The organism is Collinsella sp. TM04-29 (genome assembly GCF_003466565.1).
GTDB lineage: Bacteria > Actinomycetota > Coriobacteriia > Coriobacteriales > Coriobacteriaceae > Collinsella.
Genome location: NZ_QSPW01000001.1, coordinates 260,411 through 318,081 on the forward strand (window position 1 = coordinate 260,411; position 57,671 = coordinate 318,081).

A 57,671-nucleotide genomic window follows, 5' to 3' on the forward strand; every position below is an offset into this window, starting at 1 on the left:
GAGTTCCATGCTTACCTCGTTTAGCTCCTGAGCCGCTTCTTGCGTCTGTCGTCTTTACTCTACACCGCGTTAGGCGAGGTGTCAGACAAGGTTTGTTGACCTGTAAGTCAGGCCAATCGACATGGCTAAAACGCCGTGAGGATCATAAGAGTCAAATAGACAAAAAAGCGCGGGGCCGGTTTGATTCCGACCCCGCGCTCTGCGCTGGTGCGTTGTTGTTCAGCCTACCCTAGCAGGCTCAGACCAACAGAGACAAACGCCAGGATAACGCCGACGATGGACTCGCCGCCGAGCAGGCCGCTGGCGACGACCAGGCCCTGCTCCTGGAAGGCGGCATCCTTGGAGGCCTTCTCCTCGTCCGAAAGACCGGCAGTAGCGTCGCGGTGTGCGGCCCACTTATCGTAGGCAAGCTTGACGCAGGAGCCCAAGAAGGCCGTGAGCGACATGTAGAACGGCAGGTAGACGCCCAGGCCGATCATCATGGCAGGAATGCCGAGCCAGTACATGACGATGCCGGCGATAAAGCCGCCTGCGAACCACGACACGCTCGGAATGCCCGAGACCATGGTGGCGACCACGCTTGCCTGTGCGGCCACAAAGCTCTTGTCGGGGCCGAAAGCATCCGGACCATAGGCGGTAACCAGCGCGACCATGACGGCCGCGGCGACCAGGGCGCCCACGATGCCGCCGATGGCCTGGCCGATCCACTGCGCACGCGGGTTGGTGCCCAGCACGGCGCCGGCCTTAAAGTCGTTCATGACGTCGCCCGCAAGGCCGCACGCCACGGCTACGATGCCGGCGATAAAGAACAGCTTGACCTGAGCGATCTGTGCGAAGGCAGCCACGATGAGCATGACGATGAGGCCAAAGATCTCCATGGGGTCGATGCCCGTCTGGCCGCAGCTCTGTGCGCTCATGATGGTGGTGACAAAGGTGAACAGCGTCACGAGGACGGCCGGAACGGGGCCAAGGTCGAGCGCGATGGCTACGATCACGGCGATGGCGGCAGCACCCAGGCCGATGATGCCGGCGTCGAGCTTAAGGGAGCCCGAGATGAGCGACTGCTCGTCGGTGTCGGTGGAGCTGTCGGCGGCAAGACCGCGGACGATACCGGCGACCTGCGGCAGGATGTCCTTGAGGACGACGGCGACGCCAAAGCCCATCATGAGGCCCATGCCGAGCGATTTGACGATGCCCTGCGCAGTCACAACGTCGAACAGACCGGCAGCGGTGCCACCCACGATGATGCCAAAGTTGCCCAGCAGGGCGCCGGCAAACCAGAAGGCGACCGGGGCGAAGCCCACGAGGAAGCCGACGGAGAGCAGCATGGGCGAGTTGTAGATGCCAAAGGTCACGCCGGGGATGTTGAGCGTGCAGAGCATGCTGGGCACCACGCCCAGGGCGTCGCGAAGCACGCTGTAGATGCCTGCGATGGCCATGGAGCCAAAGAGCTGCTTGCCGGTCTTGCCGCCGGCCTCGGTGGCGCGCAGTGTCTGAGCTGCGGCATTGCCGGTGGGAAACTCCAGCGCGGCGTCCACGATAAAGTGGCGGTGGATGAGCGCCGTTGCCAGCAGGCCCAAGATGGTGCCGGCGAGTGCCACGATAAACATGTCGAGCCAGCTGATCTGGTCGGCATAGCCCAGCATCCAGGCGCCCGGGATGGTAAACGCCAGGCCGCCGGCGACCATGGCGCCCGCGGACATGATGGTGTGGGTGACGTTGGCCTCGTTGAGGCTGGCGTTGCCCATGAGCTTCAGGAAGAACAGCGAGATGACGGCAGCGAAAATAATCGGCCAGGGGAGTGCACCCATCTTGAGGGCCGTGTAGGCCGAGCTTGCCGTGATGATCACGCAGCCAAGGACGCCGATGACGACGCCGCGCAGCGTGAGTTGCCCGCGCATCGAAGCGCGGTTCGAGGGATTGCTCATATAAAACTCCTTTGCGTATATCCGCTTCCCCCGGGAGCGCCGTTACGGATACGGCGCGGGAAGTCGGGTTACCAAGGGCCGCCGCGTGAGCTCGCAAACGACCGCGCACCAGTATAGCCGCAAGCTAGTCATTTTGGGATGACTGGTTTAGGTAGGCGATATACTGCTGGGCAGACGAAAGGAGCGCCGACGATGCTTGATGGGTGCGCATATATATTGACGGTCGACGTGGGCAACACGTTCATTCGCTTTGGCCTGTTTGCAGAGGATTCGGCCGCGGCGCAGGAATGTCCGCTTGCGACATGCGAGATCACGACGCCGTCGAGCATTACGGCCGACGAAGCGCGCATGCGACTTGTGCAGGTCATGGGCGCGCTCGCCGCCGATGCAGGTGTGCCCGGGGTGCTTGCACCCGCCGCGGCCGTGCTGAGCTGTGTAGTCCCGGCGCTCGAGCGCCCTTGGAAGACGGCGCTTTCCCGCACCTGCACGGGGCGCGTGCTCACCGTGGGGCCGGGACTTAAGACCGGCATGCCTGTGCACTACGATGACCCGGCCGAGATCGGTCCCGACCGCATCGCCGACGCCGTGGCGGCCCGTGCCGTCTACGGCTCTCCGTGCATCGTGATCGACCTGGGCACGACGACCAATATCGAGGTCATCGACGCGCACGGTACCTTTGTGGGCGGCGTTATCGCGCCAGGCCTGGCCCTCGGCGCCCGTTCGCTTTCGGCGGCAGCAGCGCGCCTACCCCAGGTTGAGCCCTCGGCGCCAACGCACGTCATCGGACGCAACACGCGTGAGGCCATGCGCTCGGGTGTGGTTTTGGGCGAGGTAGCCCGCATCGACGGAATGCTCGACATGGTGCTTGCCGAGATGCGCGCGACCAAGGCTGCGGGGGAGGGCGATGTGCCCATCGTCATTACCGGCGACGATGCCGAGGCACTTGCGGCGCTGGTCGGCCATAGCCTGACGGTAGACGACGCGCTGACGTTGCGGGGTCTCGCCGAGCTCTACCGCATCAACCAAAAGCCCCGCCGCGCGTAGGGCGAGGGGCTGGTGGGATAAGCGCCCCTACCTTTCACCTGCTACAATGGGCCAAACTATTGCGATTGCGGAGGTGTCTGCCATGTCGGACGATCTTCATCAAACCGCGTCGGGCAAGCGCCGCGACGTTATTAGCTGGGACGAGTTCTTTATGAGCGTGGCCATCGCCGCGCAGCGCCGCAGCAAGGACCCCAACACGCAGGTGGGAGCGTGCATCGCCAGCACCAACCACCGCATCCTTTCGGTGGGTTACAACGGCACGCCCTCGGCGCTCAACGACGACTTTTTCCCGTGGGGTACGAGCGATGACCCGCTGCAGGACAAGCACAACTACGTCGTCCATGCCGAGGCCAACGCGGTGCTCAACTACCGCGGCTCGCTCAAAGATCTTGAGGGTTCCACAGTCTACGTCACGCTGTTCCCATGCCATGACTGCGCCAAAATCCTGGCGCAGGTGGGCGTGGGCGAGGTCGTCTACCTTGACAATAAGTATGCCGACACCGATGACGGCCGTATCAGCCGCCGCATTCTCGACTCCTGCGGCATCAGCTACCGCCAGGTCATCGTCGATGTCCAGATTGGTACCGGGGGACAGGCTCGGCAGTAGCGCGTGCCAACGCCAGCTGGCGGCAAAACAGCCAAAAGAGCCCCGTCCCAAATTGACTGCTCGTGAAAGTCGTGTCCGCACGCATGGCTGGCGCCTAAGCGGGTACATGGCTGTAGTAACATAGCCCCTGTCCGCGGGCGTGCCCGCGTTATTGTGAGAAAGGAGCCCCTGTGGCTGTTAACGAAGAGCTGCTTAAGAAGGTTCTTGAAGAGATTCGCCCCAACCTGCAGGCCGATGGCGGCGATATGGAGTATGTGGGCGTCGACGACGAGGGTGTTGTCAAGCTGGAGCTGCAGGGCGCCTGCGCCGGCTGCCCCATGAGCTCGCTAACCCTTTCCATGGGTATCGAGCGCATCCTGAAGGAGCATGTGCCCGGCGTTACCCGCGTTGAGCAGGTCAATGCTTCCGGCGAGGCCGAGGACCTGTACGACGAGTACGCGCCGTTCTAAGACGCGAAAGCTGCGGACGGTACGCTCTGCATAGACGTTACGTCCAAATATGCGGCTGCGAGCGTAAGGCCCGCGGCCGCATTTGTATGTAGGGAGCAGGGGATCGATATGCTCAACGACCTCTACCATATGCTTGATCCCGTCGCGATCTCGGCGGGCCCCATCACTATCTACTGGTACGGCCTGGCCTACGTGGTCGGCGCCCTGCTCACGGCGGTCGTTATGTACCGCACGCAGCGTCGTTGGGGCTTCGACATTACGATCGATGACTTGACGAGCGTCGTGGTCGGCGCGGTCTTTGGCCTCATCATCGGCGCGCGCCTGTTTTACGTCGTCTTTTACGGCGATGGCTACTATTGGACCCACCCGCTCGAGATCTTTGCCACCAACGAGGGCGGCATGAGCTTCCACGGCGGCCTGGTGGGCGGCATCTTGGGCGGCATCATCGTGTGCCGCATGTATAAGCTCGACGCCTGGACCGTCGCCGACCTTGCCGTGATCGGCGCCCCGCTGGCCCTGTGCCTGGGACGCTGCGCCAACTTCGTAAACGGTGAGCTGTGGGGTAAGCCGACCGATCTGCCCTGGGGTGTGGTCTTTGGCGGCACCGCGGGCGATGTGCCACGCCATCCCTCCCAGCTCTACGAGGCGTTTCTTGAAGGCATCGTGCTCTTTTGCATCCTGCAGGTGCTCAGTCGCAAAAAACCGCTGATGCCCCAGGGTACGTTTATGGGCGTCTTTGTGATGGGCTACGGCATCGTTCGCTTTTTGATTGAGTTTGTGCGCGTGCCCGATGCGCAGCTGGGCTATCTGCTGGGCGGCGTCATCACCATGGGTCAGCTGCTGAGCCTGCCGCTCGTAATCGCGGGTCTGGCGCTCATCATCTTCGCCCGACACCGCAACCGTCCCCAGCGCGTCTACCTGGACGCCTAACCAAGACCACCACAAAGGGGACAGGCGCCTTTGTGGTGGTCTGCTGGGCAACGATGGCAGAACTGTAACGTTTTCCCAGATAAAACCTGCCAAAATAAACCTGTCCCTTTTTGGCGGGTTTCTAGAAAGGCTCTTTGGACTGTGAAGGATTCCGACCTCTCCACAACGGCTGCGCGCGACGCTGCCCGCATCGTCTGGTTTAAGCGCTACCCCGCCAAGCAGACGCTCATCGCATTTCTGCTCGCGCTGTTGGCGACCACGGCGTTTTCCATCGATCCCGCGCCGGTCTCGAGCAACGCAGTCTTGGCGATTGACCCCAAAGCCTCGGGCATGCTGTACGTGTGCTACGAGGTGCTCCTCTCGTTTGCCGGCCATACCGACGCGGTCATGCTGCTTGCGCTTGCCTGCCTGCTCACTCTGCCGTTTCGCTACGTATTCTTTGGCCGCGGCGATGCTTGGCGTCCTTCGGTGATCCTTCCGTCGCTGTTCTTTGCCGTCTGCATGGTGTTTGGCCGCAGCTACGACCTCACCGATTCTGCCGAGATCGTACTCGGCGACAAGGCTCGGATCATCTGCGCCTGGATAGGCGGTGCGGGCTGGATGCTCTTGGCGGTCGTTGCCTTCTACCTGGCTTTTGAGTGTCTAGATTGGCTGAGCTCTCGGCGCATTCCGTTTTCCGAAGCGCACTTTGGCCGCGTATGGCGTGTGGCTCACGCCGTGCTTTCGGTCCATCCCTTTGTCGGGCCCTTCCTGGTGCTTATGGTCGCCTGGGCGCCCACGCTCATCGCTTCGCTGCCCGGCCTTTTTATGGGAGATACGGGTGCGCAGATTCGCCAGTGGTTCAACTACCCCAACGGCACGAGTGACTACCTGCGTCTGCTCAATCCCAATGTGTTGCTCAACGGACATCACCCCGTGGTGCACACGGCTATCATCGGTTCGTGCGTCCAGCTGGGGCTTTCACTGTTCAACAGTGCCAACGCAGGTCTTGCCATCTACACCTGCGCTCAGTTCGTCATTACGGCCGCCTGCATGGCCTATTCCATCTCGTCGCTGCGCAAGCTGGGCGTGAGTCTGCCGGTCCGCGGCGTGATCTTGCTGTTCTTTGTGTTTATGCCCATGTTCTCCAACTACGCGGCCCTGCTTACCAAAGATGTGCTGTTTGCCGACGCGTTTTTGGTGCTGTTGGTGCAGGCCGTGAAGCTCGTGGCATGCGGCCTGCCCCGTCGCGATGCCAATGCCGAGCGTGCGGGCGAACAGAGGCCCGTGCTCTTTGCGCGCCATGACTGGCTGCTGCTCGCTCTGGGTGCCATGGGTTCCACGTTTCTGCGCAACGGCGGCCTGGTGTTTCCCCTGGCGGCATGCGTAATCGCGGCGGCGTTTTGCGCATGGGACGCGCATGTGGCTCGTCGCGCAGCCAAGCAGGCTGGTGCTGCGCCTTCGGGCTCCATCCCGCGTTTCCGCTGGATGGGAGTTCTTGCGGTGCTTGCACTCTGCCTTGCCTCTAATATGTACTTCACCAAGGTCTTTATGCCGGCGCACGACATTACGCCTGGTTCCAAGCGCGAAATCCTCTCGATTCCGTTCCAGCAGACGGCTCGTTTCGTCCAAAAGCACGACGGCCTCAACTCGGGTGTCAACCCTACGGTTAAGGAGGACGGCACTATCGTGGAGGCTCCTTGCGACGGCTTGGTGACCGACGATGAGCGTGCCATGATCGACCGTGTGCTCAAGTACGACAATCTGGGCCGCCGTTACAACCCCGACAAGTCCGACGCCGTCAAGAACTGCTTTAACGAGTACGCTTCGCAGGAGGACATCAAGGCCTATTTTGAGGTCTGGGCGCAGATGTTCAAAAAGGATCCCGAGTGCTACATCTCGGCGCTCATCAATAACTACTACGGCTACTTTTATCCGAGTGCCCGCGATGCGTGGGTCTACAGCACGGCGCGCAGTGCCGAGATTATGGCGAAGCCCGATAACCTCAAGTACTTTGACTTCCATCCGGTCGATAGCAAGGTTGTGCGCTGGTGCGACCACCTGATCAACCTGTATCGCGTGGCGGTGCAGCGCATTCCGTTTATCTCGCTCACCATGAGCTCGGCCACCTATGTGTGGATTATGATCGCCGTGGTGGTCTACCTGTTGCGCCGCCATTCGTGGCGCGGGCTGGCCATTTGGGTGCCGCTGCTGGGCGTGCTCGCCGTGTGTCTGATCGGTCCCTGCAACGGTTCGACCTATATGCGCTACCTGTATCCGGTTATCGCCTGCATGCCCTTTGCCATCGGTGCCACCATCACTCGCAGCGACCTTCTCTGGTCCTAATTTGGTGCAAAGGGGACAGGTTGCTTTGCACCAAAGGATGGCATCATCACGACGCCTTCATTTTGGGGTTTATCTCGCAGGCCAGTAGGTATATCATAACGACGTTTGTTTATATTGCCCGAGCATCTGCGCTGGGCTTTAGGTCAAAACCGATAGGAGACACGTATGTCCGGACACTCTAAGTGGGCCACAACCAAGCATCGTAAGGGCGCGCAGGACGCCAAGCGTTCCGCCCTCTTCTCCAAGCTGAGCCGCAACATCACCGTTGCTGCCCGTCTCGGCGGTGACCCGCTGCCCGAGAACAACGCCAGCCTCGCCGCTGCCGTTGCTAAGGCCAAGGCTCAGTCCATGCCCAAGGACAAGATCAAGTCCGCTATCGACAAGGCCTTTGGTTCGGGTGCCGATGCCGCCGTCTACGAGAACATCGTGTACGAGGGCTATGGTCCCGCCGGTGTTGCCGTCTATGTTGACTGCCTGACCGACAACCGCAACCGTACTGCCGCCGATGTCCGTTCCGCCTTCTCCCACGCTGGTGGCAACCTGGGCACCTCCGGCTCCGTCGCCTTCCAGTTTGAGCGCAAGGGCCAGATCGTCGTCGCCAAGGAGATCCTGGACGAGAACGCCAAGAAGGAGACCATGATCGCCAACGGTGCTGCCGGTGACGAGGATGAGTTCATGATGGCCATCGCCGAGGCCGGTGGCGAGGACTACGAGGACGCCGGCGAGGAGTGGATCGTCTGGACCGCTGCTAACGACGTCATGGCTGTCTCCAAGGCACTCGAGGAGCAGGGCGTCCAGGTCAAGGGTTCCGAGACCACCATGGTTCCGACCACCCCGACCGAGGTCTCCGGTACCGACGCCAAGAAGGTTCAGCGCCTCATCGACCGTCTCGAGGAGCTCGACGACGTCCAGGACGTCTACAGCACCATGGACATGACCGACGAGGTCATCGCTGCCCTCGAGGAGGAGTAGCGCCTGCACGGGTTAAGCCGTGCATATCTGGGCATAATGAAGCGAGCATGCAAGCCTCGTGGAATAGATGAGCCGGATCCGCGTGCGTATGGCACCGGACCCGGCTCTTTTATAATGATGCGAATCGTTTTGCATTCTGTGGACCGAAACCTGAAGGGAGCGCGCGTGCGCGTACTCAAACGAGCCCTAGCGATCGTGTATCTTGCCGCCGCCATCGTGGCGCTGGGTACGCTTGTCTGCCAGTTCTGGGGACCGTATACGTATCGCTTTATGCTGCTATTGCGTGACACCATGCCTCGCGTCGTCGTTACGGTGTGCGCCGCCATCGTGGCGCTTGGCGTGCTCATCGGTTTTTTCCGCTTGATGTTCGCGCGTCGCGAGCCGTCCTGCGTGCATCCGGCAGGGGAGCGCAATATCGAGGTCACGCTCGCGGCTCTCTCCTCGTGTGCCCGCGCTGCTGCCGAACGCGATGACCGCGTGATGGTCGAGCATATCGAGGCGCGTGTTCAGGGTTCCGACGAATCGCACGTTCGTTTTAAGGTCGAAGCCATCGCGCTCGATGATAAAGACGTTGCTTCCCTTGCCACTGCGATGCAGCAGCGTATCGAGCGGGCCTGCGACACCATGCTCGGTACGCCGGGCACGACTGCGCGCGTTCGCTTTTTGCCGTCCAAGACTACCGTCCAGACCGTGGAGGTTTCCGGTGAGTGATACCAACCAAGACAAGACCGCCCGCACGCCGCGCCTGACGATCGATCAGAACGCTATGCCGGCAGGCGAGTCCGCCGACACCAAGCCCGAGGCCGGCGAGCAGCACGACAGCGCCGCCAACGACTTTGACGAGGCCATGGGTCTCATCAAAGGTACGGGCGCCGCTATCTGGAGCTACGCCGTGCGCCACCCCAACACTACGCTCGGCGCCGTGGCAGGCTTTATCCTCGCCGTGCTGGTACTTACGTTGGGCCTGTGGGACACGCTTGTCATCGCATTCTTTGTGCTGATCGGCGCCGTGATCGGCCAGATTCGCGACGGCGAGAACGGTATCGTTAACTTCTTCGGCCGTCTGTTTAGCGGCCGCTAATATGTATTCGACTGTCGCATCCGTGGCAGGCATAAGGAGGAACCATGGCTTTTAACACGAAGGTCGATGTGGCCGATACCGAGCTCGAGACGAACGAGGCCGTCGCCGCCGAGGCGGAGGACGTAACGCTCGAGGACGAGACGCTCGTCGAGGCCGAGTCCAAAGACGAGGCGGACGAGGACGACGAGGAGGCGGACGAGTCCGAGGACTCGCTGACCTATTCCAACGGCGTGATCGAGAAGATCGTCGCCATGGCCACCCGCGAGGTGCCGCACGTTCTGGGCATGAAGGGTAACCTTATGCACTTTGTGCAGGAGCAGTTTGGTGCCGAGAACCTGACCAAGGGCGTGACGGTCGAGGTCACCGACGACAACCGCGTGGTCGTCAACATCTCGGTCATCATCGAGTATGGCGCCTATGCGCCTGCGATCTTTGACGACGTTAAGGCGCGCGTCACCGAGCGTCTGGCCGCGATGACCGGCCTTGAGGTGGCAGGCGTCAACCTGCGCATCGAGGATGTCATCACCCCCGAGGAGTACGAGCACCGCACCAGCCAGCACGAGTAACCTACCAAAAAGGGATGTTTATTTTGGCAGGTTTTATCTGCGTAAACGTCAAACGGCCGGTCGCGCATGCAAAAGCGCGGCCGGCCGTTTTTGTACGCTCCCGATGTAGTCATACCGCTCGTCTAACTAAGGGTTGCAATCGCCACGTTCCGCGTTACCCTAATGGGCGCATTGTTTCCAAATTGTTAACGAGGGGTTGCCGTAATGGCCGACGAACACGAGACCGAAAGCAAGGCATGGGCGATTGAGGCCGCTGCGGCAGAGGCGGCGTCGCGTGCTGCCGAGGAGGTGCATCGTCCTCCGGTGGTGCCGATGGAGCGCGTGGTCGATCGCGATGTTATTGAGCAAGGCGAGCGCGCCGGCCGCAGGCGCAGCCAGGAGCCAGGCTTTCCGCGCTTTTTTGCCGAGCTCAATCTGGGCCTGATCCTCACGGCGTTCGCCATCGTGGCCTTTAAAACCCCCAATCACTTTGCCTTCGGCGGTACCTCGGGTGTGTCGGTCATTCTTTCTACGCTGTTCCCGACTCTGCCCGTCGGCGTCTTTATGTGGATTATCAACGCGGTCCTGGTCGTTCTGGGCTTTATCTTTTTGGAGCGCAAGGCGATTCTGTGGAGCGTCTTCGCTTCGTTTGCGCTTTCGGCCTATGTCTCGCTGTTTGAGCTCTTCATTCCGACCGATGTCTCTCTGACGGGTGATATGTGGCTCGACCTGTGCTTTGCCGTGATTCTGCCGGCGCTCGGCAGCGCCATCGTCTTTGATATTGGTGCCTCGACGGGCGGCACGGACATCCTCGCCATGATTCTCAAACGCCGCACGACGCTTGAGATCGGCCGTGCGCTGCTGCTGGTCGATATCGGCATCGTGACCATCGCGGCCTTCTTGTACGGCCCGCGCGTCGGTCTGTATTGCGTGCTCGGCCTGTTTGCCAAGACGCTTGTGGTCGACAAAGCCATCGAGAGCATCCACCTGCGTAAAGTCTGCACGGTCATTTGCTCCGAGCCCCTTAAGGTCGAGGAGTTTATCGTCAAGCATCTCAACCGTACGGCGACTATCAGCCGCGGCTACGGTGCTTTCTCGGGCAAGTGCGTGACGGTGATCATGAGCGTGCTAAGCCGTCGCGAGGCCGTGCAACTGCGCCGCTATGCGCGCGAAGTCGATCCGGGTGCCTTTATCACGATTGTCGACAGCTCCGAGATCGTCGGCAAGGGTTTCCGCGGAACGAACTAACGCGGTCGAGCTCATCAAACAATCGAATAGCGCCCTGCGCATTGCAAATGCGTCATGTTGGAGTATTTGTCCCCACATTGGGTGATAATGATGCCAAAGACATCGTTTGCGATCCAGATGATTCGCTCAAGATACGAAGGGATGATCTCGATGTTCTGTTCGCAGTGTGGTGCCCCCATGGGCGACAACGATAAGTTCTGTGGTGCGTGTGGTGCCTCCAATGCCGGTGCCGCAGCCTCTGCCCCTCAGGGTCAGCCCCAGCAGTTTGTTCCGCAACCGCCCGTGGCGAATGCGTCCAAGGGCTGTGTGGCTCAGGCGTTTGAGGATATGACCAAGACTCCGGGCGTGCTGCAGCGCGTGTGCCAGATTGCCTTTTTACCGGCGCTGATTTGTGTTGTGTCGGTACTCGTGCTGTTTATTCCCGTTATTGGCGGCATTGCAGCTGCCATCGGCTTTTTGGCAGCTTGCATTGCGAGCGTGTGTGGTTCCGGCTTTGGTATTGAGTGGGGTCGCGATCTGTCGCTCAAGGTTGATGGCGGTATGGATCGTCCACTCATGCGTTCCACGTCGTTTGGCCTCGGAGTCTTTTCGAGCGTTATCTCGGTCGTGCTCGAGGTTATCGCTGCCATTCCCGTTATCGGTGTAGTGCTTTCGCTGGTGGAGAGCGTGGTAATTGGCGCCGCGGGCTCGTATTCGTATTACGGCTCCTATGCACTCGAGGCAGCGCTGTTTGGCTCGCTTGGCCTGCTTGTCCTGGCTATGATTGCCACGGCGGTCTTGGGGGTCTTCTTTAAGATGTTCGCCGACATTGCCGTGATGCACTTTGCGGTGACCGGTCGTGTCGAGAGCGCGTTTTCGCTCGACAAGGTCTGGGCGGCGTTTAAGCACAACAAGACCAAGCTGTTCTGCGCTTCGTTCCTTCCCGAGTTTTTGACGGGTCTGGTCGCCAACGTTGTCACATGGATCCTGACGCTCGTCTTCGGCGCCATTGCCTCTGTCGGTATGTATAACTACTACTACCGTCCTTCGGCTATTGAGGCGCTTGTTACCGGCGGTGGCATCACGCTCGTATTGTTCTTGGTGCTGACGGCGTTTGTCACGGTATTCCTTACGGTCTTTGGCAAGATGCTCAAGCATCGTGCCGTTGGCTATTGGGTAGCGCGTTATGCAGCTGAATGGGCTGATGAGGATAAGGATGACGTCCTGACCTTTGTGCTGCCGTTTGAGAAGAAGTCTGCTCCTTCGGGCTATAGCGCCCCGGATGCTGCGGCCGCGCCCGAGCCGGAGCCTGAGCCGACGCCCGAGCCCGAGCCTGAGCCTGAACCCGCACCTGAGCCTGAGCCCGAGTCTGCATCCGAGCCCATGCCGAAACCGGAACCCGGGTCCGAGCCAAGCTCCGACGAGGACTCTCAGGACGAGTAGTCCTGCCACCTGCCATTTGAGGACGGGGCGGAAATGGAAGAAATAGAGCCTGACAAATGAGCGGGGGCGGACGTGTCGAAACGTCCGCCCCCGCTTTGTTATCGCGATGTGGCTATGACTGCGAGACGGTCGCGAATCGGCTACTCGTCGTGCTTCTCCTCGCGGCGCGCGGCGGCGCGTGCATCGTGGATGCCCTTGATCGCGGCGTGGCGAGCCGTGCGGGCGTCGTGCATGGCGTCGCGTGCTTCGGCGGCTGTGGCCTTAGCAGAACGCAACTTGGCGGCGAGGTCGGGGTTGGTCTCGGCGACCGCGGCGATAGCGGGTCCGTCGAGCTCCTCTTGCGTGGGCTCGGCCAAAAAGTCGATGGCATACTGGGCGGCCACCATGGAGCCTTTTGCCAGCACAGTCTCGTCGATCTTGTAAAAGCAGGAATGCTGAGCGTACGTGGCGCCAATCTTGGGGTTGCGCGCACCTACAAAGGCGAGCACGCCCGGCACGCGGCGCAGGTACTCCGAAAAGTCCTCGCCCGAAAGCGTGCCGCGGTAATGTCCCTCGCCGGCGGGGCCCAGGCATTTGAGTACGGCCTGGCGGCAGCGCTCGCTCGATGCGGCTTCGTTTTCGACTTTGTAGTTGGCGATGGTGTAGTCGGTGAGCTTGGCTTCGGCGCCCAGGGCTGCCGCGGTATGCTCCACGATGCGGCGCATGAGCTCCGGCATTTCCTCGTGGGTCGAGTCGCCGTAGGTGCGCACCGTGCCGGCGAGGTAAGCCGTGCCGGCGATAACATTGCGCGCGGTGCCGCCATGCAGCTCACCGACGGTGATAACGGCCGGCTCGTAGGGGCTAATCTCGCGCGAGACGATAGTCTGCAGTGCGTTGACGATCTCAGCGGCAACCATAACGGCGTCGTGGCCGCGCTGGGGCATAGCGCCGTGGCACGAGGTGCCGCGGACGTCGATGCGGAACCAGTCGGTATTGGCCATGCGCGGACCGGGCTCGCAGCTTACGGTGCCGGCGTCAACCTCGCTCCAGATATGCGCGGCGTAGGCACCATCGACGCCGTCGAGCACGCCCGTGCCGATCATGAGCTTGGCGCCCTGGCCGTTTTCCTCGCTGGGCTGGAAGACGATGCGGACTTCGCCGTGGATGTCGTCGGTCATATGGCGCAGGATTTGCAGCGTGCCGAGCATCATGGCGATGTGGCAGTCGTGGCCGCAGGCGTGCATGCAGCCTTCGTTGACGCTGGCGAACTCCTCGCCGGTCTGCTCGGTGACGGGCAGGGCGTCGATGTCGGCGCGCAGCAGGATGCGGCGGCGTGGCGTGCCGTCCTCGCGATAGGCGTCGGGCGCGGTGCCGCGAAGGGTCGCCACAAGGCCCGTCTTAAGGGGACGCTCGTAGGGGATATTCATGGCGTCGAGCTGGTTGGCGATGTCAGAAGTCGTGCGCTCCTCGGCAAGGCTCAGCTCCGGGTGCTTATGGAAGTGGCGGCGCTGCTTGATGATATAGGGTTCAAACTCTGCGGCGATATCCTGAATGGCTGCGGTGACGTCGTCAGCCGCTCGTACCTCGGTTGCCGCCATAATCTGCTGTGCCTTGGTCTTCGTCATGGTCGATTTGCTCCTTGCTGTGCCATCGCGCAATTCGTACAAGCTCTCTCCAGTATGCCACCTGCCACTTGGCCTGGCAAAGATGCCGTTTGCCGCTTGGCGTTTTGTAACAGGGGCGGGGGAGTACACTCGGGAGTGTTGAAATTCCTGCCAGAGACGGGGATGCCCATGCAACATATCGATCGGATTATCCGCTCCAAGAACGTCTTTACCGCGCAAGACGGTATCGATACCGCCCGCGAGCTGGCGATTGCCATTGCAGGCGACCGTATCGTCGCGGTCGGTGCGCCCGATGACGTGATTGCCGCCGCTCCTGCCGCCACGTCGGTTATCGACTACGGCGAGCAGTTTGTCTGCCCCGGTTTCCATGACGCTCATCTGCACTTCTTCCATACCTCGGTCGGTTCCTCGCCGTACATGCTCATGGATATGGGCACGTCCGAGGCGGCGCTGGTACAACACGCGCTTGAGTTTTCCCAGGACCTGCCCGACGACGCTTGGGTTGTAACGCAGGGTTGGCGCGACTACCGCTGGGACCCGCCCGAGCATCCCACTAAGGCGTCGCTCGATGCGGCATTTCCCGATCGTCCCTGCGTTATGTACTCGGGCGACGGGCACACGCTGTGGCTCAACAGCCGCGCACTCGAGGCGCTCGGCGTTACGCGCGACAGCGAGCCTCCGGTGGGTGGCAGTTACGACAAAGATGCAAATGGCGAGCTTACGGGTATCGCCCACGAGGCGGCTGCTATGCAGCTGCTGCCGCGCTGCCTGGAGTGGCTGGGCGAGGACCGCATCGCGAGCGCTTACGCCGACCAGATGAAGCGTATGGCCGAGCAAGGCATCACCTCAATCTGCGATATGTCGCTCATGCCCATGCCGGGCTGCGACTTTATTCGCGACGATGTTTACGAGAAGCTACAGGCCTCCGGCAAGCTGGGCATCCGCGCCCATCTGTTTCCCACGCTGCTGGATGACCAGTCGCGCTTGGAAGAACTCCAGACCCGCTACGCGAACAACGCGCTGCTCTCGGCGCCAGGCTTTAAACAGTTCTTCGACGGCGTGTCGAGCGAGCATACCGCATACCTCACTGAGCCCTATACCAACCCGCGCTTCCCGGGCGACCAGGGCCGCCTGACGGTCCCTGTCGAGCGTATGCGCAAGTTGGTTTTGGCGGCAGCCGAGCGTGACCATACCGTGCGCATCCACGTTATCGGCGACGGTGCCATCCATGCCGCACTCGATATCTTTGAGGAGGCGGCAGAGCTCTACGGCTTGCCCCAGCACGGCCACAATACGCTTGAGCACCTGGAGAATCTGCTGCCTCAGGACATCGATCGTCTGCGCAAGCTCAACGTCATTGCCTCGAGCCAGCCTTGCCACATCACGCTCGACCCGGGTGGCCCGGAGCGCGACCTGGGCCTGGAACGCAGCCGCATCATGTGGCCGTTCGCAACTTATCAGCAGCGCGGTATCCGTCAAGCTTTCGGTACCGACAGCCCCATCACGGCCGTTACCAGCATGAACGTGCTCTACACGGCTATCACACGCCAAGATCCCCGCAGCCACTGGCCCGAGGGCGGCTGGCTGCCGAGCGAGCGTATCGACGCGGCAACGGCCCTGCGCAGCTACACGCTTGGCAGCGCGTACGCAGCGGGCGACGAGCAAAACCTCGGCAGCCTAGAGCCCGGCAAATACGCCGACCTGGTAGTCCTGGACCAAAACCCGCTCACCATCGACCCCCAAGAGCTGCAAGCCACCAAGGTTCAGGCCACCTACCTGGCGGGCAACTTAATCTACGAGCGCTAATATTCATGCCGTACCGTTAAACGCGGCTCGGGCAGCATATTTTGGGATGGCGCTCGAGCCGCGTTTGTTTGCCGATGGGGGTTCGTTAGGAGCGTCCCCTCTCTGCTGGATTTGGGCGCAGGGTGGAAGCGCTGCTGCTCCGCGCGCTCAATTGGGATATCAGCGATGCTTTCTCTTAGCGTTTTGCATACTTCCAGTTGCAGATTGCAAAAAAAGTTGAGATGTTCTTTCCGGTCCTGATGTACCCCCGCCTGGGCCGTGCAAAAAATGGAGTATTCAGCACCGTGAGCTTTGCCGGTGCCGCTGCAGTCGGGTGGCATTGCGGAGATCGACGTCATTTTGGGGTCCGGTGCGGCGCGAGGCACGCTTTTTTGTCCTGACGGGGTTTGCCCGTCGACCCAAATCGCCGGTCAAAGGCGTTCTTGGGACCAATATGGTGTGTCCGGCGCGTATGCAGCCGTCCTGGCCTGCTGAAAACTCCCAAAAATGCACGCTGCTCCCCAGGGGACCCGTGCGCGCAGCGAAAACCATGCACATGTCGCTGTCCGCATCGCCATTTTGCTGCACTGACTTTTCTGAATACCGGGCCCGAGATTGGTCAACCCTAGGCTCCCGGAGCTGCGTTGGGGTCGGTTTCGTTGGCGGCCGCCTGCTTATGGGTGGCAAAGACCGAGCCTTCGTGGTCGAAGAGCTTACGATATTGCATGCGGTCCAGGCGATCGCGCGCATTAGCGGTCTTGGCGGGAACGTACTTGGCCTCGGCTGTATACCAAACGCCGTGCGCATCCTGCGCCCCCACCACGTTTATCGCCGGCATGTGCGCTCGGTTTTGCAAGCGTGCGCGTTGGTAGGCGGTGAGCGGGGCACCGATGGCATTGAGTGCGAGTGCGCCGACGTTATTGATGCTTGTGTTGAGTTCCCCACTCGTTTGTGCGTTGCCGGCGACATCGTAGTTCGCCCAGACCACATAGCGTGTCTGCCAGATGCGCTCGGTATGGGTGGCATCGTCCTCATCGGTAAAGTAGAGGTCGTTGTAGCGGTCGGTGAAGAACGGCTGGTGGTCGCCGTACATCACCACGACGACGGGGCGGTCGAGATCACGCAGCTTTTCCAGAAAGGCGGCGAAGGCGGCATCGGACGCTTCCATGAGCGAGCAGTATTCATTGGTCCAGGTGATAACTTTGTCGGACACACCTTCGACGGCAAGGTGCAGTTGCTGGTCGGTGGGCACCAAGCCCGTGTCATAGGCGGAGTGGTTTTGCATCGTCACGTCGTGGATGAAGATCGGCTGGTCGCTCTGCTTTAGTACCTCGAGGCACTTGTCGTAGGTGGCGGCGTCGGTGACCTTGCGGCAGAGCTCGGGTGCGCCGGCGAAGTCCTCGATCGAGAGGAACTCGTCGAATCCCATGTCCGCGAAGACGTTCTCGCGATTCCAGTTGGTGGCGTGGTTGGGGTGCATGGCCACGGTGCGATAGCCGAGTCTCTTGAACTGACGGGCGAGGTTCTCGCTCGGGGCCAGGTTGTAGCTCATGAACGGGTAGACGCCAGCGCCCAGGAATGCCATGGAGTGTCCGGTTAAGAACTCGAACTCGCTGTTACAGGTGCCGGCACCGAAGGCGCTCGTGTAGCTCACTCCCTGCAGAAGCGCGTTATCGATGGCTTTGAAGCGCTCGGGCCCCTTATAGCCACAGCCCAGTTCGTTAAAGATTGAAAGGTCGGCGAAGGACTCGTTCATGATGCAGATGACTGAGGGCTTGAGCTGGTCAAACTGTTCGACGGCAGCGGCACGGGAGGGGTCGGCGATGCCGTTCGTGCCCGCGTTCCAGCGCGCGGCAAGGCGCTTGATGATCGCCGAGGCCTCACCGCTCTTGTAGTGCTTGGGTTTAGGCGGCACCATTTTTTGCGCGCTCGAAATAAAGGTGGGGAGAAACCCCTGACTGTAATAGCTTTCGAGGGGCTTCCAGGTATGAAGCTTGATGCCCAAGGTGTCGTAATAGCTGATGAAGGCCTGCGCCCCCAGTGCGGCTCCGGCAACAAGTGCGGTACGACGGTCGACGGAGAGGGGGAGTTTGGATTTGGTTGCGACTGGATGCTCCCTCGGCGCTGTCGATGTCCCCTCGGTTGCCGGAGACGCCTTTGAGTCCTTCGATTTCAAAGACGCAGACATCGCATGGTCGATGGACTCGGGGGACGTTTCCGATGCGCGGCGCGGCGGTCGCCCACATGCATCACGCGGAATGAGGACGATAAGCGCGATTCCCAAGGCCGCGGCAGCAAGCCCCATGAAGCAGAAAGTGCTGAGCTCATAGGTGTAGCTGCCGGCGACCGTCGCAGCGGTCGAGAGGGCGAACAGGTCTCCGGGTTGGATGGGCATCGATTTGAACGTGATTACGAAGTGCTCGGCGATACCGATGCTGGCGAGCGCAACGATGCCAACGATTGCGGGGGTCTTACGGCGGTGCGGCAGATAGAACAACAGGCACAAGAAGCAGAAGATGAGCAAAAGCTCCAAAAGTGCCGGTCCGGCCTGCATCTTCCATAGTTCATGGTTGGAGGGCAGCTCGAGGGCGAGCATCGAGCATATCGATGCGCCGCCGATCGTTGCCAGCGTACGGGGGTAGGGATGGTCGGTCATCCAGCTTTTCAGATCCTTCATGCTCATCTTCATCGTCTCTGTTCCTTACTCCTAGTTCAGCGTCTTCACGAGCTTCTCCAGGTTGTCGTTCATGATGGGTGGGTAATCCTCGCCGGCTTTAAGCTGTTTGTCAGTGAGCCCCTCGACGGGGTCGAGCTGGACGCATTGTCGTCAGAAGCGGCGAGAGCAAAGACCGCACTTAAAAGGGGCATATATGCCGCCGCCATGGGGCCACGGTGACGAATAGGACGCCGCTTGGGATGGCGACGGTAGATTCGGTTGTCCATAGATTGCTTCTGAATTGAAAACGGCTGCGTCGGGGTGCCGACGGCCGAAGGCGATGCCGCTGTGGCACGCGGTAGCTATTTGATTCAATTGGGAGCCGTTAATCGTCCAGACGGACCCTGAGGGATAATAGGGTGACCGGGGCATATGAAGATCGCTCGGTGCCGATGACGGCTAGGGCGGAGATCAGCAAGAGGGTGATGAACGATGTCGCGCCCACGGGGACGGTGTCACCGCCACGGGCGATCGACAGATTGCCGGCGAGCTCGGCGCAGATGGTGCAGCCCGCGCCGGTGCAGTCATGATGCAACTCATGGGCGGTTGCGATGGGGGAGAGGATGGTTACCGCGAGAAGGGCGAAGACGAGAGCCAGGGCGAGCAGGCGAGTGCGAACGGGCGGCATGGAGTCGCGTGCATCGCGATTCGGTGCTATATCTCGCCATGCCGAGGTGCTCAGCTCATCGGTCATCTGCCCTCCCTTCCTCTCATCTGGGCATATTTCATCTGGAGGATTGTAGTCTTGAGAAGCTGATTCACAAAGTTGCCGCGCTAAAACTTCATGCTTTCCGGTCCGCCTTGGGGCTGCGCATAAGTTATCCTCCGACATTCAGAAAATCTAAGTGCCAAAAAATAAGATTTTTTGACTCCGTGTTGTATAACCCGCCATTCGTGGGTACCATTCAACGCGTACGCAAACAAAAAGGGTTAATTCGCGTGGCATAACCACGCGGCCCAAAAAGGAGGAGACAAGCATGTCGTCTTTGAAGCCGCTTGCAGATCGTGTTCTGGTCAAGCCCGACGAGGCCGAGCAGAAGACCGCTTCTGGTCTGTATATCGCCAGCAACGCTCAGGAGAAGCCGCAGCGCGGCACCATCGTTGCCGTTGGCGCCGGCAAGGTCAACGACAAGGGTGAGCGCATCCCCATGGACGTCAAGGAAGGCGACGTTGTCATCTACGGTAAATTCGGTGGCAACGAGGTCAAGGTCGACGGCGAGAAGTATCTGCTGATGCGCGCCGACGACATCTACGCCGTCGTCGAGGCCTAAGCCTCAGCCGGAATCGCACGATTCGTCTTTGAACGCGCCCGCCGCAAATGACTCGGTGCGGCGACGCGAGTCACGTTTCTTTTGGAGGATTACCTACCATGGCAAAGAACATTACGTTCAACACCGATGCCCGCGCTAAGCTCGCCAAGGGTGTCAACACTCTGGCCGACGCCGTTACCGTCACCATGGGCCCCAAGGGTCGCTACGTTGCTCTGCAGCGCACGTTTGGTGCCCCGACCATCACCAACGACGGCGTTTCCGTCGCCAAGGAGATTGAGCTCGAGGACAACATCGAGAACATGGGTGCCCAGCTGGTGAAGGAGGTCGCCACCAAGACCAACGACACCGTGGGTGACGGCACCACCACCGCAACCCTGCTCGCTCAAGCCATCGTCAACGACGGTCTGCGCAACGTCGCCGCTGGCGCCAACCCGCTGGCCATCCGTCGCGGCATCGACAAGGCCGTCAACGCCGCCGTCGCCGAGATGAAGAAGCAGGCCAAGCCGGTCGAGACCAAGGAGCAGATTGCTTCCGTCGGTACCATCTCCGCCGGTGACCCCGAGGTCGGCGAGAAGATCGCCGAGGCCATGGAGGTCGTGGGCAAGGACGGCGTCATCACCGTCGAGGATTCCCAGACGTTCGACATCACCATCGACACCGTCGAGGGCATGCAGTTCGACAAGGGCTACGTCTCCGCTTACTTCGTCACGGATAACGACCGCATGGAGGCCGTGATGAAGGATCCGTACATCCTCATCACCGACCAGAAGATCTCCAGCGTCCAGGACATCATGCCTGTTCTCGAGGCTGTCCAGCGCGCTGGCCGTGGCCTGCTCATCATCGCTGAGGACATCGATGGCGAGGCTCTGCCGACCCTCGTCCTCAACAAGATTCGTGGCGCCCTCAACGTCTGCGCCGTCAAGGCCCCGGGCTACGGCGATCGCCGCAAGCGCATCCTGGAGGACATCGCCGTCCTCACCGGTGGCCAGGCTGCTCTGGACGAGCTGGGCGTGAAGGTCGCTGACATCACCGCCGATATGCTCGGTACCGCTAAGTCCGTCACTATCTCCAAGGACAACACCGTCGTCGTCGGCGGCGCTGGCTCCAAGGAGGCCATCGACGCTCGTATCGCTCAGATCAAGGGTGAGATGGAGAACACCACCTCTGACTTCGACCGTGAGAAGCTCCAGGAGCGCCTGGCCAAGCTCTCCGGTGGCGTTGCCGTCATCAAGGTCGGCGCTGCTACCGAGTCCGAGCTCAAGGAGATCAAGCACCGCGTCGAGGACGCCCTGCAGGCAACCCGCGCTGCTGTCGAGGAGGGCATTGTCGCCGGTGGCGGCGTCGCCTTCATGGACGCTGCTCCTGCGCTCGACGCCGTTGAGCTCGACGACCCCGAGGAGAAGATCGGTGTCGACATCGTCAAGAAGGCTCTGACTGCTCCGGTCGCTACCATCGCCAAGAACGCTGGTTTTGAGGGCGCTGTCGTGGTCGACAAGGTTGCCGAGCTGCCCGCCGGCCAGGGTCTCAACTCTGCCAACGGCGAGTGGGGCGACATGATCGAGATGGGCGTCCTCGACCCCGTCAAGGTCAGCCGCGTCACCCTGCAGAACGCTGCTTCTGTCGCCAGCCTGATTCTCATCACCGAGGCTACCGTCTCCGATGTGCCCAAGAACACTCAGCTTGAGGATGCTATCGCTGCTGCTACCGCTGGTCAGCAGGGCGGCGGTATGTACTAAGGCCGACAAGGTCTAGAACTCCCACCGGGGATCCGGGGGCGTGACGGGGGCTTCTCTCCGGAACGTCCTCGGACATGCAAAGAGGCTCCGCATCGCGCTTCGCGCTGCGGAGCCTCTTTGCGTCCTGCGGAATGTTCCGGAGAGAAGCCCCCGTCACGCCCCCGGATTCCCTGCGTTTACGGCCTTGAGGTCGGCGGGCGGAGGAGGACGTGGTTGTGGGGGATGCGTGTCCCGGTCGCTGTTTCGCGGCTCTGCCGCGAAAGGCGCGCTACTTTGGGGCGGATGGAGGACGTGATTGTTGCGCTAACTTGTCCCTACCGCATTTCTGGAGCGTTTCCCCACCACAAATTACCCTTGGCATACTTGCGCGAACGATTGCTCGTGCTACACTTGCAATTGCTGTTTCAGGGCGGGGTGAAATTCCCCACTGGCGGTAAATCGGGCGGTGTCAAAGGGGCGCCGTGGCGCAGGCGAGATGCCTGCGGCCGAGCCGAGGAGTCCGCGACCCGTGTGTGCGTTGGTTCGCATGCCGGCTGAACTGGTGAGATTCCAGTACCAACGGTTAGAGTCCGGATGAAAGAGGCAGGTGATCTTATGTCTGAACAGTCGCAGCATATCCATTTTGAGAACACGAATAGGTGGAGCACCAAACAGCTCGTTACCATGGCGTTGATGTGCGCCTTGGGTGCCCTGTTTATGTACGTGCAGCTGCCCATCCTTCCTTCGGCGCCGTTTTTGACCTATGACCCGTCGCTGGTGCCGGCGATGGTGTGTGGGTTTGCATATGGCCCCGGTGCCGGTACTGCTGTTGCCGCCATGGCGATCGTTATCCATGCGCTCACTACGGGCGACTGGGTCGGCGCGCTTATGAACCTGGTTGCCACGCTGGGCTACATTCTGCCCGCGGCTATCGTCTACCAGAAGATGCATACCTATAAGGGTGCCGTGATTGGCCTAGCGCTCGGCGTCATTGCCGCTACGGCGTTGTCTATGGTCGCAAACCTTACCATTGGTGTTTGGTTCTGGTATGGCTCGGTCGATGTGATCGCCCCGCTCATGATTCCTGCCGTGCTGCCGTTCAACCTCATCAAGACCGTGCTCAACTCGGTGTTGACGCTGGCGGTGTACAAGGCGGTCTCTAATCTCATTACGCCCAAGAAGGACCAGGTCAAAGGCCGCGCATGATTGAGTGTCGGGGCGTTTCCTTTAGCTATGACGGTGCCACACCGGCACTCGACGGCATCGATCTGAACATCGAGGATGGCGAGTTTTTCTGCATCCTCGGCGGAAACGGGTCGGGCAAGTCGACGTTCGCCAAGCATTTGAACGCGCTGCTGCAGCCCGATACGGGAACGGTGCGCGTCAACGGCATGGACGCGTCCGATCCCGAGCTGGTCTACGACATCCGCTCGACTGCGGGCATGGTGTTCCAGAACCCGGATGATCAGCTGGTGGCGACGCTTGTCGAGGACGATGTTGCGTTCGGTCCCGAAAACCTTGGCGTGCCATCGGCCCAGATCGCGCAGCGTGTGCGAGATGTGCTGAAGGCCGTGGGCCTGGTGGGCTTTGAGCGCCACGAGACCCATGCGCTCTCGGGTGGCCAAAAGCAGCGCGTGGCGCTTGCCGGCGTGCTTGCCATGGAACCGCGCGTGCTCATATTGGACGAGGCTTCCTCGATGCTCGATCCGCGTGGACGCAAGGGCCTCATGAAGGCTTGCCGCGCGTTGCACGCTCGCGGCATGACCATCGTGATGATTACGCACTTTATGGAAGAGGCCGCCGAGGCCGATCGAGTCGCGGTGTTTCAGGCGGGGCGCGTTGCCATGCTCGGTACGCCCGAGGAAATCTTGACGCGGGCGGACGAACTTGCGCAGCTCAACCTGGACATGCCGGAGTCGTGCCGTTTGGGCATGGCACTTCGTGCGAAGGGCGTACCCGTTTGCGCGCAGGTGCGCGAGGCGGATATGGTTGCCGAGGTTGCGCAGGCCTATACCGAGCGGAGCGGGGCAGGCACTGCGGGGCAGCCTTCCGCGTCCCAGTTGGAAATCGCTGACGGCACTGTTCCGGTAGACAACGAGGACAACGCGTCGGAGCCTGTCATCGAGCTATCCCATGTTTCGTACAGTTATTCGCTCAGTCTGCGCGAGCGTCGCCGCTGGCATAAGCGCTCGGCCGTTGCGGGCAAATCGAGCAAACAGGCTCTCTGGGGAAACGACCCCAGCAGCCCGTGGGCGCTGCGCGATGTATCGCTGACGGCGCGTCGCGGCGAGTTCCTGGGCTTAGCAGGCCATACCGGTTCGGGTAAGTCGACGCTGGTCCAGCATCTCAACGGTTTGATTCGCCCCCAGGAGGGTTCCGTTTACGCGTTGGGGCTCGACCTGGCAAACAAGAAAGATGCCGCCGCGGTTAAGGCCAAGGTCGGCGTGGTGTTTCAATATCCCGAGCGTCAGCTGTTTGCCGAAACCGTGACGCAGGACGTGGCGTTTGGCCCGCACAACCTTGGCTTGTCGCAGGCCGAGGTCGCGCGCCGCGTTGAGTCATCGCTCGCGCGCGTGGGCCTCGACTTGGCCACGGTGGGCGACAAGAGTCCCTTTGAGCTTTCGGGTGGCCAACAGCGGCGCGTGGCGTTTGCTGGCGTGCTTGCCATGGAGCCCGAGGTCCTGGTACTCGATGAGCCCATGGCGGGGCTCGATCCGGCGGCGCGCAGTGATTTCCTGGAGCTCATCGATCGACTTCACCATGGGGGCCTGACCGTCGTCATGGTCTCACACAGTATGGATGACCTTGCCAATTGCTGCGATCGTATTGTCGTGATGAACGAGGGCGCGGTGTTTGCTGAGGGCACGCCCGCTCAGGTTTTTGCGCATGCGGATGAGCTTAAATCAATCGGCTTGGGTGTTCCCGCTGCCCAGCGCATGGCGTTGGCGCTCGCGGAAGCGGGCGTGCCGCTGCATCGCGGCGGGCTCTATACGGTTGAGTCGTTGGCCGACGAGTTGGCAGATTTGCCGATCGGTCGCTCAGGCGGTTCTTCTAACGTCTCGGACAAGGCCAAATCCGAAACGGTCGCGCGAGAGGAGGGTTGCTGATGGAGGCGTTTTCGTTTGGCAGCTACTATCCGAGCGATAGCGCGATCCATCGCCTGGATCCGCGCACCAAGCTGCTCCTGGGCTTTGTGTTTTTGATCACGACGCTGACCGTCGGCGGCTTCCGCGGATTGGCCCCTGTCGCAATTTTCGTTGTGCTGATCTATGTCGTGTCCCGGGTGCCGGCTCGTCGCGTTCTGTCGTCGATGGCGCCGCTGCTGGCAGTCGTCGTCGTGGTCGCGGTGCTCAACTTGTTTACCGATCAGAGTGGGCGCATCCTGTGGCAGCTCGGCTTTCTGCAGATAAGCGAGGGCTCACTGCGTTCTGCCGCCTTTATGGCGTGTCGCCTGACCCTGATGATGGCCGGCATGAGCGCCATTACGCTCACCACACCGACGCTCGACCTCACCGCGGGCTTTGAGCGTCTGCTCGCACCGTTTGCGCGCGTGGGGCTTCCGGCGCATGAGCTCGGCATGATCATGGGCATCGCGTTGCGCTTTATGCCGCAGTTCGCCACCGAGATGAAGCAGACGGCGGACGCGCAGGCAAGCCGCGGTGCACGCGTAACGGGTGGCCCGCTCGGCGGCGTGCGTATGCTCGGCAGTGTGGCGATTCCACTGTTCACGGGCGTGTTCCGTCATGCCGAGACGTTGTCTGCCGCCATGGATGCACGCTGCTATCACGGCGAGCAGGGCCGCACGCGTCTGCATGCGCTTGCATTTCGCCGCGGGGATGCGCTGGCTGCGGTGGTGACGATGCTGCTGTTTGCGTGTGTCATCGTCGTCAACCTTCAACTTGTTTAGGCGCGATTCGAGCGCAAGAAAGGGGTCCCTATGACCGACAACGACCGCACAGCTCAGCTTGAGCGCGCCTGCTCGTATCTCAGGCGCATTCCGGCGTGGTATCTGGCCACGACCGATGTGGCCGACGGGCATCAGCCTCGCGTGAGGCCGTTTTCGTTTGCCATGGTCGATGAAGGTAAGCTGTGGTTTTGCACGTCGCGCGACAAGGATGTGTGGGCGGAGCTGAGTGCGAATCCCAAGTTTGAGCTCTCGGGCTGGAAGCCGGGGGAATGCTGGATCGTATTGACCGGCGAAGCCGCACTTGAGGACGACGCAGTTGCGAGCGACAAGGTGCGTCAAGCGGGTTTTAAGCACATGGTGGGCATCGGCGAGGAACACGAGAGTGCCAACGACGGCCGCCTTGCTTTCTTTTCGGTCCGCAACATTGCCGCGCGCTTCTGTGATATCGACGGCAGCGAGGAGCGCCTGGAGCTCTAGCGCGTCTCAAATTAACTACCCGTTCCGAATTAGCTAGCGCCAGGAGGACACATGGACGGATTGAATACGGTGTTGGAGTATCTGACGTCGGTGCCGGCATGGTATTTGGCGACGAGCGTTGACGGACAGCCTCATGTGCGTCCGTTTTCGTTTGCGCAGATCCAGGACGGCAAGCTGTGGTTTGTAACAGCGCGCACCAAAGATGTGTGGCAAGAGCTGCTGCAAAACCAGCGCTTTGAGGCCACGAGTTGGTGGCCGGGCCATGGCTGGCTCATCTTGCGCGGGCGTGCCGGCTTGGATGACCGGGCTTTAGGCGAAATGCGCGAAGCTGGGTGGAAGCATCTAGAGCGCCTGGGCGAGCACTATGAGGGGCCTAACGACCCCACGCTCGTCTTCTTTAGCGTCGAGGATCCCGAGGCTTTTATCTGCAATCACGACGAATGGGTGCCGGTCGAGCTCTAGCCAGCTGGCTCATCCTAACAACTTGGTTTTCGCATGGGCGGGCCCCGTCTTGCCCGGCGCCGTTAGGAGCGCCGGTCAATACGGGGCCCGCTCCATTTGTCAATTCCTTCAAGCGAATGTGTCGGGAATGTTTCAATGCATGAATATGCAAGCCATTTACGTATTAATGCATCTTTTGGTGCTAAAGTTTCAATCCACTTCATAACGACCGCTGCGAAATGCGCATCGGTGCATAAATCGCAGACAAGGAGTCTGATATGTCTTTAAAGGTTGGAATCGTCGGCGCGGCTGGATATGCCGGAGCCGAGCTCATTCGCCTCGTCCTCGGTCATCCCGAGTTTGAACTTGCTGCCATTACGTCCAACGCCGATGCCGGCCAGCCGTTGTCTGCGGTGCACCCGAGCTTCACCGGCGTAAGCGATCTTGTCTTTACGACGCATGATGCCCCTGAGCTCAAGAACTGCGACGCGGTCTTTTTGGCCGTGCCGCACACGGCTGCCATGGCACAGGTGCCCGCGCTGCTTGCATCGGGCGTCTCCTGCTTTGATCTTTCGGCCGACTACCGTCTGAACGACGCGTCCGTTTTTGAGGCTTGGTATGCCGCCGAGCATACGAGCCCCGAGCTGCTCAAGACCCGTGCCTTCGGTCTGCCCGAGCTGTTCTGCCAGGACTTGGAGACCGCTGCATCCGACCATGCCGACGGCAAACCCGTGCTGGTCGCCTGCGCCGGTTGCTATCCCACCGCAACGAGCCTTGCCGCCGCGCCCGCCGTGCGCGCGGGCTGGGTGGCCGAGAACGGCCCCGTGATTGTCGATGCCATTAGCGGCGTGACGGGCGCCGGTAAGTCCTGCAACGCCCGCACCCATTTTTGCAGCGCCGACGAGAACTTGGAGGCCTACGGCGTGGGCAAGCATCGCCACACGCCCGAGATTGAGCAAATCCTTGGCCTGACCGATCGCGTCGTCTTTACCCCGCACCTGGCACCGCTCAAGCGCGGTCTGCTCTCCACGGTGACGCTGCCGCTCGCGCCGCAGGCTCTCGATACCTTGACCCTTGAGGACGTTGTCGACCATTACAAGCAGTTCTACGCCGGTCGCACCTTTGTGCGCGTGCTCGATGCCGGCCAGCAGCCCAAGACGGCTTCGGTCGTCGGCACCAACGCCGCCCAGATCGGCCTCGCGCTCAACAAGCGCGCGGGCGTTCTGGTGGCTACGGGCGCCATCGACAATCTATGCAAGGGTGCAGCAGGCCAGGCGGTCCAGTGCGCCAACATCGTCTTTGGTTTTGACGAGCGACGAGGCTTGCCCACGGTGGCGTGCCCGGTGTAGCACATTCGATTATTAACGATTTGGTAGTCGGGCATCGAGTGAGGCGCCACTCTTAAGCTGGTCAAGCAATTGCGACCAGCGTGGCGCGCTAGCCGATGCCCGCTTTTTTATTTGATATGGGGAGTCATAGGGACGATGAATACCGAGCTGATTGATATCAAGATTCGCGCCGTCGAAGGCGGCGTTACGGCAGCGGCCGGCTTTAAGGCAGCGGGCATCCATGCCGGATTCCGCAAGAATCCCGAGCGTCTGGATTACGCGCTCGTCGTGCCCGATAAACCCTGTCCCGGGGCCGGCGTGTTTACGACTAATCGCTTTTGTGCGGCGCCCGTGCAGGTGAGCCGTGCCAACCTGGGCGGTGCGGACAAGGGCTACGGCGTCATTGCCGGCGTTTCGGTCAACTCTGGCAATGCCAACGCCGCCACGGGTGAGACCGGTCTTGCCTGCGCGCGCGAGACCTGCAATATCGCCTCGCAGGTCATCGGCTGCGAACCTCAGCAGATTCTTGTCGCCTCCACGGGCGTGATCGGACAGATTCTGCCGATCGACGCGTTTGAGACTGCCGTTCCTGCCGCCTACGAGGCGCTCTCCGCCCATGGCGGTGCCGATGCCGCCCGCGCTATCATGACGACCGACACGCACTCCAAGGAGTATGCCGTGTGTTATCGCAGCGAGGCCGCGGGGCACGCAGGCAATGCCTATACGGTGGGCGGTATGTGCAAGGGCTCGGGCATGATCATGCCCAACATGGCAACCATGATCGCGGTCATCACTACCGATGCCCCCGTCGAGCCGGCGGCGCTCCACGCCCTGTTGCTCTCCACTGTCAAGCAGACCTTCAACAAGGTAACGGTCGATTCCGACACCTCGACCAACGACACCTGCATCATGCTTGCCTCCGGCGCCGCTGCCGCAGATGCCGGGCCTATTGTTGAGGGCTCTGACGCCTTCGACGAGCTGGCCTTTGCCGTGCATGAGGTGTGCGAGAGCCTGGCGCGCAACATCGCCGCAGATGGCGAGGGCGCGTCCAAGCTCGTGACGGTCAACGTCACCGGCGCCGTGAACGACGAGGAGGCCGATATCGCCGCTCGTGCTGTCGCCAACTCGCCGCTCGTCAAGACCTGCATCGCCGGCCACGACTGCAACTGGGGCCGCGTTGCCATGGCGCTCGGCAAGTGCGGCGTGCAGTTTAACCAAGAAGATGTGTCCATCGACATGATGGGCATGCCTGTCTGTCGCGACGGTCTGACTGTTCCCTTTGACGAGGACGAGGCTCTACGACGTTTCGAGGCGCCCGAGATCGTGATCTCGGCCGACCTGGGCGCAGGCGACGCGGCAACGACCGTGTGGACCTGCGACCTCACGCATGAGTACATCTCCATCAACGGCGACTACCGTTCCTAGATTCCAGGCACGCTGCGCATCTTGCCGCGATTGCGGACAGCGGAGCACGGCGCGATAACGATACGAAAGACGAGGCAGATTATGAAATTCGCACGCGATTGTCGATCGAGCGAATCCAACGAAGCAACCGCGCAGCTGCTGTTCGAAGCGCTGCCGTGGATTAAGAACCTGACCGGCAAGACGGTTGTTATCAAATATGGCGGAGCCGCCATGGTCGACGAGCAGCTGCGCCGCGACGTGATGAGCGACATCGTCCTGCTCAAGATCATCGGTATGCGTCCCGTCATCGTGCATGGTGGCGGCAAGGCTATCAACGAGGCGCTGAGCCATTACGATATTCCCGTCGAGTTTAAGAACGGCCAGCGCGTGACCACGCCGGCGACCATGGATATCGTGCGCGAGGTACTGGGCGGCAAGGTCAACCAGGAGCTGGTTGCTGCCATCAACCACCACGGCAACCTGGCCGTGGGCGTGTCGGGCAGCGATGCCGGCACGCTCATCGCCGAGCCTCTCGACCCCGAGCTCGGTCGAGTGGGCAAAGTGACACACGTTAACACCGACTATATCGAGCGCTTACTCGATAGCGAGTACATCCCCGTCATCGCTACCGTCGCGGCGGGGGAGGACGGCGGTTTCTTCAACATCAACGCCGATACCGCCGCCGGTGCCGTTGCGGCGGCGCTCCATGCGCACAAAGCGATTTTCTTGACCGATGTCGACGGTCTGTACAAGGACTTTGGCGACAAGGATTCGCTTATCTCCAACCTGACGCTCGACGAGGTCAATGAGATGCTCTACGGCGGCGAGGTCGATAAGGGCATGATTCCCAAGCTGCGCGCGGCCGTCGATGCGCTTGCCGGCGGCGTATTTCGTGCCCACATCATCAACGGCACCACGCCGCATTCGCTGCTGCTGGAGCTGCTGACCGATGCCGGCGTCGGCACCGTGATCCATTCCACCGAGACGGCCTACGAGTTCGATACGCATCCGCATCCGCTTTCGACGTTTGCTGCGCGTCTGACCGAGAACCTCGACGAGGTCGAGAAGCTTCAGACGGTCTAGCTGACCCGCAGCCGCCCCATTCCTGCACCCATAGGCCTGCGCCGTTCGGCGCTCAACGAAAGGCATCCCATGTCACTTGCAGCTCAGCAATCGCTTGAATCCAATTACGTTATGCATACCTTTGGCCGCTCTCCGGTCGAGTTTGTCGAGGGTCACGGCATGAAGCTCACCGGCGACGATGGCCGTGAGTACCTCGACTTTCTTGCCGGCATCGGCGTGTGCAGCCTAGGTCATGGCGACCCGGCTGTGCTCTCGGCGCTCGAGGCACAGACCAAAAAGCTCATGCATGTCTCCAATTACTTCTACATTGAGCAGCGCGGACAGGTCGCGGCGCTGCTGTCCAAGCTTGCTAACGACGACGTAGATGGTGCGCGCGTGCTTGCCGATGCCATTGCCGCCGGCGATGAGATCACGGCAGCTGCTCTTGGTGCCCCGGCTGCGGACGAGCAGGTGTGGGAGACCTTCTTTGCCAACTCCGGCGCCGAGGCCAACGAGGGCTCGATGAAGCTCGCGCGCCTGTACGCCAAGCGTGCCGGTAACGGTGGCAACACCATCGTGTGCATGCGCGGCGGTTTCCATGGCAGAACGCTTGAGACCATTGCCGCCACCATGCAGGATTGGCTGCAGGATAGTTTCCGCCCGCTGCCGGGTGGCTTTGTGGCCTGCACGCCCAACGATATCGATGAACTGCGTGCGATCTTTAAGCATCTGGGGAGCGAAATTTGTGCCGTGATGCTCGAGCCGATCCAGGGCGAGAGCGGTGTGCACCCCATGACCGAGGAGTTTATGGCGGCAGCGCGCGACCTGGCACACGAAGTGGGCGCCGTGCTTATCGCCGACGAGGTCCAGTGCGGCATCTTCCGCTGCGGCAAGCCGTTTGCATTCCAAGCCTATGGCGTGGAACCCGACATCATGAGCCTTGCCAAGGGCATTGCTGATGGCGTGCCCATGGGTGCCGTCGTAGCAAAGAAGGAGATTGCCGACGTGTTTAAGCCGGGCGACCACGGCTCGACGTTTGGCGGTAGCTGCTTGGCCATCGCGGCGTGTGCCGCGACGCTCTCCGCACTCGTGCGCGGCGATTATGCCGACCACGCTGCCAAGGTAGGCGCCTATATGGAGGCAAAGCTCGCCAAGCTGCCGAACGTGACCGAGGTGCGTGGCCGCGGCTTGATGCTCGGCTGCGATCTGGACGATACTGCGGGTGATGCACACGACGTTGTGGCCCGTGCATTGGGGGCTGGTGCCGTGATTAACGCTACGGGTGCCCATACGCTGCGTTTCCTGCCGCCGCTCGTCTGCGAGGAATCCGACGTGGACAGTCTGATCGAGATCCTGGCGGGTGTCTTGGGCTAACGCGGCACAATAACTCAATTTGGACCGGGTTCCGGACTGCGGACGTGCCCTATGTGGCATGATTCAGCGGTCTGGAGCCCGTTTTGCCTTAGATTTGCTAAGGCGGGGAGACCTGCTGGTCAAAAAACATTAAATATGAGTACTGTTACCGATTTGGTCGCAGCAATTTTGGACTAATAAGACCAGATGGCAAGTCGAAATGGCGATGAATGCACGATTTTGATCTAATTGTTAGTCCTTATAATGGACATATGTTGCGTAACTTAAGCAAATACTATCTTTTGATATGTTGTAAGCAAGGTAGCAGTACTCATTTTTGCCATTTTCTGGCCACGGCCTTTGTGACAGACGTGCTGGCGGGTTCGAATCCCATGCGCTGGGCCTGAAAAAAAGAAAGGCCTCCATCGCTGGAGGCCTAACAATTCAGTGGTGGGCGATGAGGGATGTCGCGTGCGGCTGGCGCCGCCCGCTCTCGCTTCGGGCCTGCGGCCCTCGCGTGCTGCGCTGGAAAACGTTTCGCGTTTCCTCAGCTCCGCACCCTTGTGGGTTCGAATCCCATGAAATGGGCCCAAGCAAAAACGGCCCCCTTTCGAGGACCGTTTCCAAATCAGTGGTGGGCGATGAGGGATGTCGCGTGCGGCTGGCGCCGCCCGCTCTCGCTTCGGGCCTGCGGCCCTCGCGTGCTGCGCTGGAAAACGCTTCGCGTTTCCTCAGCTCCGCACCCTGTCGGGTTCGAATCCCATGAAATGGGCCCAAGCAAAAACGGTCCCCTTTCGAGGACCGTTTCCAAATCAGTGGTGGGCGATGAGGGATGTCGCGTGCGGCTGGCGCCGCCCGCTCTCGCTTCGGGCCTGCGGCCCTCGCGTGCTGCGCTGGAAAACGCTTCGCGTTTCCTCAGCTCCGCACCCTGTCGGGTTCGAATCCCATGAAATGGGCCCAAACAAAAACGGTCCTCTTGCGAGGACCGTTTCCAATTCAATGGTGGGCGATGAGGGATTCGAACCCCCAGCCTTGTGCGTGTAAAGCACCTGCGCTAACCGTTGCGCCAATCGCCCATGCGGAGAGAGTATAGCAAAACAATCGCCCCATTCACCTCATATCCATTAAAGGTAACCGGCGCGTGTCGGCGCGGAGCTGATTCAGTTGAGATTGCCTGAACATTCCGTCCCTCTTTACACCCTCGGGTATACTCAAAAGCTACTGATTCGATTTGATGCCCAGCAACAGCAGAGGGGATAGTATATGTGCGGTTTTGTCGGTTTTGTCGGTGGGACGGATAACCAATCCGAGGTGCTCACCAAGATGATGGACCGCATCGTCCATCGTGGTCCCGACATGGGCGGCCAGTTTATCGACGGCCGCGTTGCCCTCGGCTTCCGCCGCCTGTCGATCCTCGACCTGACCGAGGCTGGCGCCCAACCTATGGCCAACGAGGACGGTAGCGTCGTCATTGTCTTCAACGGCGAGATCTACAACTTCCAAGAACTCCGTTCCGAGCTCGAGGCCAAGGGCTACAAGTTCCACTGCGGCGCCGACACCGAGAGCCTTCTGCACGGCTACGAGGAGTGGGGCGAGGCAGTACTCGATCGCTTGCGCGGTATGTACGCCTTCGTCATCTGGGACAAGAAGAAGAACAAGCTTTTTGGCGCCCGTGATATCTTTGGCATCAAGCCGCTCTACTACTATCCCATGGCCGATGCGGGTGACGGCGCTCCGGGCGTGCTCTTTGGTTCCGAGATCAAGAGCTTCCTGGACTACCCGCACTTCCACAAGGCGGTCAACAAAAAGGCCCTGCGTCCGTACATGACGCTGCAGTATTCGGCAACCGAGGAGACCTTCTTCGAGGGTGTCTACAAGCTGCCGCCGGCGCATTACTTTACCGTAGACATCCCGACCGGCAAGATGAACATCGAGCGCTACTGGGATTGCGATTACTCTGCCGTCGAGAAGCCGTTCGAGGAGTACGTCGACGAGCTGGATGAGGTCGTGCACGAGAGCGTCGAGGCCCATCGCATCGCCGACGTCAAGGTCGCGTCGTTCCTCTCCGGTGGCGTCGACTCCAGCTACATCGCCGCTTGCCTCATGCCCGACAAGACCTTCTCGGTGGGCTTCGATTACAAGAATTTCAACGAGACTAACTACGCCAAGGAACTTTCTGACAAGCTCGGCGTCGAGAATGTCCGCAAGATGATTACCGCCGACGAGTTCTTCGGTGCGCTTGAGGACATCCAGTATCACATGGACGAGCCGCAGTCCAACCTGTCTTCCGTGCCGCTGTGGTTCTTGGCCGAGATGGCCCGCAAGGACGTCACCGTCGTGCTTTCGGGCGAAGGCGCCGACGAGCTCTTTGGCGGCTACGCCTACTACGAGGACACGGTCCCAGTCCGCAAGTACAAAAAGATGGTGCCGCTGCCCATCCGTCGCGCGCTCGGTAACCTGGCGTTGCATATGCCGTACTTCAAGGGACATAACTTCCTGGTAAAGGGTGCCGAGATCCCCGAGAAGTCGTTCCTGGGACAGGCTCTGGTATGGCCGGAGCGCGAGGTCGACGGCGTGCTCAAGCCCGAGTACAACACCGGCGATGGCGCCTTCGAGCTTGCCGCTCCCATCTATGCGCGCGTGAAGGGTCAGCCCGAGCTAGTCAAGAAGCAGTACCTGGACATGAACATGTGGCTCCCGGGCGACATTCTGCTCAAGGCCGACAAGATGTGCATGGCGCACTCGCTGGAGCTGCGCGTGCCCTTCCTGGACCGCAAAGTCATGGAGTTCGCCGAGCACATTCCCGACCGCTACCGCATCAACGAGAACGGCAACAAACAGGTACTCCGCCACGCTGCCAACAAGTCGCTGCCCGATGAGTGGGCCACCCGTCCCAAGGTGGGCTTCCCGGTGCCGATTGTCTACTGGCTGCGCGAGCAAAAGTGGTACGACTATGTCAAGGAGTACTTCACCGCGCCGTGGGCAAGCGAGTTCTTCGATACCGACGAGCTCATGCACCTGCTCGATCTGCACTTTGCGGGCAAGGGCGATTTCCAGCGCAAGATCTATACGCCGCTCGTGTTCCTGGTGTGGTACAAGCGCTTCTTTATCGACGAGGACCAGCCCGCTGTTCAGGCTGCCTAGCCTCGGCTAACGAACGCCTGCGCGTAACGGCTCCTCCGGGAGCCGTTTTTGCGTGGGTGCGTTTCAGTTACTATAAAAACCGTCCCTGCCAAGTGGCTGAGAAAGGTGAAAGATGCACCATTCGGATTCCGCGACCGTGACCACGGTCGATACGCTTGCCAAGCTTCTCGACGTGTGCGGCGAGCTGCGCGCATCAGAGCAGGTTGACGAGCGTGCCGTGACCGGCTGCTCGTTTGATTCGCGCGCGGTCTCGGCAGGTGACGTGTTCTTTTGCAAAGGTGCTGCCTTTAAGCCCGCGTTTTTGAGCATGGCGCTCGATGCGGGTGCCGTCGCATTTGTGTGCGAAGAGTCGCTGGTCGAGTCTCTGGAGCCGCTGGCGCAGGAGAGCGGTGCTGCGATGCTGGTTGTTGATAGCGTTCGCACGGTCATGGCCCTGTTGCCGCCGGAGGTCTACGACCGTCCCGACCACGACGTCAAGATCGTGGGCATCACCGGTACCAAGGGAAAGACCACGGCCGCTTTTATGCTTCAGTCCATCATCAAGGCAGCGGGCGAATCCTGCGGCATGATCGGCTCGGTGAGTACCGACGATGGCATCGAGTGCTACGAGAGCACCAATACTACGCCCGAGGCCCCCGAGGTCTGGCGCCATATCGCCAACTGCCGTGAGTCCGGTCGCCAGTCCATGGTCATGGAGGTCTCGAGCCAGGCGCTCAAGTACCAACGCGTCGAGAATCTGCCGTTTGACGTGGCGTGCTTCCTCAACATCGGGCGTGACCACATCTCGCCGATCGAACACCCCACGTTTGAGGATTATTTTGAGAGCAAACTCAGGATCTTTGACCAGGCAAAGACCGCCGTGGTGAATCTGGGCACCGAAGAGGTTGACCGTGTGCTGGAGGCAGCGTCGACGGCCGAGCGCTTGGTGACCGTTGGCGTCGAGCATCCCGAGGCAAGCCTGTGGGCAAGCGATGTCCGCGTGGTCGGCTTTAACATCGAGTTTAACCTGCATGGCCTGTGTGCCGACGAGTCCGAGGCGGGGGAGAAGGTCCTGCTGGGCATCGCGGGCGACTTTAACGTGGAGAACGCGCTGGTCGCTATCGCCGCTGCGCACGAGATCGGCATCGGTATCGATGCCATCAAGAAGGGCCTCTCCAAGCTTCGTGTGCCGGGCCGTATGGAGGTCGTGGAGTCGAAGGACGGCCGCGTGATCTGCGTCGTTGACTATGCGCACAACCAGCTTTCGTTCCGTTCGCTTTTCTCGTCGGTCAAGCGCGCGTTTCCCACTAGTCCAGTCATTGCAGTGTTTGGCGCTGCCGGCGGCAAGGCGCAGGAGCGCCGCGAGCAGCTTCCGCGCGAGGCCGCACCATATTCCGACCTGATGATCTTTGCCAACGAGGACCCGGCTCACGAGGACCCGATGAAGGTCTGTCGCGAGCTTGCCGAGCATGTTCCCGACGATACGCCGAACGAGATCATCCTCGACCGTGAAGCCGCTGTGCATGCGGCGTTCAAGGCGGCGCGCGAGGAGTACGTCAACCCCAATGCTCCCACCATTGTCTTGCTGCTGGCAAAGGGTGACGAGGAGCTCATGCACGTGGGCGACGAGTTCGTGCCCATCGAGAGCGACCTTTCGTTGGCCAATCGCCTGATCGATGTTACCCAGTTTGACTAATGAACCATGATGGCGAAGGCGCCCTGAGTGCGCTGTCGCCATAAACGTGTTCCCTCAATCAAAACATGCCGTCCAAGCCCAAACCCTTCTACGTAAACGGAGTAACCATGTCCCACAACACCCTGCCGACCGTCGCCGAGCTTTCGGGCGAGATGCGCGAGCGCTTGGCCAAGGTTAAGTACGTCTTTACCGACCTGGATGCTACGATGCTCGCACCCGGCTCGTGCGTGCTGCGCGACAACGACGGCAACCCCTCGACCAAGCTCGTCGAGGCTGTCGTGGCACTTGCCCGCGCCGGCATCCAAGTGGTTCCCACCTCGGGCCGCAACCGTACCATGATCCACGAGGACGCGCGCGTGCTCGGCCTCAACTCTTACATTGGTGAGATGGGTGGCCTGGTCATGTACGATCTCAAGGCCAACGATTGGGAGTATCTGACCGGCGATATGCCCTACGACCCATCTTGCGGTCTCACGCCGCACCAGGTGATCGAGCAGACTGGCGTGTGCGAGAAGATCCTCGCCCGCTGGCCGCACAAGATCGAGTATCACAACGACATGTCGACCGGCTACAAGTACCGCGAGGTTACCGTCGGCATGCGCGGCGACATCCCCGATGACGAGGCGCAGGCCATCCTCGACGAGGCCGGCTGCGGCCTGGTGTGGGCCTGTAACGGTCACCTGACGCATCTGTCCAAGCCGACGACGCTCGAGCTCGATCGCGTCGAGGACGGTCGCGCGTTTAACATCAATCCCGCCGGCCTCAACAAGGGCGTTGCCATCGCGCGCTTCTGCGAGCACCTGGGGATTGAGCGCGAGGAGACGCTCGCGCTCGGCGATTCCGAGTCCGACTTCTACATGGCCGATCACGTGGGCACGTTCTGCCTGGTCGAGAATGGCCTGACGAGCGCCGGCGCGCCCGAGTTCCTGGCTGCTTGCGAGAACGCTTTCGTTACGCGCGGCAAAATTGTCGACGGTTGGGCGGCGACGGCAGAGCTGCTGGTCGCGGCGCGTTCGTAGCGCGGCGTCGCCGCACTTGGACATGTCTTTTCGAGAGAGACTGGTGAGGTAATGTCCGATATCGAGAATCTGGCCGGGGACACGCGCCCCATTGGCGTATTCGACTCGGGTCTGGGCGGTCTGACGGTTGCGCGCGCGATTGCGACGGCGTTGCCGCACGAGTCCGTCTACTACTTTGGCGACACCAAGCGCTGCCCTTATGGCACTCGCACCGAGGACGAGGTGCGCTCGTTTGCGCTGCAGGCGGGCCGTTGGCTGTCGAAGCACGATGTCAAGATTATGGTCATCGCCTGCAATACGGCGACCGCTGCGGCCTTGCGTTTGGCCCAGCAGGTGCTCGACGTCCCCGTCATCGGTGTGATTGCGCCGGGCGCACGCGCGGCAATCAACAGCACCCGCACGCGCCGGGTGGGCGTGCTCGCCACCAACCTCACCATTCGCTCAGGCGCTTACACGCGTGCCATTCAGGACCTGGATGCCGGCGTCGACGTATACGGCTGCCCGGCTTCGAGTTTTGTCGAGGTTGTCGAGCACGAGCTCGCCTCGGGTGCGCATCTGCAGGAGCAGTGGCTCGAGAACGAGGACATCTTCGATACGCCGGCCGTGCGAGCGCTGGTCGGCGCCACGGTTGAGCCGCTGCGCGATCGCGGAATCGATACCGTGGTGCTCGGCTGCACGCACTTTCCGCTGTTGGTGGGACCTATCCGCCATGCGCTGGGGCCTGGGGTGCGCGTCGTGAGTTCTGCCGAGGAGACTACGCGCGAGCTGACCGATATCCTCACGCGCCGTGAGCAACTGGCGGGCGACGCTGCCGAGCCGCAGCATCGCTTTGCCACTACGTCTGACAACATTGCCGAGTTTGCGGTGGCGGGTAGCTTTATCTTTGGCCAGCCGCTCAAAAGCATCGAGCATGTCGATATCGACGAACTGAAATAGATGTAGGGTTACCGTCCAAAGACTTGCCCTCTTCTTCTGCCGAAAGGATATTTCTATGGAGTACATGCAGGTCAACCGTGCCAACGGCCGTGCCGCCAATGAGCTGCGCCCCGTCAAGCTCACCCGTGGTGTTATGAAACATGCCCACGGCTCGTGCCTGGCTGAGTTCGGCGACACGCGCGTGCTTTGTGCCGCCACCATCGAGGAGGGCGTGCCGGGCTGGCGCAAGGGTGCCAAGGCCGGTTGGGTAACCGCAGAGTATGCCATGCTGCCGGCATCGACCGGTAAGCGTTGCAAGCGCGAGTACGCCAAGCGTAAGGGCCGCTCCATGGAGATCGAGCGCCTCATCGGCCGCAGCCTGCGTACCGTCGTCAACATGAAGGCGCTCGGCGAGTACACCGTTACCGTCGACTGCGATGTGATCCAGGCGGATGGCGGCACGCGTACGGCGAGCATTACCGGTGCCTGGGTGGCGCTGCACGACGCCCTTGCTATGTGGGTCGAGGCCGGCAAGATCGAGCGCATCCCGCTCACGGGCCAGGTTGCTGCCATCTCTATGGGCGTTGTCGACGGCAATACGCTGCTTGACCTCGATTATTCCGAGGACAGCCACGCCGAGGTCGACATGAACCTCGTCGCCACCGACACCGGTGAGATGATCGAGCTCCAGGGCACCGGCGAGCAGGCGCCCTTCGACCGCAAACGCCTCAACGCCCTGCTCGACCTGGGCGACAAGGGTATCGCCGAGCTCATCGAGCTCCAGCGCCAGGCCCTCGCCTAACCTACCAAAAAGTGACAGGTTTATTTTGGCAGGTTTTATCTGGGAAAACGTCGAAGTATAAGACTGCCGTTGATTGAGAGGGGAGAGGCGGAGGCCCTCGTCGCCCTCGGCGCGGCATTGCTATAGAGACAAGGAGACCACTCATGGCACTTGAGAAGATCGACATCGACACCCTCGACCCGGCGGCGACCATTGTCGTGGCAACGGGCAACGCCCATAAGCTCACCGAGATCGAGGCCATTTTAGGCAAGGTCATGCCCGAGGTTCGCTTTGTGGCGCTCGGCCAGCTGGGCGATTTTGAGGACCCCGAGGAAAACGGCACGACGTTTTTGGAGAACGCCATCATCAAGGCGCAGGCTGCGGTCGAGGAGACGGGCCTTATGGCCATTGCCGACGATTCTGGCCTGGTCGTTGATGCCCTGGACGGCGAGCCTGGCGTGTATAGCGCGCGCTATGCGGGCGTGCACGGAGACGATGCCGCCAACAACGCCAAGCTTCTCGTGAATCTGGAGGGCGTGGCCGACGAGGACCGCACTGCGCGCTTTATGAGCGTCGTCGCGCTCATCGACACGGACGGTTTGGTCACCTATGGTGAGGGCGCCTGCGAGGGCACTATCGCACACGAGGGCCGCGGCGATCACGGCTTTGGCTACGACCCGCTGTTCCTGCCGGTCGACACGCCGGGCAAGACCATGGCCGAGCTGACGGCGGACGAGAAGAACGCCATCAGCCATCGATTCCATGCGCTCGAGCATCTGTCCGCCAAGCTGACGGGCGAGGAGTAGGCCGTGCGTGCGGTGGTGCAGCGCGTACTCAACGCCGGCGTGACGGTCGACGGCGAGTGCGTGGGCCGCATTGGACGCGGCTACCTGGTGTTGCTTGGCGTGGGCCACGGCGATACGCGCGCCGAGGCTGATAAGCTGTGGGGCAAGCTCCGCGGCTTGCGCATCAACGAGGACGAGAACGGCAAGACCAACCTGGCGCTTGCCGACGTCGACGGTGAGGTGCTCGTGGTGTCGCAGTTCACGCTGTTTGCCGATTGCCGTCATGGTCGCCGTCCGTCCTTTACGGATGCCGGCGCCCCCGATGTCGCCAACGAGCTCTACGAGTACTTCCTGACGCTTGTGCGCGAGGACGTCGAGCACGTAGCGCATGGCATCTTCGGCGCAGACATGAAGGTCGACCTCGTCAACGACGGCCCATTCACCATCGTCCTCGATACCGACAATCTGTAAGTAGCCAAATTAGCTACTTGCGCGTGTTTGTAACAGGGTGCTATAGTATTAGAGTTTTGTCTATCTTAGGGGTATTATCCCCTTTTTGAATTGCACCTTCTGGAGGCCCTGTTCATGGAAGAGATGGAAGTCAATCACGTCGACGACATCCACGAGAAGCTGACCGATATGGTGGGCGATCGCGTCAAGGTGAAGGCCAACATGGGCCGCACCCGCGTCGTCGAGCGCATGGGCACCATCAAGAGCGTCCACCCCGCCGTCTTTATCGTCGAGGTTGACGAACGTCGCGGCCGCAAGTCGCGTCAGTCCTACCAGTATATCGATGTCCTCACCGGGCAGGTCGAGCTGTTCGACCCCGAGAGCGGTGAGCACATTTTTACCCCGCTCGGCAATCAGCTCGAGGAGCACTAACGGTGACCGATCGGTCCCTGACTCTTTCCGCGCCGGCAAAGATTAACCTCTACCTGGGGGTTCATACCGAGCGCGATGACCGCGGCTACCACAGGGTCGATTCCCTGATGGCAGCCGTCGGTCTTTCCGATTCCGTGACGGTCGCGCCGGCGCAGGCGCTGACCGTCCAGACGGTTCCGGCATCAGATTTTCCCATGCAAAAGAATACGGCGTATCGGGCTGCGGTTGCTATGGCCGAGCATTATGGTCGCGAGGCAAACATCTGCGTGACGATTGAGAAGCGCATTCCATTGTGCGCCGGCTTGGGCGGCCCCTCGACGGATGCGGCCGCGGTCATTGTCGCCTTGGCGGAGCTCTGGGGAATTGATCGCACCGACCCCGCGCTCGACGACATTGCGCGGGGTATTGGTGCTGACGTCCCGTTCTTTTTGCACGCGAGCCTTGCGTTCTACGTAGGTGGGGGAGACGTGCTGGCAACTGAGTATCCCGCGCTGCCCGCAACGCCCGTCGTGTTGGTCAAGCCGCGCGAGGCAAGCGTTTCAACAATTGAAGCCTATCGACGTTTTGACGAGGCTCCGGTGCCTGCGGACAAGCCCGGCGCGATAGCTTCTGCCTTGCGTGCTGGTGATGCCGAGACGGCATATGCGCTCATCCATAACAACCTGGGTGCCATTTCCGCACAGATGGAGCCGCAGATTCAAATGGTTCTCGATTGGCTGCGTAAACAGGACGGCACCGTTGCTGTAGATGTGTGCGGATCGGGTGCCTGCTCATTTGCCATTTGCGACACCGCCGCCACGGCCGAAAGGCTTGCCGACGCTGCCCAGCAAAACGGCTGGTGGTCCTGCGCGACGGAGCTCATTCCCAACACGGTTCAAATCGACGCGCCAAAGAAATAAAATTTTCTCTAGCACGCGGCGAAAATCTTTGTTACTATAGTCGAGCTAACGGGTTGTGGCTCAGTTTGGTAGAGCACTGCGTTCGGGACGCAGGGGTCGCTGGTTCAAATCCAGTCAACCCGACCAGAGCATGAGGAGGGACCGCTTCTTGCGGTCCCTTTTTTTAGCTATTGTTGTGATACCGCGATACCCGCGGTATACTCATTCGAGCTTGTCTCGCTGTATTGTGGAGGTCTAAATGTTTGGACTGAGGGCTCCTGAGCTCATCATTATTCTCGTCGTTGTCCTGATTATCTTCGGGCCCAAGAACCTGCCGAAGCTCGGCAAGTCCCTCGGCTCTACCGTCAAGAATATCCGTGAGGGTATGGAGGGCGACGATAAGGCCGAGACCAAGCAGGCCGAGGAGGTCGTGGTCGAGCAGTCCGAGGAGGACAAGGAGATCGCTGAGCTCGAGGCCAAGCTCGCTGCTGCCAAGAAGAAGCAGGCAGAGGACAGCGACGCGGACGCAGAGTAGTCCCATCCCTTTGGGGTGAGCACCTGACCGGCTTGCCCGCAGGCTAGCCGGTCTTTTTCGTTTTGTTGACAGTTGATTGTTTGATCAGAGTTGGGGAGATATCCGTATGGACGCAAGCCAGATCGTACTGACCGCTGAGGGCCGCCAGAAGCTCGTCGAGGAGCTCGCTTGGCGTGAGGGCGATTACGCCAAGGAGATCGTCGAGGACATCAAGGAAGCCCGCGCGTTCGGCGACCTTTCGGAGAACTCCGAGTACGACGCCGCCAAGGACAAGCAGGCCCAGAACGCCGCTCGTATTGCCGAGATCCAGGCCATCCTCGCCAACGCTCAGGTTGCTGCCACCACAGGTGATCTGACCGTCTCCATCGGTTCCACCGTTTCGCTGATTGATCCCAACGGTGAGGTCATGGAAGTCACGCTCGTCGGTACCACCGAGACCAACTCGCTCGAGCACAAGATTTCCAACGAGTCTCCGGTCGGCCACGCCATCATCGGTCACGGCGAGGGCGACTCCGTCGAGGTCGTTACGCCTTCCGGCAAGACTCGCGTCTACACCATCGCCAAGATTGCACGCTAGACCACGGTCCCGCGTAAAGGTATGTTTTCGCTCCCTGGGACCGAATCCTGGGGAGCGTTTTAGTTTGAGGAGCTAACTTATGGCAGAGAACCAGAACGCCGCAGATCAGGCATCGACGCTCAACGACGAGCGCGCCACCCGCCTGGCCAAGCGCGCCGCCCTGTTCGAGGCGGGCCAGAACCCCTATCCCGAGCACTCTGAGCTTGAGGACTACGTTGCCGATATCGAGGCTAAGTATGCCGAGCTTGCCGATGGCGAGGACACCGAGGACGTCGTGAAGATCGCCGGCCGTGTGGTCGCCAAGCGCGGTCAGGGCAAGATCATGTTCATCGTCGTGCGCGATGCGACTGCCGAGATTCAGCTGTTCTGCCGCATCAACGACATGGACGAGGCTGCCTGGAATACGCTCAAGTCCCTCGACCTGGGCGACATCCTGGGCGTGACCGGCGTGGTTGTGCGCACCCAGCGCGGTCAGCTTTCCGTTGCCCCTAAGAGCGCGACCCTGCTTGCCAAGGCCGTTCGTCCGCTGCCCGAGAAGTTCCACGGTCTTTCCGACAAGGAGACCCGCTATCGCCAGCGCTATGTTGACCTGATCGCCAACGACGACGTTCGCGAGACGTTCCGTAAGCGTTCGCAGATTCTCTCCACCTTCCGTCGCTTTATGGAGTCCGACGGCTACATGGAGGTCGAGACCCCCATCCTGCAGACCATCCAGGGCGGCGCTACTGCCAAGCCGTTCATCACGCACTTCAACGCGCTCGATCAGGAGTGCTACCTGCGTATTGCCACCGAGCTGCACCTCAAGCGCTGCATCGTCGGTGGTTTTGAGCGCGTGTTCGAGATCGGCCGCATCTTCCGTAACGAGGGCATGGACCTTACCCACAACCCCGAGTTCACCACGATGGAGGCCTACCGTGCCTTCTCCGACCTCGAGGGCATGAAGGCGCTCGCCCAGGGTGTCATCAAGGCGGCTAGCAAGGCCATCGGCAACCCCGAGGTCATCGAGTACCAGGGCCAGACCATCGATCTTTCCGGTGAGTGGGCCAGCCGTCCCATGACCGACATCGTCTCCGACGTGCTCGGCAAGCAGGTCACCATCGACACGCCGGTCGAGGAGCTTGCTGCCGCCGCACGCGAGAAGGGCCTGGAGATTAAGCCCGAGTGGACCGCCGGCAAGATTATCGCCGAGATCTACGATGAGCTGGGCGAGGACACCATCGTCAACCCCACGTTCGTGTGCGATTACCCCATCGAGGTCAGCCCGCTTGCCAAGCGCTTTGAGGACGACCCGCGCCTGACGCACCGCTTTGAGCTGGTCATTGCCGGTCACGAGTACGCCAACGCATTCTCTGAGCTCAACGACCCGGTCGACCAGGCCGAGCGCTTTGCCGCCCAGATGGCCGAGAAGGCTGGCGGCGACGACGAGGCCATGGAGTACGACGAGGATTACGTGCGCGCCCTCGAGTACGGTATGCCTCCCGCGGGCGGCATCGGCATCGGTATCGACCGCGTGGTCATGCTGCTCACCAACCAGGCTTCCATCCGCGACGTGCTACTGTTCCCGCACATGAAGCCCGAGAAGGGTTTCCAGTCCGGTGCCGCTGCCGCCAAGGCTGCCGAGGCCGGCAACACCGCGAGCCCGTTCGTCAAGCCGCTCAAGCCCACGGTTGATTACTCCAAGATCGCCGTCGAGCCGCTGTTTGAGGAGTTCGTCGACTTTGATACCTTCTCCAAGAGCGATTTCCGCGCTGTGAAGGTCAAGGCGTGCGAGGCCGTCAAGAAGTCCAAGAAGCTGCTGAACTTTACGCTCGACGACGGCACTGGCACCGACCGCACCATCCTCTCCGGCATTCACGGTTATTATGAGCCCGAGGACCTGGTCGGCAAGACTCTGCTCGCCATCACCAACCTGCCTCCGCGCAAGATGATGGGCATTCCCAGCTGCGGCATGCTCATCAGCGCTATCCACGAGGAGGATGGTGAGGAGCGTTTCAACCTGATCCAGCTCGACGCCTCCATCCCCGCCGGCGCAAAGATGTACTAACTAGTTACGCGGTTCTACGAACCGCGTAACGGCTCGACGCTGCGCGGGCCGCATTTGGACAATCTGACGTTCAACTTCAAGGGCGCGACCAGAAGGTCAGCGCCCTTTCGTTTCGCGTCACCTTGTCTCAAATGCGGCCCGCTCGCTGACTTATGCTCAACCTATGGTGTCATCTCGCCCCAAAAGGACCTTGCTCGCTCTGGCGGGCTTTCGCTGTCCGTCCTCTACCTGCGGCGTTGCCCTGGTTGGCACTTAGGGACGTTCCTCTTGTGCCGGCACTTGGGGACGGTCCTAGCCGCCTGGGGTCTACCGGTGCATTGGGGGTTTACGCCTTCCATGCATGACAGTCGTCTCTTTTATGTTTCCTTTAGCCGTCGCTGCCTAGGATGGGGGTTAGTCGGTAGGAAGGGAGCGTCTGTATGGACGACGCGAGCGATCGTGCAATCGAAGAGGATATGCTCAATCAGTTCAACTATTTTGATGATGAGGACGAGGAATTGATCGATCGTCGCGAGCCGGCGGCGCTCGATGCTTTCGGCCTTGTTGATGAAGGGCCCGACGAGGACGAGGTCGAATCGACGGAACCCCCACAGCCTTCGAGCCATGATTCGCTGCTCTCAAGAGTCCCTCTGCACCACGGTGTGCGTGCCGGCGCCCTCCATATGAAAACCGACTGGTGCCAGATCGTGACGGCAGGCGATGAGCTTGCCGTCGATGCGCCGCTCACCGATAAATCATCCATCATTTGCCGCACCGGTATGCTTATGCTCGCGAGCGGAACGGGTGCCTGGCGTGTACGCGATACCATGAATCGCGTCGCCGCCGTGCTCGGTGTCACCATCCACGTTGACTTAAGTCTCCTGTCGTTTGAGTGTACTTGTATTGAAGATGGTCACTGCTTTAACGAAGTCGTCAGCTTGCCCACAACGGGCGTCAATACCCATCGCATTTGGATGATGGAGAGCTTCCTAAAGGAAATCGAGACATATGGCCGTCGTTTTACGGTGCATGAGTATCACGAGATGCTCAAGACCGTTGAGAGTTCAAAACCTGATTACACTCCCTGGCAACAGGGCCTTGCGGCAGCCTGTGCTTGCGGCGCCTTTGTCTTTTTGCTCGGCGGCGGCCCTATCGAGATGGCCTGTGCATTTGTGGGCGCTGGTGTCGGCAACTTTGCTCGCTCTCATATTCTTAAGCAGGGCCTTGGCCAGTTTAGCGCGCTGACGATCGGCGTTGCAGTCGCTTGCGTCTCGTATCTGCTGGCATTGCTCGGTCTTGGCCAGGTCATACCGGGGGCAATGTCGCACCAAGAAGGCTATATCGGCGCCATGCTCTTTGTGATTCCCGGCTTTCCTCTCATTACGGCAGGTCTCGACATCGCTAAGCTCGACATGCGAAGCGGCATTGAGCGTCTTTCGTATGCTGTGTCGATTATTGTGATGGCGACGCTCGTAGGTTGGATGGTTGCCGAGTGTGTTGGCCTGGCGCCGGACGACTTTGCGCCGCTCGGCCTTTCGCCGCTTGCCCTTACGCTCTTGCGCGTGGTAATGAGCTTCGTTGGCGTATTCGGCTTCTCAGTGATGTTCAACAGCCCGGTAAAGATGGCCACGGCAGCTGGGCTGATCGGCGCCGTGTCCAATACCCTTCGTCTGACCCTTGTCGATGGGCCGACGATGCTTCCCTTCCTGGGCCTCAGCGCGGGAATGCCTCCCGAGGCGGCTGCATTTATCGGGGCGCTCGTATCGGGTTTGCTGGCAAGCCTGGCAGAAATCAGGCTCACCTACCCACGTATCGCCCTCACGGTGCCATCGATTGTCATTATGGTGCCGGGCTTGTATCTGTATCGCTCGATGTATTACATGTGCACCTTCGACACGGTCAATATGCTCGGCTGGTTTGTGCGTGCAGTGCTCATCGTGGCGTTTCTGCCCGTTGGCCTGGGCGTGGCGCGTACACTCACCGACCCTCGCTGGCGCCACACCAGCTAATTGGCGCAAGTGAAACTGATCCGCATAACATGAACGTGGATAATCTCCCGTTTTTGGCCTGTTTACGGGCTCAAAACGGGAGATTATCCACGTTCATGGAATGGGTGTCCGAAAATCCACGCTCGTTGGGCCGATGCAGAAGCACCTGGCGATTCCTTTTTTGTAGACGTTGTCGCGCGGCTACGGGCAGGAAAGGTCCCAACGGTTAACATATACTCCATATGGGTAAAGAGACCAAAGCGCTGCCGCGGGGCGGCGCTTTGCGTTTGAAAAAACTAGCTCGTCTAAGAGGAACTAGCATGTTAGACCGTTTTACCGATCGCGCGCGCAAGGTCATGTCCATGGCCAAGCAAGAGGCGCTCGATCTTCATTCAAATAAGGTGGGTACCGAGCACCTGCTGCTCGCGCTTGCCAAGGAGGACGAGGGCATTGCCGCCGAGGCACTGCGTTCGCTCGACATCTCCTACGATGACATCATGGATACTCTCAAAGAGGTCCAGACCACGGTTCCCGAGCCCAGTGAGGAGACCGAGGCCGCTAAGCTCGCCTTTACGCCGCTCGTCATTAGCGTGATGGAGCGTTCATTCCGCGTGGCGCGTGAGAACAACCAGACCTACGTGTCGACCGAGCACTTGCTGATCGGCATCGTCGAAGAGGGCAACGGCATGGCCATGGACATTCTCATGCGCTTGGGTGTGTCGTCCGCCTCCATCAAAAAGGCTATCGAGAAACTCACCGCCAAGGACCAGGACAAGAAGCGTCCGCTCGCCGGCGCCGGTGCTGGTCGTCCCGGTGCGGGCCTGCCGTTCTTTAGCGGCTCGGATGCCTCTCAGCAAAAGGGGAGTGGCACCGATACGCTTAAGCAGTTCGCGACCAACCTCACGCAGAAGGCGCGCGACGGCGAGCTCGACCCTGTAATTGGTCGCGAAAAGGAAGTCCAGCGTATGATGGAAATTCTTTCGCGCCGCACCAAGAACAACCCGCTTATCCTGGGCGACCCCGGCGTGGGCAAGACGGCCATCGTCGAGGGCCTGGCACAGCAGATCGCTGCCGGCAATGTGCCCGAGAACCTTATGAACCAGAACATCTGGACGCTTGACCTGCCGGGTCTTGTCGCGGGCGCCAAGTATCGCGGTGAGTTTGAGGAGCGCCTCAAGAACGTGATCCAGGAGGCGACCGAGGCCGACGACGTCATTCTGTTTATCGACGAGATGCACACCATCATCGGTGCCGGTTCTGCCGAGGGATCCATCGATGCAAGCTCCATGCTCAAGCCCGTGCTCGCGCGTGGTGCCTTCCAGATTATCGGCGCCACCACGGCCGAGGAATTCCGCAAGTACCTCACCAAGGACCCAGCCTTCGAGCGTCGCTTCCAGACCATCGATGTCGAGGAGCCGAGCGTCGAGGACACGGTCAAGATCCTGACTGCGCTCAAGCCGCGCTACGAGGAGCACCACCACGTGCGTTACACGCAGGGTGCCATCGAGGCCGCTGCGAACCTCTCCAACCGCTACATTCAGGATCGCTTCCTGCCCGATAAGGCCATCGACCTCATTGACGAGGCCGGTGCCCGCGCTCGCATCGCCGCGAATCGCGCACCCGAGCCGGTGCGCGAGGCCGAGCATCGCATCGAGGAACTCAAGGCTGCCGCACAGGAGGCTACCGAGAGCGACGACATGAACAAGGCCGCCGAGATCACCGAGCAGCAGAAGGCCGCCGAGATTGAACTCGCCGAAGCCAAGGCCGCCTGGACCGCCGAGCTCGACGCCAGCCCGCTCACCATCGACGTGAGTCAGATTGCCGACATCGTGTCCGTGACCTCTGGCGTGCCGGTTTCCTCGCTCACCGAGAGCGAGAGCCGTCGCCTGCTGCAGACCGAAAGCGTGCTCAAGACCCGCATTATCGGCCAGGACGAGGCCGTCGAGGCCGTCGCCAAGGCCGTGCGCCGCAGCCGTTCGCCGCTCAAGGACCCGCGTCGCCCCGGCGGCAGCTTTATCTTCCTTGGTCCCACCGGCACGGGCAAGACCGAGCTCGCCAAGACGCTCGCCGAGTACCTCTTTGGCAGCAAGGACGCGCTCATCAGCTTCGACATGTCGGAGTTCGGCAGCGAGTTCGAGGTCTCCAAGCTTATCGGTAGCCCTCCGGGTTACGTGGGTCACGACGAGGGCGGTCAGCTTACCAAGGCCGTTCGTCGTCACCCGTATTCGGTCGTGCTGTTCGACGAGATCGAGAAGGCGCACCCCGACATCTTCAACATCTTGCTGCAGGTGCTGGAGGAGGGCCGCCTGACCGATAGCCAGGGCAAGACGGTCGACTTCCGCAACACCGTGATCATCATGACGTCCAATGTGGGCGCCCGCGAGATTGCGCAGGATGCGAGCGTGGGCTTTGGCACCACCGGCGAGCAGGGCCTCACGTCGAGTGAAATCAAGGGCCGCGCGATGGGCGAGCTCAAGCGCCTGTTCCGCCCCGAGCTGCTCAACCGTATCGACGACATTGTGGTGTTCCAGAAGCTCTCGGGCGAGAACCTGACCAAGATCGCGCACCTGCTGGTGGACGATCTGCGCCAGCGCCTGATCGCAAACGGCATGAACATCAAGCTCACCGATGCGGCCTACGACAAGATTGTGGCCGAGGGTACCGATCTTACCAATGGCGCACGTCCGCTGCGTCGTGCTATTCAAAAGCTCATCGAGGACCCGCTGTCCGAGGAGCTTCTGGCCGGCGAGTGGGGTGAGGGCGATACCGTCCTGTGCGACGTGGCCGATGGCAAGTTTGTCTTTAGCCATGGCACGGGCGAGATCCCGGCACCGCGTCCGGCGGGCACGCTCGGTGGCGATACCGCTCCGGCGGCGCCGCACACCGGCAACGCCGCGCCTGTGAGCAGTGGCGTGAGCTCGGGCCCCGGCGGTATGATGCAAGCTGGTTCCGGCGCGCTGTAGGGATTGACTATAACCTTGCATGACGGGGCGTTCCCGATGAGGGAGCGCCCCTTTTCTTGTAGAGAAGAGTTTCCGGTAACGATAAAATAATTGGATAAGATCTGCTGGATGGCAAAAGGAGTTACTATGGCGAATAGCGCTCAAAGAATTGAGATGTCGTTCGATAACATGAGAAAAATCGGAATGGTTCTTTGTGCCATGCTGGTACTTATAGCCATCGCTACTATCGCCGTCTTTGGTTCGGCATTTATTGTTGCATGCCATAGCATTTTGAATGGCGCAGTGGTAATCGAGGGGGTCGTTGAGCTTGGTGAGGGCGGCAGCATCGCGCTTCCAAACTTGGCGCTATGGGCGGTTTTGCTCCTTGCAGGGGAGTTTACATTGTTAAGCATCAGCTTCGATGTCGCCCGTCGTCAATCGCCTTTTACTATTCGACATGCACGGATGATTGCCGTTATTGCTTGCCTATTTGCAATTAATGCTGTGATGGGCTCCCTGCAGATTGGCAGCGATTTAAAAATAATGATGGGCAATTGTATGTTGAGCTGTCGTATGAATTCCGCTCTCCTTCAGATTGGTGACTCAGGCATCACGTTGGATGTGGGATCCATCATTGCAATGATGGTTGCTTTCGCTTTGTCGATCTTCTGGCGCTATGGGGCGCTTTTGCAGTCCCAGTCCGATGATTTGGTCTAGGTGATTGACCATGGATTATCTCATTATTGAGGTTGAGACACTTTTGCTCAAGACCGGGAAAACAAATGCCGATCTAATAAGAGCGACTGGGCATACGCCAGCTAACATTTCTAAAATCCGTAATGCAAAAATTAAGGCTATACGTTTGAAGACATTGCTCGATATCTGTGTTGAGTTGGATTGTCAGCCGGGAGATTTGATCCGTCGCGTGAGTGAAATAGAACTTGAGGAACTTACCATCGCGCGTGCGCGGAATAAGATTTTGCAAAGACGCAATCCCGACCCCTCCGAGATATTGCCCACAGAGGTTTACGTAGTAGATCTCTCTAAGGAATAACAAAACAGAATAAGAAGACAAGAAGACAAACACGTATGCATGCAAGGCCCCTACCGCAAACGATCGGTAGGAGCCTTAATTTATTTGAAAATAGTTCTTGAAATCATAAGGTTATCGTTATACGATAACGAAGTATTAAAACAGACGATAAATCGAAAGGAGGTAATTATGAACTGGGTAATCGATCCGTGTAGCAACGTGCAGGGTGGCGGTGGTGGCTGCCGCAATTACCACCCGTGTTCGCGCTGTAGCTGTTTTGGCGTATATGTTCATTTCTAGCAACGCGAACGTTAATGCTGGTTAAGACAGCAGAGGGTAAGCAGCGTGGTCGATAACTGCCATCCGTCGGCCGCGCTGCCTTTTTAATGAGGTTCATGAGACATGGGTAATGCGATTTCAATCAAGGATCTATCAAAGCGCTACGGCAAAAACTGGGCGTTGTCTGATGTTTCATTTGATATAGATGAGGGCGAAGTGTGCGCTCTCGTTGGGGAGAACGGCGCGGGGAAGAGTACGTTGATTGATATTCTTCTTGGCTTGCTTAAAGCAACGAAAGGTTCAATCAGTTTTTTCGGCGAGTCTGGGAGAGCAGGTCTGGCAAGAGCACGCAGAAATATCGGATTCGTCCCCGACGGCTGTGGGGCATTCTTGAACTTAACCGGTCGAGAAAACTTGATCTCACGCTGTATCGAGTGGGGGCTGCCGAAAAGTGAAGTTAATCGAGTGCTCGCTGCCGTTGGACTAGAAAATGCGGCGGATGCATCGGTAAAACAATACTCGCTCGGCATGAAGCGTCGTCTGGATATTGGAACGGCTCTTCTAGGCGACCCGCAACTACTCATCATGGATGAACCCATAAACGGGCTCGATCCAGTGGGTGTGATTGAGGTGCGCGATCTCCTGCTGTCGTTGAAGGACAAACGGGATAAAACGGTGCTCATTTCAAGCCATAACCTAGATGAATTGGAGAAAGTTGCGACATCTTTTGCGTTTCTCCATCAAGGCAGACTTCTCGTTAAGGAAGAAAACTCCTACAAAGACAGAAGTCTGGAAAAGCGGTTTTTGGATTTGATCGGGGAGGCAGATAATGCAACTTCTGCGACTGATTAGATGTGAAGCCCGTCGGTTGCTCAGAAATCCAGCCTTTTTCGTGTTGTTGATCTGGGGAATTTGGATTGTTAAAGATGTCTGTAATCCAAATATGTATGGGACTTATGGAACATCTGATTTAGGGGGAGTCGGCAAACAGATTGGTTTCTTTGCAAACATCCTCGACAAGACTGACCCAGCTGGTTCGGCGGTTCGGACGGCACTATTCATGACCTACGAGTGGTTTTTCGTTCTAGCCGGATGCATTGTTATTTCCTGCGCCATGGATTATCAAAGCAGGTCTTCTGAAGTGACGTATGCAAAAGGAACGGGTGTAGCAAAGGCCGTTGTCGCAAAGTGGCTTGTTCTGACGATTGCAACTTCAACAGCGTTCAACCTGTTTTCGGGATTCACTCTCTTCAAATCTCCGCTTTGCTGCTATGTGGATGGGCGGGTGTTTCTTGATAGATACCTGCCCGTGTTGCTTTTGATTGATGCTATTTTGGCTGCATTAGTAGCTCAGTCGATGGCAGTTTTCTATTTACTTAGAAATGCACCGCTTAGCATTATGTTGGTGTTGGTCGGGACGCTGCTCGCCTCCGATGAATATACGCTGGTGGTCTTTTCCAATCACGCATCGACGCAAATTCCCTGGTGGCTCTCAGTCGGACCATACTTACGCCATCTTGGAAATCTGTGCTTTCAAGGCCTAGCCATTAATCAGATCATTCTTTTCTCTGTTATTTGCACCGTTGTTTCGTTGCAGCTCGGGGTCATGGGAATCAAAGCGAGGAGGGGGTAGAAATGCGCTGCGAAGATATGATTAAGGCTGAAGCCTATCGAGTTATGAAGAGCAAAGCGCCTCTTCTGCTGATTGCGGCAGGTTTCGTGCTCGCATTGCTTTATTCTGTGTCTTATGAACCATGGAGAGCCTACGGAACGAGCGATTGGCTTGGCGACGGTGTTATGGGCTTCTTTCCAAACCCACAATATGGTTTTGTGGGAATTCCGGGAGACCTCGTTAAAGGCGGAGCTCGCTACCTTTCCGCTGTGGCACCGCTTGCCCATTCTCTGTTCTTTCCTATTGTTGCTGTTCTCGTCATCGGCTATGCGTTTCGAACTCCGATAACGGGATCTCAATGGCTTGTTTCCTATGCAAGGGGAATGAAAACAGTACAGCTGTTGGTTGCAAGGACTCTTGTCTCGATTGTCACGCTTGTCGGTGGTTTTGTTCTCTTTTCGATACTCGTTGGTGTGGTCCAAAGCGCGAGTGGTATAGGAATGACGATGGATATGATCGGAGAGTTTCTTCTTCGACTGTCTCTTGCTGCCTTGATTTGCACAACGTTATGCCTGCTGCTCGTCCTGGCCATCTCGCTCTTTGGAAATGGCGCGTTTGTTCTATCGTTCATCATCCTGCTGCTTTATTTGGGGTACGGGAATCCAAATATGCCACTGCACTTGACATGGCTGGCGACCCTTGCGTCTCCGCGACCAATTCAATTCATCGTGCCGGGGACGTTGCTGTTTGTAGCGCTGGCAACAGTCGTTCCCATTGTCATCCTCGGACTTTGTTGGGCTATCAAGGGTGCTATCAGAAAACGGAGCATATAAATGAAAGAGTCTGAATTTAACGTTATTGAAGAGAATGATGTGAACGGTATCACTATCTACAATACCCAATCTGGTGGCGTTCTCGACCTTGACGCTGCGCACACGAATGAGCTGAATTTATATCGCAAGGGTGCCGCCGCCTTGGATGGTGATTTCGAAGAGGCCCTTAAGATGGGTGGCATGTTGGTAGATGACGATGTTGACGAGCGGCGAATGTTGATGCTTGAGAGCTTGTCGGCAAGGTTTGCAAATGACTATTTAGGACTGACGATTGCTCCAACGCTGGCATGCAATTTTAGGTGTCCCTACTGCTATGAAAAAGGCTGCTCGCACCCCACTATGTCAGAAGAGACAATGACGGATATCGCAGAATTCGTGCGTTCCGGCTATCCCGGGATCAACGATCTTCACGTTGACTGGTATGGAGGCGAACCCCTACTCTGTGTGGACATGATCGAGCGACTGACAAAAGAACTGAGAGGGGCGATTAGGCCAGGCGCTACTTATTCTGCCGGAATGGTAACGAACGGATATCTCCTGACGCGAGAAATTGCTCAGAAGCTTGCTGATTGTCAGATCGGTTCGGTTCAAATCACTATTGATGGCTCAAAGAGGGATCATGATTCGCGGAGGGTCCCGGCCGACGGTCGTCCGACATATGATGCCATTATCGACAATATAATCTCATGTGCCGATGTTCTTCAGATTACCATTCGCGTGAATGTCGATGAGTCCAATAGCAAAGAGGTCGATGCGTTGATTGACGAGCTTGACGCTAAAGGGCTTCGCGGTAAAGTCGCGATTTATCTTGCTGCGGTCGACAATGTTAACGATACTTGCTCAAATGACATTCATTGTTTTTCTCAGCGTGGATTCTCTCAAGTTGAAACGTTCTTTATGGATAAAGCTAGCGAGCGCGGATTCAACGTTATTCCGTTTACGCCGTATGAACCAGGCGTCTGCTGTGCGGTTTCCCTTAATTCGTTTGTCATCGATCCGCTTGGTAGACTTTTTAAATGTTGGGATGAGGTTGGCAAGGGCGAGTGCGCCGTTGGAAATGTTCGAGAAGGTGTGAAAGCTAATTCGAACTATTTGAAATGGATGGAGTATTTACCAAACGACCCAGTATGTGGCGAGTGTGTAATGTTTCCGGCTTGTATGGGCGGATGTCCCCACGCCGCGATGGAGGGCCAGAGAAAATGCGCGAGCGTTAAATTCAATGCCAGGCAGAGAATGCGGTTGGCTTGTAATTATCAATATTCGCATGAGGCAAATCACGATGTTTAGATTTTGGAAGATATATCTCCTCCATAGGCCAAGGCTTTATGTCTATCTGCTTCTCGATGTCTTGTCTCAGCTGTGCAGCCTTGCTGAACCATATCTGTTGGGACTGACTGTAAATGTGCTGGCGGCAAAAAATGTCCTCGGTATTAGTTTGCGGACGCTAGTCTTATGTATTTTCGCGATTGGCGTGGTCGCCATTGTGGGGTCGGTGTTGGCCTATTGGACTTCCCTAATCTATGTCGACCTTCAAGCGCATGCGGGATATCAACTTAACGCTGACACACTTGAACATGTCAAGCGTTTGCCCCGGAAGTTTTTCATCGGATTTGATGCGGGCTATTATAATCAGCAAATCAATCACGATTCAAACGACCTCATAATATTCGGAATAACATCGGCGTCAAATATCATTGGCGGTGTTGCAACGATTATCTGTTCCTTGATTATGTTGATGAATATAAACATTGCGATGGCGATTGCCTGTCTAGCCTGCATCGTTACGGGGGCAGTAGTTTATCGATTGTTTAGCGGGCTGCTGTTCAATCGAGGCTTTGAGTTTCAAGAAAAGACCGCTGCTTTCTATGGGACTCTCCAGAGCCAGCTGGAGAGCGTCTCCTTTCTTCGTCGCCATTCATTATTTGATTTCTATTCCCTGAGGCTGCAGAAGGCTTTCGATGGTCTTTATCCAGCTATATTGGCTAACCAAAAAGCCGGATCACGGTTCGAACTTGCGAATCAGTTGATTTTTTCCTTTGCGCAGTTCTGTTTGCTCGCGATTGGAGGCTGTGAGATTGTCGCAGGTAAAATGCCGGTTGGTTTTCTGCTGACGGCATTGAGCTATTATTCGAGCGCCAATTCTGCTTTGGTGAACTTGCTTTCTTGGGGCAAAAGCTACCAGGCGAGCAAGGTGAGCGCCCAACGCCTTAAGCGCCTTTGGGCAATGGATGAAGAGGCGAACGGTTCTGTCCGCATTGGTTCTCCTGTTTCACTTGTGTGCAAGGGCCTGTCGATTTGTCGCCCTGATACCGATCGTATCATAGATTATCCAGAGCTCATCTCGCTTAATCGAGGAGTCTTATACGGCGTGTCGGGCGCAAACGGAAGCGGGAAAAGCACGCTTCTCGATAGCATAGCTGGTCTATATCCCGATGATTGCGTTGGGACTATTGCTTATGACGAGGTTGATTTGAGCCAGATTGATTCTATAAATCTACGCTCGTATGTCGTTGGTATTGCCGAGCAAGAACCTGATATCGTTAACGGAACACTCAGAGAGAATCTGACGCTACTCGCGGGCGATAATTGTCCAATTCTTGAAGTCGGGCGACTTGTAGACCAGTTTGGTCTGACCAAACTGGTCTCAACACTTCCCAATGGTCTTGATGGGGTGCTGGACGAGCAAAACCATAATATATCGGGTGGTGAGAAGCAGAAGATTGCGATTATTCGTGTATTGCTTAAGGACTCACCCGTCATGTTATTCGATGAACCGACGTCGGCGCTTGACGGAGCGAGTAGGTCAGCGTTCATTGATATTCTGCAACAGAAGAAAGAAGATCATATAGTGGTTGTTGTCTCGCATGATCCCGAGTTGCTTGAGGCTTGCGACGAAGTGATTGAACTGTAAAAGCTTGTGCATGGCGCTTCGTTGCGGGACTCATTGCCTGTGGATAGCGAATTGCAGCTGATGTGGGCAGTTATCTCAAACATGTATCAGCTTCTTTTATTGACTAATCCCACAACGGCAAACCCGGTCAAACGAACGCTTCAGTACTGAGGCGTCTGTCTGTCTGACAAATTGCTATACTTAATTAAGGAAAGCGTATAGCAAAAGGAGCCAACATGTCTATGTCGATACTAGACTCACGGCCGGTTCAGATGAACGTGCGTATAGATCGCCAGCTCAAAGAGGCGGGAGACGCCGTCCTGACTCATATTGGCATGACGCCGTCACAAGCCGTTCGGACACTTTGGGAGTATCTGGTCGTTAACGGACGCATGCCCTCGAAGGGAGACGCGGCGGCTCCGGTTTCTGACGGAGTGGAGCCCCGGCGCATGGAGTCAAGGGCCGCGCAAGGCAGCCATATCGTTCGCGATTCGTGCCTCAAATACGGCATCCCCATCCCTGAGTTCTCGGGAGACTATGACGACCTCTATGAGGAGGCCATGGCGGAGCGCTATCCCGAGTGGGTGGAACTATGAGCACAGAAGGCGTCCTCAAGCTGTTAATCGATACCAACGTATGGATGGATTATTTTTCTGGCAGGTCCGACCGTACGGCAAATGTCGTCCATCTGATCGAGATTGCCGACGCCTCGGAGCGGATTGCCCTGTTTGCCTCGTCGCTTTCGGTCAAAGACGTTTCATATCTTGTCTCGGCGGCAATCAAGCAGGAGTGCCGAAGAAAGACTGGCTCACTGAGCGATAACGCCATTGCGGCGGCAGACGAAACGGCTTGGGCATGCGTTCGACAGATGCGCGAGCTAGCCCTCATCGCCCCGGTCGGTGCAGACGAGGTCTTCGACTCCTTTGTGTTCAAGTACCGCCACAATGACTTTGAGGACGACCTGATGCTGGGCGTCGCCAATCGCATTGATGCCGATTACGTTGTGACGGAGGACAAGAATCTTATTAAACATACCAATGGTGTATGCATTAATGTTCAACAGGCGTTGAGGTTGGTTGAAGGGTCCAACGCCCCTTCGGCACGGCCCGTCTAGCCTGCTTTATCTTAATAAAGTGGCGTTTCCCCGCCGTTAGCCGATGATGCAAGGGCGCTCGGCGTTTTCGACTGGTTTATGCACGCAAAGTCTGGGAATATACAAGACGCATGTCTTACTGTCTAACCAGTTGCGCCAAGGAGGCACCATGG

At 59.2% G+C, this 57,671-nt stretch carries 52 protein-coding genes, 2 tRNA genes and 1 riboswitch (2 of these 55 running past the window's edge); of the genes, 48 read left to right on the plus strand and 6 right to left on the minus strand.

Translation table 11 applies throughout. From position 1 onward, the window contains the following. Positions 1-9: the 5' portion of a DUF389 domain-containing protein gene (locus DXD39_RS01140; RefSeq protein ID WP_117802890.1), read on the minus strand. 1,131 nt of this gene lie to the left of the window's left edge; 9 of the gene's 1,140 nt are visible here — the first part of the coding sequence; the start codon lies at positions 7-9; its stop codon lies off the left edge, out of view. A 215-nt stretch (positions 10-224) separates the two neighbouring features. Further along, entirely contained in the window at positions 225-1,928 is a 1,704-nt protein-coding gene (locus tag DXD39_RS01145) for an OPT/YSL family transporter (RefSeq protein ID WP_117802891.1), read from the minus strand. Positions 1,929-2,120: 192 nt separating this feature from the next. Here DXD39_RS01145 and DXD39_RS01150 point away from each other — a divergent pair, with 192 nt between their 5' ends. From DXD39_RS01150 to DXD39_RS01200, 11 genes are all read left to right on the plus strand, one after another. Further along, a complete protein-coding gene (locus DXD39_RS01150; RefSeq protein WP_117802892.1) occupies positions 2,121-2,972 on the plus strand; it encodes a type III pantothenate kinase in 852 nt (283 codons plus the stop codon). An 82-nt stretch (positions 2,973-3,054) separates the two neighbouring features. Continuing rightward, the gene (locus tag DXD39_RS01155; RefSeq protein WP_117584124.1) at positions 3,055-3,579 is read left to right on the plus strand and encodes a dCMP deaminase family protein; all 525 of its coding nucleotides are present in this window, start codon (positions 3,055-3,057) and stop codon (positions 3,577-3,579) included. 170 nt (positions 3,580-3,749) lie between these two features. Further along, a complete protein-coding gene (locus tag DXD39_RS01160; protein ID WP_035137589.1) occupies positions 3,750-4,028 on the plus strand; it encodes a NifU family protein in 279 nt (92 codons plus the stop codon). 108 nt (positions 4,029-4,136) lie between these two features. Beyond that, positions 4,137-4,958 (plus strand): prolipoprotein diacylglyceryl transferase, encoded by an 822-nt coding sequence (gene lgt, locus DXD39_RS01165; RefSeq protein WP_117802893.1) that lies wholly within the window; start codon positions 4,137-4,139, stop codon positions 4,956-4,958. Between the two features lie 141 nt (positions 4,959-5,099). Next, the gene (locus tag DXD39_RS01170; RefSeq protein WP_233541071.1) at positions 5,100-7,283 is read left to right on the plus strand and encodes a DUF6020 family protein; all 2,184 of its coding nucleotides are present in this window, start codon (positions 5,100-5,102) and stop codon (positions 7,281-7,283) included. 165 nt (positions 7,284-7,448) lie between these two features. Beyond that, positions 7,449-8,255 carry a YebC/PmpR family DNA-binding transcriptional regulator gene (locus DXD39_RS01175; RefSeq protein ID WP_055251993.1) on the plus strand — a complete coding sequence of 269 codons (807 nt, stop codon included), beginning with the start codon at positions 7,449-7,451 and terminating at the stop codon, positions 8,253-8,255. 165 nt (positions 8,256-8,420) lie between these two features. Further along, entirely contained in the window at positions 8,421-8,966 is a 546-nt protein-coding gene (locus tag DXD39_RS01180; RefSeq protein WP_147347856.1) for a hypothetical protein, read from the plus strand. Beyond that, on the plus strand, positions 8,959-9,336 hold the full coding sequence (locus DXD39_RS01185) for a DUF2273 domain-containing protein (protein WP_233502694.1): 378 nt from the start codon (positions 8,959-8,961) through the stop codon (positions 9,334-9,336). The genes DXD39_RS01180 and DXD39_RS01185 overlap by 8 nt, the downstream gene beginning before the upstream one ends. A 44-nt stretch (positions 9,337-9,380) precedes the next feature. Further along, positions 9,381-9,902, plus strand: coding sequence for an Asp23/Gls24 family envelope stress response protein (locus DXD39_RS01190; RefSeq protein ID WP_117790155.1), 522 nt, complete (start codon positions 9,381-9,383; stop codon positions 9,900-9,902). A gap of 204 nt (positions 9,903-10,106) precedes the next feature. After that, on the plus strand, positions 10,107-11,129 hold the full coding sequence (locus DXD39_RS01195) for a YitT family protein (protein WP_117802894.1): 1,023 nt from the start codon (positions 10,107-10,109) through the stop codon (positions 11,127-11,129). Between the two features lie 150 nt (positions 11,130-11,279). Further along, positions 11,280-12,551, plus strand: coding sequence for a zinc-ribbon domain-containing protein (locus DXD39_RS01200; protein WP_255415033.1), 1,272 nt, complete (start codon positions 11,280-11,282; stop codon positions 12,549-12,551). 140 nt (positions 12,552-12,691) lie between these two features. Here DXD39_RS01200 and DXD39_RS01205 read toward each other — a convergent pair whose 3' ends face one another. Then, positions 12,692-14,155: a M20 family metallopeptidase gene (locus DXD39_RS01205; RefSeq protein WP_117802896.1), complete on the minus strand. Its 1,464-nt coding sequence runs from the start codon at positions 14,153-14,155 to the stop codon at positions 12,692-12,694. Between the two features lie 168 nt (positions 14,156-14,323). Here DXD39_RS01205 and DXD39_RS01210 point away from each other — a divergent pair, with 168 nt between their 5' ends. Then, a complete protein-coding gene (locus DXD39_RS01210) occupies positions 14,324-15,961 on the plus strand; it encodes an amidohydrolase (RefSeq protein ID WP_233541072.1) in 1,638 nt (545 codons plus the stop codon). A gap of 604 nt (positions 15,962-16,565) precedes the next feature. Here the strand turns inward: DXD39_RS01210 and DXD39_RS01215 are convergent. Both DXD39_RS01215 and DXD39_RS01220 read right to left on the minus strand, forming a co-directional pair. Then, positions 16,566-18,629 (minus strand): LTA synthase family protein, encoded by a 2,064-nt coding sequence (locus DXD39_RS01215; protein WP_117802897.1) that lies wholly within the window; start codon positions 18,627-18,629, stop codon positions 16,566-16,568. A gap of 352 nt (positions 18,630-18,981) precedes the next feature. Beyond that, a complete protein-coding gene (locus DXD39_RS01220; protein WP_117802898.1) occupies positions 18,982-19,350 on the minus strand; it encodes a hypothetical protein in 369 nt (122 codons plus the stop codon). 283 nt (positions 19,351-19,633) lie between these two features. Here DXD39_RS01220 and groES point away from each other — a divergent pair, with 283 nt between their 5' ends. The 11 genes from groES to DXD39_RS01275 all read left to right on the plus strand — a co-directional run bounded on the left by groES (position 19,634) and on the right by DXD39_RS01275 (position 31,635). Beyond that, entirely contained in the window at positions 19,634-19,927 is a 294-nt protein-coding gene (groES, locus tag DXD39_RS01225) for a co-chaperone GroES (protein ID WP_089572547.1), read from the plus strand. Between the two features lie 98 nt (positions 19,928-20,025). Next, a complete protein-coding gene (gene groL, locus DXD39_RS01230; protein WP_022094352.1) occupies positions 20,026-21,663 on the plus strand; it encodes a chaperonin GroEL in 1,638 nt (545 codons plus the stop codon). 396 nt (positions 21,664-22,059) lie between these two features. Then, a riboswitch (FMN riboswitch) is annotated at positions 22,060-22,252 on the plus strand. A 5-nt stretch (positions 22,253-22,257) separates the two neighbouring features. Then, on the plus strand, positions 22,258-22,848 hold the full coding sequence (locus DXD39_RS01235; protein WP_117655907.1) for an ECF transporter S component: 591 nt from the start codon (positions 22,258-22,260) through the stop codon (positions 22,846-22,848). Beyond that, on the plus strand, positions 22,845-24,749 hold the full coding sequence (locus DXD39_RS01240; RefSeq protein ID WP_117802899.1) for an energy-coupling factor transporter ATPase: 1,905 nt from the start codon (positions 22,845-22,847) through the stop codon (positions 24,747-24,749). Before DXD39_RS01235 ends, DXD39_RS01240 begins: the two co-directional genes overlap by 4 nt. Then, a complete protein-coding gene (locus DXD39_RS01245; RefSeq protein ID WP_117802900.1) occupies positions 24,749-25,549 on the plus strand; it encodes an energy-coupling factor transporter transmembrane protein EcfT in 801 nt (266 codons plus the stop codon). Before DXD39_RS01240 ends, DXD39_RS01245 begins: the two co-directional genes overlap by 1 nt. Before the next feature lie 30 nt (positions 25,550-25,579). Further along, positions 25,580-26,026 carry a pyridoxamine 5'-phosphate oxidase family protein gene (locus DXD39_RS01250; protein WP_117637581.1) on the plus strand — a complete coding sequence of 149 codons (447 nt, stop codon included), beginning with the start codon at positions 25,580-25,582 and terminating at the stop codon, positions 26,024-26,026. Between the two features lie 51 nt (positions 26,027-26,077). Beyond that, complete coding sequence (locus tag DXD39_RS01255) at positions 26,078-26,488, plus strand: pyridoxamine 5'-phosphate oxidase family protein (protein WP_117637582.1); 411 nt, start codon at positions 26,078-26,080, stop codon at positions 26,486-26,488. A 257-nt stretch (positions 26,489-26,745) separates the two neighbouring features. Then, on the plus strand, positions 26,746-27,816 hold the full coding sequence (argC, locus tag DXD39_RS01260) for an N-acetyl-gamma-glutamyl-phosphate reductase (protein ID WP_117802901.1): 1,071 nt from the start codon (positions 26,746-26,748) through the stop codon (positions 27,814-27,816). Positions 27,817-27,951: 135 nt separating this feature from the next. Then, positions 27,952-29,220 (plus strand): bifunctional glutamate N-acetyltransferase/amino-acid acetyltransferase ArgJ, encoded by a 1,269-nt coding sequence (argJ, locus tag DXD39_RS01265; protein ID WP_199572103.1) that lies wholly within the window; start codon positions 27,952-27,954, stop codon positions 29,218-29,220. An 81-nt stretch (positions 29,221-29,301) separates the two neighbouring features. After that, positions 29,302-30,282 carry an acetylglutamate kinase gene (argB, locus tag DXD39_RS01270; RefSeq protein WP_117637585.1) on the plus strand — a complete coding sequence of 327 codons (981 nt, stop codon included), beginning with the start codon at positions 29,302-29,304 and terminating at the stop codon, positions 30,280-30,282. 69 nt (positions 30,283-30,351) lie between these two features. Continuing rightward, a complete protein-coding gene (locus DXD39_RS01275) occupies positions 30,352-31,635 on the plus strand; it encodes an aminotransferase class III-fold pyridoxal phosphate-dependent enzyme (protein WP_117802902.1) in 1,284 nt (427 codons plus the stop codon). 979 nt (positions 31,636-32,614) lie between these two features. Here DXD39_RS01275 and DXD39_RS01280 read toward each other — a convergent pair. Beyond that, positions 32,615-32,690, minus strand: a tRNA-Val gene (locus DXD39_RS01280). 187 nt (positions 32,691-32,877) lie between these two features. Between DXD39_RS01280 and asnB the strand changes: the two genes are divergently transcribed. The 25 genes from asnB to DXD39_RS01405 all read left to right on the plus strand — a co-directional run. After that, complete coding sequence (gene asnB, locus DXD39_RS01285; RefSeq protein WP_117563808.1) at positions 32,878-34,758, plus strand: asparagine synthase (glutamine-hydrolyzing); 1,881 nt, start codon at positions 32,878-32,880, stop codon at positions 34,756-34,758. Between the two features lie 112 nt (positions 34,759-34,870). Further along, complete coding sequence (locus DXD39_RS01290) at positions 34,871-36,433, plus strand: Mur ligase family protein (RefSeq protein WP_117802903.1); 1,563 nt, start codon at positions 34,871-34,873, stop codon at positions 36,431-36,433. A gap of 107 nt (positions 36,434-36,540) precedes the next feature. Then, positions 36,541-37,452, plus strand: a complete 912-nt coding sequence (locus DXD39_RS01295; protein ID WP_099432110.1) for an HAD family hydrolase — start codon at positions 36,541-36,543, stop codon at positions 37,450-37,452. A gap of 51 nt (positions 37,453-37,503) precedes the next feature. Beyond that, complete coding sequence (gene murI / locus DXD39_RS01300; RefSeq protein WP_117802904.1) at positions 37,504-38,388, plus strand: glutamate racemase; 885 nt, start codon at positions 37,504-37,506, stop codon at positions 38,386-38,388. Between the two features lie 55 nt (positions 38,389-38,443). Then, positions 38,444-39,169 (plus strand): ribonuclease PH, encoded by a 726-nt coding sequence (gene rph / locus DXD39_RS01305; protein ID WP_117802905.1) that lies wholly within the window; start codon positions 38,444-38,446, stop codon positions 39,167-39,169. 143 nt (positions 39,170-39,312) lie between these two features. Continuing rightward, positions 39,313-39,954 carry an RdgB/HAM1 family non-canonical purine NTP pyrophosphatase gene (gene rdgB / locus DXD39_RS01310; protein WP_117802906.1) on the plus strand — a complete coding sequence of 214 codons (642 nt, stop codon included), beginning with the start codon at positions 39,313-39,315 and terminating at the stop codon, positions 39,952-39,954. A gap of 3 nt (positions 39,955-39,957) precedes the next feature. Beyond that, positions 39,958-40,404 carry a D-aminoacyl-tRNA deacylase gene (dtd, locus tag DXD39_RS01315; protein ID WP_022094897.1) on the plus strand — a complete coding sequence of 149 codons (447 nt, stop codon included), beginning with the start codon at positions 39,958-39,960 and terminating at the stop codon, positions 40,402-40,404. 114 nt (positions 40,405-40,518) lie between these two features. Further along, on the plus strand, positions 40,519-40,815 hold the full coding sequence (locus DXD39_RS01320; RefSeq protein WP_006234957.1) for a Veg family protein: 297 nt from the start codon (positions 40,519-40,521) through the stop codon (positions 40,813-40,815). Between the two features lie 2 nt (positions 40,816-40,817). Next, positions 40,818-41,714, plus strand: a complete 897-nt coding sequence (gene ispE / locus DXD39_RS01325) for a 4-(cytidine 5'-diphospho)-2-C-methyl-D-erythritol kinase (RefSeq protein WP_233541073.1) — start codon at positions 40,818-40,820, stop codon at positions 41,712-41,714. Between the two features lie 49 nt (positions 41,715-41,763). Continuing rightward, positions 41,764-41,840 (plus strand) — tRNA-Pro (locus tag DXD39_RS01330). 112 nt (positions 41,841-41,952) lie between these two features. After that, the gene (gene tatA / locus DXD39_RS01335) at positions 41,953-42,228 is read left to right on the plus strand and encodes a twin-arginine translocase TatA/TatE family subunit (RefSeq protein ID WP_022094895.1); all 276 of its coding nucleotides are present in this window, start codon (positions 41,953-41,955) and stop codon (positions 42,226-42,228) included. Between the two features lie 106 nt (positions 42,229-42,334). Continuing rightward, positions 42,335-42,805 carry a transcription elongation factor GreA gene (greA, locus tag DXD39_RS01340; RefSeq protein ID WP_006234960.1) on the plus strand — a complete coding sequence of 157 codons (471 nt, stop codon included), beginning with the start codon at positions 42,335-42,337 and terminating at the stop codon, positions 42,803-42,805. A 79-nt stretch (positions 42,806-42,884) separates the two neighbouring features. Continuing rightward, the gene (lysS, locus tag DXD39_RS01345) at positions 42,885-44,849 is read left to right on the plus strand and encodes a lysine--tRNA ligase (protein ID WP_117802907.1); all 1,965 of its coding nucleotides are present in this window, start codon (positions 42,885-42,887) and stop codon (positions 44,847-44,849) included. Between the two features lie 419 nt (positions 44,850-45,268). Further along, positions 45,269-46,837, plus strand: a complete 1,569-nt coding sequence (locus DXD39_RS01350) for a threonine/serine exporter ThrE family protein (protein WP_199572101.1) — start codon at positions 45,269-45,271, stop codon at positions 46,835-46,837. Between the two features lie 299 nt (positions 46,838-47,136). Beyond that, the gene (locus DXD39_RS01355) at positions 47,137-49,779 is read left to right on the plus strand and encodes an ATP-dependent Clp protease ATP-binding subunit (protein ID WP_117802908.1); all 2,643 of its coding nucleotides are present in this window, start codon (positions 47,137-47,139) and stop codon (positions 49,777-49,779) included. A 126-nt stretch (positions 49,780-49,905) separates the two neighbouring features. Next, the gene (locus DXD39_RS01360) at positions 49,906-50,475 is read left to right on the plus strand and encodes a hypothetical protein (RefSeq protein ID WP_117802909.1); all 570 of its coding nucleotides are present in this window, start codon (positions 49,906-49,908) and stop codon (positions 50,473-50,475) included. Positions 50,476-50,485: 10 nt separating this feature from the next. Beyond that, positions 50,486-50,812 (plus strand): helix-turn-helix transcriptional regulator, encoded by a 327-nt coding sequence (locus DXD39_RS01365; RefSeq protein WP_117629262.1) that lies wholly within the window; start codon positions 50,486-50,488, stop codon positions 50,810-50,812. 381 nt (positions 50,813-51,193) lie between these two features. After that, positions 51,194-51,922 (plus strand): ABC transporter ATP-binding protein, encoded by a 729-nt coding sequence (locus DXD39_RS01370; protein ID WP_117802910.1) that lies wholly within the window; start codon positions 51,194-51,196, stop codon positions 51,920-51,922. Then, positions 51,900-52,703, plus strand: coding sequence for a hypothetical protein (locus tag DXD39_RS01375; protein WP_147347858.1), 804 nt, complete (start codon positions 51,900-51,902; stop codon positions 52,701-52,703). Before DXD39_RS01370 ends, DXD39_RS01375 begins: the two co-directional genes overlap by 23 nt. A 2-nt stretch (positions 52,704-52,705) precedes the next feature. Then, positions 52,706-53,515, plus strand: coding sequence for a hypothetical protein (locus DXD39_RS01380; protein ID WP_117629259.1), 810 nt, complete (start codon positions 52,706-52,708; stop codon positions 53,513-53,515). Further along, positions 53,516-54,802: a radical SAM protein gene (locus tag DXD39_RS01385; protein ID WP_117802912.1), complete on the plus strand. Its 1,287-nt coding sequence runs from the start codon at positions 53,516-53,518 to the stop codon at positions 54,800-54,802. Further along, entirely contained in the window at positions 54,780-56,426 is a 1,647-nt protein-coding gene (locus DXD39_RS01390) for an ABC transporter ATP-binding protein (RefSeq protein ID WP_158565385.1), read from the plus strand. The genes DXD39_RS01385 and DXD39_RS01390 overlap by 23 nt, the downstream gene beginning before the upstream one ends. A gap of 215 nt (positions 56,427-56,641) precedes the next feature. Continuing rightward, positions 56,642-57,001 carry a type II toxin-antitoxin system RelB/DinJ family antitoxin gene (locus tag DXD39_RS01395; RefSeq protein ID WP_199408859.1) on the plus strand — a complete coding sequence of 120 codons (360 nt, stop codon included), beginning with the start codon at positions 56,642-56,644 and terminating at the stop codon, positions 56,999-57,001. Next, on the plus strand, positions 56,998-57,519 hold the full coding sequence (locus DXD39_RS01400) for a PIN domain-containing protein (RefSeq protein WP_117802914.1): 522 nt from the start codon (positions 56,998-57,000) through the stop codon (positions 57,517-57,519). The genes DXD39_RS01395 and DXD39_RS01400 overlap by 4 nt, the downstream gene beginning before the upstream one ends. Before the next feature lie 148 nt (positions 57,520-57,667). Beyond that, a protein-coding gene (locus tag DXD39_RS01405) for an aminoacyl-histidine dipeptidase (protein ID WP_117802915.1) crosses the window boundary here: on the plus strand, positions 57,668-57,671 show its 5' end (the start). The gene runs 1,454 nt beyond the window's last position; 4 of the gene's 1,458 nt are visible here — the first part of the coding sequence; it begins with the start codon at positions 57,668-57,670; the stop codon falls past the right edge of the window.

Bases quoted from the DNA above. Each gene is read 5' to 3' on its own strand.
- DXD39_RS01360 (WP_117802909.1), top strand. From the start codon at position 49,906: ATGGCGAATAGCGCTCAAAGAATTGAGATGTCGTTCGATAACATGAGA.
- DXD39_RS01215 (WP_117802897.1), bottom strand. From the start codon at position 18,629: ATGAAGATGAGCATGAAGGATCTGAAAAGCTGGATGACCGACCATCCC.
- DXD39_RS01255 (WP_117637582.1), top strand. From the start codon at position 26,078: ATGGACGGATTGAATACGGTGTTGGAGTATCTGACGTCGGTGCCGGCA.
- DXD39_RS01190 (WP_117790155.1), top strand. From the start codon at position 9,381: ATGGCTTTTAACACGAAGGTCGATGTGGCCGATACCGAGCTCGAGACG.
- DXD39_RS01375 (WP_147347858.1), top strand. From the start codon at position 51,900: ATGCAACTTCTGCGACTGATTAGATGTGAAGCCCGTCGGTTGCTCAGA.
- DXD39_RS01320 (WP_006234957.1), top strand. From the start codon at position 40,519: ATGGAAGAGATGGAAGTCAATCACGTCGACGACATCCACGAGAAGCTG.
- DXD39_RS01295 (WP_099432110.1), top strand. From the start codon at position 36,541: ATGTCCCACAACACCCTGCCGACCGTCGCCGAGCTTTCGGGCGAGATG.
- DXD39_RS01235 (WP_117655907.1), top strand. From the start codon at position 22,258: ATGTCTGAACAGTCGCAGCATATCCATTTTGAGAACACGAATAGGTGG.
- DXD39_RS01220 (WP_117802898.1), bottom strand. From the start codon at position 19,350: ATGACCGATGAGCTGAGCACCTCGGCATGGCGAGATATAGCACCGAAT.
- DXD39_RS01150 (WP_117802892.1), top strand. From the start codon at position 2,121: ATGCTTGATGGGTGCGCATATATATTGACGGTCGACGTGGGCAACACG.
- DXD39_RS01250 (WP_117637581.1), top strand. From the start codon at position 25,580: ATGACCGACAACGACCGCACAGCTCAGCTTGAGCGCGCCTGCTCGTAT.
- asnB (WP_117563808.1), top strand. From the start codon at position 32,878: ATGTGCGGTTTTGTCGGTTTTGTCGGTGGGACGGATAACCAATCCGAG.
- DXD39_RS01385 (WP_117802912.1), top strand. From the start codon at position 53,516: ATGAAAGAGTCTGAATTTAACGTTATTGAAGAGAATGATGTGAACGGT.
- DXD39_RS01175 (WP_055251993.1), top strand. From the start codon at position 7,449: ATGTCCGGACACTCTAAGTGGGCCACAACCAAGCATCGTAAGGGCGCG.
- rph (WP_117802905.1), top strand. From the start codon at position 38,444: ATGGAGTACATGCAGGTCAACCGTGCCAACGGCCGTGCCGCCAATGAG.
- DXD39_RS01205 (WP_117802896.1), bottom strand. From the start codon at position 14,155: ATGACGAAGACCAAGGCACAGCAGATTATGGCGGCAACCGAGGTACGA.
- DXD39_RS01290 (WP_117802903.1), top strand. From the start codon at position 34,871: ATGCACCATTCGGATTCCGCGACCGTGACCACGGTCGATACGCTTGCC.
- DXD39_RS01245 (WP_117802900.1), top strand. From the start codon at position 24,749: ATGGAGGCGTTTTCGTTTGGCAGCTACTATCCGAGCGATAGCGCGATC.
- DXD39_RS01380 (WP_117629259.1), top strand. From the start codon at position 52,706: ATGCGCTGCGAAGATATGATTAAGGCTGAAGCCTATCGAGTTATGAAG.
- murI (WP_117802904.1), top strand. From the start codon at position 37,504: ATGTCCGATATCGAGAATCTGGCCGGGGACACGCGCCCCATTGGCGTA.
- DXD39_RS01155 (WP_117584124.1), top strand. From the start codon at position 3,055: ATGTCGGACGATCTTCATCAAACCGCGTCGGGCAAGCGCCGCGACGTT.
- DXD39_RS01275 (WP_117802902.1), top strand. From the start codon at position 30,352: ATGTCACTTGCAGCTCAGCAATCGCTTGAATCCAATTACGTTATGCAT.
- DXD39_RS01395 (WP_199408859.1), top strand. From the start codon at position 56,642: ATGTCTATGTCGATACTAGACTCACGGCCGGTTCAGATGAACGTGCGT.
- DXD39_RS01390 (WP_158565385.1), top strand. From the start codon at position 54,780: ATGAGGCAAATCACGATGTTTAGATTTTGGAAGATATATCTCCTCCAT.
- DXD39_RS01355 (WP_117802908.1), top strand. From the start codon at position 47,137: ATGTTAGACCGTTTTACCGATCGCGCGCGCAAGGTCATGTCCATGGCC.
- groES (WP_089572547.1), top strand. From the start codon at position 19,634: ATGTCGTCTTTGAAGCCGCTTGCAGATCGTGTTCTGGTCAAGCCCGAC.
- DXD39_RS01210 (WP_233541072.1), top strand. From the start codon at position 14,324: ATGCAACATATCGATCGGATTATCCGCTCCAAGAACGTCTTTACCGCG.
- DXD39_RS01365 (WP_117629262.1), top strand. From the start codon at position 50,486: ATGGATTATCTCATTATTGAGGTTGAGACACTTTTGCTCAAGACCGGG.
- argC (WP_117802901.1), top strand. From the start codon at position 26,746: ATGTCTTTAAAGGTTGGAATCGTCGGCGCGGCTGGATATGCCGGAGCC.
- lysS (WP_117802907.1), top strand. From the start codon at position 42,885: ATGGCAGAGAACCAGAACGCCGCAGATCAGGCATCGACGCTCAACGAC.
- DXD39_RS01195 (WP_117802894.1), top strand. From the start codon at position 10,107: ATGGCCGACGAACACGAGACCGAAAGCAAGGCATGGGCGATTGAGGCC.
- argJ (WP_199572103.1), top strand. From the start codon at position 27,952: ATGAATACCGAGCTGATTGATATCAAGATTCGCGCCGTCGAAGGCGGC.
- DXD39_RS01240 (WP_117802899.1), top strand. From the start codon at position 22,845: ATGATTGAGTGTCGGGGCGTTTCCTTTAGCTATGACGGTGCCACACCG.
- DXD39_RS01145 (WP_117802891.1), bottom strand. From the start codon at position 1,928: ATGAGCAATCCCTCGAACCGCGCTTCGATGCGCGGGCAACTCACGCTG.
- DXD39_RS01400 (WP_117802914.1), top strand. From the start codon at position 56,998: ATGAGCACAGAAGGCGTCCTCAAGCTGTTAATCGATACCAACGTATGG.
- groL (WP_022094352.1), top strand. From the start codon at position 20,026: ATGGCAAAGAACATTACGTTCAACACCGATGCCCGCGCTAAGCTCGCC.
- lgt (WP_117802893.1), top strand. From the start codon at position 4,137: ATGCTCAACGACCTCTACCATATGCTTGATCCCGTCGCGATCTCGGCG.
- rdgB (WP_117802906.1), top strand. From the start codon at position 39,313: ATGGCACTTGAGAAGATCGACATCGACACCCTCGACCCGGCGGCGACC.
- DXD39_RS01370 (WP_117802910.1), top strand. From the start codon at position 51,194: ATGGGTAATGCGATTTCAATCAAGGATCTATCAAAGCGCTACGGCAAA.
- DXD39_RS01200 (WP_255415033.1), top strand. From the start codon at position 11,280: ATGTTCTGTTCGCAGTGTGGTGCCCCCATGGGCGACAACGATAAGTTC.
- DXD39_RS01350 (WP_199572101.1), top strand. From the start codon at position 45,269: ATGGACGACGCGAGCGATCGTGCAATCGAAGAGGATATGCTCAATCAG.
- greA (WP_006234960.1), top strand. From the start codon at position 42,335: ATGGACGCAAGCCAGATCGTACTGACCGCTGAGGGCCGCCAGAAGCTC.
- argB (WP_117637585.1), top strand. From the start codon at position 29,302: ATGAAATTCGCACGCGATTGTCGATCGAGCGAATCCAACGAAGCAACC.
- tatA (WP_022094895.1), top strand. From the start codon at position 41,953: ATGTTTGGACTGAGGGCTCCTGAGCTCATCATTATTCTCGTCGTTGTC.